The organism is Marilutibacter aestuarii (assembly GCF_006546775.1).
GTDB lineage: Bacteria > Pseudomonadota > Gammaproteobacteria > Xanthomonadales > Xanthomonadaceae > Marilutibacter > Marilutibacter aestuarii.
The window spans coordinates 1-41,720 of record NZ_VICE01000053.1; the positions used below are offsets into that span (position 1 = coordinate 1).

At 68.2% G+C, this 41,720-nt stretch carries 36 protein-coding genes and 8 tRNA genes; 13 read left to right on the forward strand and 31 right to left on the reverse strand.

The annotated features are described in order from the left end of the window. Positions 1–892 precede the first annotated feature (892 nt). The 5 genes from FKV25_RS05480 to FKV25_RS05500 form a co-directional block, all read right to left on the reverse strand. On the reverse strand, positions 893–1,111 hold the full coding sequence (locus FKV25_RS05480) for a hypothetical protein (RefSeq protein ID WP_141517795.1): 219 nt from the start codon (positions 1,109–1,111) through the stop codon (positions 893–895). Further along, positions 1,108–1,338, reverse strand: coding sequence for a hypothetical protein (locus tag FKV25_RS05485; protein ID WP_141517796.1), 231 nt, complete (start codon positions 1,336–1,338; stop codon positions 1,108–1,110). The genes FKV25_RS05480 and FKV25_RS05485 overlap by 4 nt, the downstream gene beginning before the upstream one ends. Positions 1,339–1,629: 291 nt before the next feature. Then, entirely contained in the window at positions 1,630–2,754 is a 1,125-nt protein-coding gene (locus tag FKV25_RS05490; protein WP_141517797.1) for a hypothetical protein, read from the reverse strand. A gap of 101 nt (positions 2,755–2,855) precedes the next feature. Then, entirely contained in the window at positions 2,856–4,097 is a 1,242-nt protein-coding gene (locus FKV25_RS05495) for a tyrosine-type recombinase/integrase (RefSeq protein WP_141517798.1), read from the reverse strand. A 532-nt stretch (positions 4,098–4,629) separates the two neighbouring features. Further along, positions 4,630–5,409, reverse strand: a complete 780-nt coding sequence (locus tag FKV25_RS05500) for a winged helix-turn-helix domain-containing protein (RefSeq protein ID WP_170218556.1) — start codon at positions 5,407–5,409, stop codon at positions 4,630–4,632. 178 nt (positions 5,410–5,587) lie between these two features. Here FKV25_RS05500 and FKV25_RS05505 point away from each other — a divergent pair, with 178 nt between their 5' ends. After that, positions 5,588–5,920, forward strand: a complete 333-nt coding sequence (locus tag FKV25_RS05505; protein WP_211345378.1) for a proprotein convertase P-domain-containing protein — start codon at positions 5,588–5,590, stop codon at positions 5,918–5,920. Between the two features lie 226 nt (positions 5,921–6,146). After that, the gene (locus FKV25_RS05510; RefSeq protein WP_141517800.1) at positions 6,147–6,851 is read left to right on the forward strand and encodes a PP2C family protein-serine/threonine phosphatase; all 705 of its coding nucleotides are present in this window, start codon (positions 6,147–6,149) and stop codon (positions 6,849–6,851) included. Between the two features lie 17 nt (positions 6,852–6,868). Here the strand turns inward: FKV25_RS05510 and dnaQ are convergent, their stop codons facing one another. The 3 genes from dnaQ to FKV25_RS05525 all read right to left on the reverse strand — a co-directional run bounded on the left by dnaQ (position 6,869) and on the right by FKV25_RS05525 (position 8,778). Next, positions 6,869–7,600, reverse strand: a complete 732-nt coding sequence (gene dnaQ / locus FKV25_RS05515) for a DNA polymerase III subunit epsilon (RefSeq protein ID WP_141517801.1) — start codon at positions 7,598–7,600, stop codon at positions 6,869–6,871. 76 nt (positions 7,601–7,676) lie between these two features. Next, positions 7,677–8,132 (reverse strand): ribonuclease HI, encoded by a 456-nt coding sequence (gene rnhA / locus FKV25_RS05520; RefSeq protein ID WP_141517802.1) that lies wholly within the window; start codon positions 8,130–8,132, stop codon positions 7,677–7,679. A 7-nt stretch (positions 8,133–8,139) separates the two neighbouring features. Then, positions 8,140–8,778, reverse strand: coding sequence for a methyltransferase domain-containing protein (locus FKV25_RS05525; protein ID WP_170218557.1), 639 nt, complete (start codon positions 8,776–8,778; stop codon positions 8,140–8,142). A 208-nt stretch (positions 8,779–8,986) separates the two neighbouring features. Here FKV25_RS05525 and gloB point away from each other — a divergent pair, with 208 nt between their 5' ends. Genes gloB through FKV25_RS05540 form a run of 3 tightly spaced genes read left to right on the forward strand, consistent with a single transcriptional unit; the run spans position 8,987 to position 11,841 of the window. Beyond that, a complete protein-coding gene (gloB, locus tag FKV25_RS05530; RefSeq protein WP_141517826.1) occupies positions 8,987–9,763 on the forward strand; it encodes a hydroxyacylglutathione hydrolase in 777 nt (258 codons plus the stop codon). Continuing rightward, entirely contained in the window at positions 9,760–10,989 is a 1,230-nt protein-coding gene (locus FKV25_RS05535) for a lytic transglycosylase domain-containing protein (RefSeq protein WP_141517804.1), read from the forward strand. The genes gloB and FKV25_RS05535 overlap by 4 nt, the downstream gene beginning before the upstream one ends. 51 nt (positions 10,990–11,040) lie before the next feature. Further along, entirely contained in the window at positions 11,041–11,841 is an 801-nt protein-coding gene (locus FKV25_RS05540) for an enoyl-ACP reductase FabI (RefSeq protein WP_141517805.1), read from the forward strand. A 124-nt stretch (positions 11,842–11,965) separates the two neighbouring features. On the opposite strand, the gene FKV25_RS05545 is transcribed toward FKV25_RS05540, so the two are convergent. The 14 genes from FKV25_RS05545 to FKV25_RS05610 form a co-directional block, all read right to left on the reverse strand. Beyond that, positions 11,966–13,945 carry a SurA N-terminal domain-containing protein gene (locus tag FKV25_RS05545; protein ID WP_141517806.1) on the reverse strand — a complete coding sequence of 660 codons (1,980 nt, stop codon included), beginning with the start codon at positions 13,943–13,945 and terminating at the stop codon, positions 11,966–11,968. Between the two features lie 187 nt (positions 13,946–14,132). Then, positions 14,133–14,209 (reverse strand) — tRNA-Asp (locus FKV25_RS05550). Positions 14,210–14,344: 135 nt separating this feature from the next. Continuing rightward, positions 14,345–14,421 (reverse strand) — tRNA-Asp (locus tag FKV25_RS05555). A 34-nt stretch (positions 14,422–14,455) separates the two neighbouring features. Further along, positions 14,456–14,530, reverse strand: a tRNA-Val gene (locus FKV25_RS05560). A 46-nt stretch (positions 14,531–14,576) separates the two neighbouring features. After that, the gene (locus FKV25_RS05565; protein WP_141517807.1) at positions 14,577–14,849 is read right to left on the reverse strand and encodes an HU family DNA-binding protein; all 273 of its coding nucleotides are present in this window, start codon (positions 14,847–14,849) and stop codon (positions 14,577–14,579) included. Between the two features lie 239 nt (positions 14,850–15,088). Continuing rightward, the gene (lon, locus tag FKV25_RS05570) at positions 15,089–17,527 is read right to left on the reverse strand and encodes an endopeptidase La (RefSeq protein ID WP_141517808.1); all 2,439 of its coding nucleotides are present in this window, start codon (positions 17,525–17,527) and stop codon (positions 15,089–15,091) included. A 233-nt stretch (positions 17,528–17,760) separates the two neighbouring features. Beyond that, positions 17,761–19,053, reverse strand: coding sequence for an ATP-dependent Clp protease ATP-binding subunit ClpX (gene clpX / locus FKV25_RS05575; RefSeq protein ID WP_141517809.1), 1,293 nt, complete (start codon positions 19,051–19,053; stop codon positions 17,761–17,763). A gap of 162 nt (positions 19,054–19,215) precedes the next feature. Next, positions 19,216–19,842 (reverse strand): ATP-dependent Clp endopeptidase proteolytic subunit ClpP, encoded by a 627-nt coding sequence (gene clpP, locus FKV25_RS05580; RefSeq protein ID WP_141517810.1) that lies wholly within the window; start codon positions 19,840–19,842, stop codon positions 19,216–19,218. A gap of 189 nt (positions 19,843–20,031) precedes the next feature. Then, positions 20,032–21,330 carry a trigger factor gene (gene tig / locus FKV25_RS05585; protein ID WP_141517811.1) on the reverse strand — a complete coding sequence of 433 codons (1,299 nt, stop codon included), beginning with the start codon at positions 21,328–21,330 and terminating at the stop codon, positions 20,032–20,034. Positions 21,331–21,532: 202 nt separating this feature from the next. Then, a tRNA-Leu gene (locus FKV25_RS05590) sits at positions 21,533–21,617 on the reverse strand. Positions 21,618–21,718: 101 nt separating this feature from the next. Further along, positions 21,719–21,794, reverse strand: a tRNA-Lys gene (locus FKV25_RS05595). An 86-nt stretch (positions 21,795–21,880) separates the two neighbouring features. Further along, positions 21,881–21,957: transfer RNA gene (locus FKV25_RS05600), tRNA-His, on the reverse strand. A gap of 21 nt (positions 21,958–21,978) precedes the next feature. Beyond that, a tRNA-Arg gene (locus FKV25_RS05605) sits at positions 21,979–22,055 on the reverse strand. A 34-nt stretch (positions 22,056–22,089) separates the two neighbouring features. Then, positions 22,090–22,166 (reverse strand) — tRNA-Pro (locus tag FKV25_RS05610). Positions 22,167–22,339: 173 nt separating this feature from the next. On the opposite strand from FKV25_RS05610, the gene FKV25_RS05615 reads away from it, so the two are divergent. Continuing rightward, a complete protein-coding gene (locus FKV25_RS05615; RefSeq protein WP_170218558.1) occupies positions 22,340–23,095 on the forward strand; it encodes a Bax inhibitor-1/YccA family protein in 756 nt (251 codons plus the stop codon). 73 nt (positions 23,096–23,168) lie between these two features. Here the strand turns inward: FKV25_RS05615 and FKV25_RS05620 are convergent, their stop codons facing one another. The 4 genes from FKV25_RS05620 to grxC form a co-directional block, all read right to left on the reverse strand. Continuing rightward, positions 23,169–24,524 (reverse strand): Na+/H+ antiporter NhaC family protein, encoded by a 1,356-nt coding sequence (locus FKV25_RS05620; protein WP_141517813.1) that lies wholly within the window; start codon positions 24,522–24,524, stop codon positions 23,169–23,171. Between the two features lie 179 nt (positions 24,525–24,703). Further along, the gene (locus FKV25_RS05625; RefSeq protein ID WP_141517814.1) at positions 24,704–25,711 is read right to left on the reverse strand and encodes an isocitrate dehydrogenase; all 1,008 of its coding nucleotides are present in this window, start codon (positions 25,709–25,711) and stop codon (positions 24,704–24,706) included. 184 nt (positions 25,712–25,895) lie between these two features. Further along, a complete protein-coding gene (locus tag FKV25_RS05630) occupies positions 25,896–26,306 on the reverse strand; it encodes a carboxymuconolactone decarboxylase family protein (protein WP_141517815.1) in 411 nt (136 codons plus the stop codon). Beyond that, positions 26,303–26,596, reverse strand: a complete 294-nt coding sequence (gene grxC / locus FKV25_RS05635; RefSeq protein ID WP_170218559.1) for a glutaredoxin 3 — start codon at positions 26,594–26,596, stop codon at positions 26,303–26,305. Before grxC ends, FKV25_RS05630 begins: the two co-directional genes overlap by 4 nt. A gap of 141 nt (positions 26,597–26,737) precedes the next feature. Between grxC and FKV25_RS05640 the strand changes: the two genes are divergently transcribed. The 7 genes from FKV25_RS05640 (at position 26,738) to FKV25_RS05670 (ending at position 36,286) form a co-directional block, all read left to right on the forward strand. Then, positions 26,738–28,429, forward strand: a complete 1,692-nt coding sequence (locus FKV25_RS05640) for a M48 family metalloprotease (protein WP_141517816.1) — start codon at positions 26,738–26,740, stop codon at positions 28,427–28,429. 255 nt (positions 28,430–28,684) lie between these two features. Next, the gene (gene phoB, locus FKV25_RS05645; protein ID WP_141517817.1) at positions 28,685–29,380 is read left to right on the forward strand and encodes a phosphate regulon transcriptional regulator PhoB; all 696 of its coding nucleotides are present in this window, start codon (positions 28,685–28,687) and stop codon (positions 29,378–29,380) included. 69 nt (positions 29,381–29,449) lie between these two features. Further along, positions 29,450–30,793, forward strand: coding sequence for a phosphate regulon sensor histidine kinase PhoR (gene phoR / locus FKV25_RS05650; RefSeq protein ID WP_141517818.1), 1,344 nt, complete (start codon positions 29,450–29,452; stop codon positions 30,791–30,793). 9 nt (positions 30,794–30,802) lie between these two features. Further along, the gene (gene ppk1, locus FKV25_RS05655) at positions 30,803–32,905 is read left to right on the forward strand and encodes a polyphosphate kinase 1 (RefSeq protein WP_141517819.1); all 2,103 of its coding nucleotides are present in this window, start codon (positions 30,803–30,805) and stop codon (positions 32,903–32,905) included. Positions 32,906–32,919: 14 nt separating this feature from the next. Then, a complete protein-coding gene (gene ppx / locus FKV25_RS05660; RefSeq protein WP_141517828.1) occupies positions 32,920–34,449 on the forward strand; it encodes an exopolyphosphatase in 1,530 nt (509 codons plus the stop codon). Between the two features lie 108 nt (positions 34,450–34,557). Then, the gene (locus FKV25_RS05665; protein WP_141517820.1) at positions 34,558–35,709 is read left to right on the forward strand and encodes a glycosyltransferase family 4 protein; all 1,152 of its coding nucleotides are present in this window, start codon (positions 34,558–34,560) and stop codon (positions 35,707–35,709) included. A 10-nt stretch (positions 35,710–35,719) separates the two neighbouring features. Beyond that, positions 35,720–36,286, forward strand: a complete 567-nt coding sequence (locus FKV25_RS05670; RefSeq protein WP_141517821.1) for a phosphatase PAP2 family protein — start codon at positions 35,720–35,722, stop codon at positions 36,284–36,286. A gap of 6 nt (positions 36,287–36,292) precedes the next feature. Here FKV25_RS05670 and FKV25_RS05675 read toward each other — a convergent pair whose 3' ends face one another. The 5 genes from FKV25_RS05675 to creB all read right to left on the reverse strand — a co-directional run bounded on the left by FKV25_RS05675 (position 36,293) and on the right by creB (position 41,590). Beyond that, positions 36,293–37,219, reverse strand: a complete 927-nt coding sequence (locus FKV25_RS05675; RefSeq protein ID WP_141517822.1) for a carbon-nitrogen hydrolase family protein — start codon at positions 37,217–37,219, stop codon at positions 36,293–36,295. Further along, positions 37,219–37,830 carry a GNAT family N-acetyltransferase gene (locus FKV25_RS05680; protein WP_141517823.1) on the reverse strand — a complete coding sequence of 204 codons (612 nt, stop codon included), beginning with the start codon at positions 37,828–37,830 and terminating at the stop codon, positions 37,219–37,221. Before FKV25_RS05680 ends, FKV25_RS05675 begins: the two co-directional genes overlap by 1 nt. 130 nt (positions 37,831–37,960) lie before the next feature. Then, positions 37,961–39,337, reverse strand: a complete 1,377-nt coding sequence (gene creD / locus FKV25_RS05685) for a cell envelope integrity protein CreD (RefSeq protein ID WP_141517824.1) — start codon at positions 39,335–39,337, stop codon at positions 37,961–37,963. 87 nt (positions 39,338–39,424) lie between these two features. Next, the gene (gene creC, locus FKV25_RS05690) at positions 39,425–40,876 is read right to left on the reverse strand and encodes a two-component system sensor histidine kinase CreC (RefSeq protein WP_141517825.1); all 1,452 of its coding nucleotides are present in this window, start codon (positions 40,874–40,876) and stop codon (positions 39,425–39,427) included. A 21-nt stretch (positions 40,877–40,897) separates the two neighbouring features. Continuing rightward, positions 40,898–41,590 (reverse strand): two-component system response regulator CreB, encoded by a 693-nt coding sequence (creB, locus tag FKV25_RS05695; RefSeq protein ID WP_141517829.1) that lies wholly within the window; start codon positions 41,588–41,590, stop codon positions 40,898–40,900. Positions 41,591–41,720 lie beyond the last annotated feature (130 nt).

Here is a 41,720-nt window from a genome sequence, read left to right on the forward strand (position 1 = left end):
GACACGGCTCCAATGGAGGCGTCTCTCCGGTAGAGTTCGAACGGCAAGCGGGACTTTCAGGCTCGTAGGTGTCTATGAAACCCGGGGCGATTCAATACATAAGCGGATATATGGTCATTGCCGCCTCACGCGCGGGGGTATAGAGGTCGCCGTCCTTATAGCCTAGAGCGCGAGCCTTGCTACCAATGTCGTTGAACTCCCCCCAAGTCGGCAGGGGTTGATTCGCGCGCTCCAGAGCGCGACTAGTGATAACCCAGCCTGTGTACCGAACCGCTTGGTCTAGCGCATCCAGCTCCGATTGCGTCATTAGCTCAGAGAAGTCATAGAGCCCTGGTAGCTCGTGATCGTCCGGATCACGATGTAAGTTGAATCTCTCAAGTTCGACTGCTAGCTGCTCGGCGTTTCGCGCGAGCCTCTCGCGTTGCTCTCGATACTCGCTGGGGCTCGTTCGTGGCGTAATCGCCCATCTGGCCTTCGCGTTTGCGCAAACAGCCGGCAAGCTGAGGGCAATTGCATCAGTCGTGCCATATCGCGCGTCAATAGCTTTCCATAGCTTTTCAGCCGAAGCGGAGCTTGATAGAGCCCGTGCGCAATCGCTCTCAGGTCCGTGACCGTATTCCGCCGTCTGCCAAAGGTTGAAGGGCAGCCATTCCGGCCCCGTGCATAGCTCCCCGGCTTCCTCGCGTGCCCGTATGTAACCGCCAGCGTGGCTGAATCTCGCCCCAAGTAACCTGCGGGAAAGCTCGCGGTCGTTGGGTGAGTGTCGTGGCGACAACTGCCGCGGCTCATCAGATTCATCCATTCGCACACCCTCCCCGCCCCCGAAAGAGTCCACGCCAGGCCGGCAGGGTCACCGGCTTTTCGCCCCGTCGGGCTAGGCGCGGATTGAGGGTCAGTCTGACCCGCCATGCGACTCAATGTGTTCTCGCTCCAAGAGCTCGTCAACTGAACTCGAAAGCGAATGCATAAGCCCGCCTAGATTCCGCAGCGTGTCCCGGTCCAGCATGGTGGGTTCGCCTTGGACGTGGATGTAGTCATGCAGCGCGGTGAGCCAAGCTAGATAGACGCCGCTGTCGAATGCCATTGCGGATGGTCCGGGGTCGGTCTTCATGGCCGCGGCTCCGAAGCAGGCAGGACGACGCGCCCTTCGTTCAACGTGCAATACGACTCGGTGAGCAATTGGACCGAGGCTTGAAGCGCCTCCGACGCTTCCCAGAGCGGGCTCCCCGTCACTTCCTCTTCAACAACCTTGGAGACGCAGGTCAGGATCCCTTGGATCTGCGTAAGCCGCGCTACTGCTGCGTCAATGTCTTGCTGCGTTACTGATTCGATAGGCATGCCGATTTCCTCATGGTTTGAGCTTGCCCCCTTCCAACGCCAATTGGATGGGGGCGGACGGTACGCGGTTGGCGTGCCGGCATGAGGACCGGTGGCTCGAAAGCCCCGCGCACCGACCGCCATAGAGAATCAAGCAGCCGCCCTCGACGAATCAAGACAAAAAAAGCGCCTTGCATCGTCTGATGGGCGCTTGTGCGCCTCATGATTTCGGGACGCCAATCCCGGCCCACGAATTTGCGTGGACGTTACGATCCTGCGCTCTAACCAAGCCTGTAGTCAAGTGGCAAACGTTCAATCATGGAGGCCGAGCTTCACGTGTGCCAGCAGGCTAGGCTCAACCTCCATGTCTATCGGTAGCTCTTCATCCCCGCGAAGCGGATCCAATAAGTCGGCCTCCTGAAGCGCCCATGCGAGCCATTCCCTGCTGACATGTTGACGTTGAGCCCCCTCCGCAAGCCGCTCCTCAATCGCACCGCAAAAGCTCCGAATGCTCCTGGCCTGTTCGTGAAGTGCAGCCGCTTCACAAAGTCGCTGACGCAGTATTTTCGCCCTTTCGGCCTCAACCAACACGCTTAACTTCTTGGCCCTACGCTCGTCAATTTGTCTTTGTCGCTCATTCCAGTGGTCCCTCCTTTGCTTTGCGACCAGGCAAGCTTCGATAAGCGCTCTAGACGCCCCTAAAACCTTTGACTCCATGGGCTCGGATGGAGTGTCCCGAAGCACTGCCGGACCCACCCCATAGTCGCGACCGATCCGAACTCGAAGATCCCCGGTAGGGACAAGGGTCATGCACTTGCCCCCAAACCCCCATTCATTTGTGCCTATGGTCTGTTTGCGGTGTTCGATCACGTCAATCGTGACCGTGCCCCCCATGGCCTCAAGTTTCGTTTCTCTTTCTGCAACCCTCCACGTGCCGCCCATCTCTTGGGTCGCACGAATGAGCGCATCGAAGAGCAGCACCGCTCTATCCAATTGGTCTTTGGAGACGCGGATGTCCAGCACCTTCGAACCTCTCGGCGGCACTAAAATCCCCTTATCCTCAATACCGCTGCCCAACACCCTTCGTGCCTCTCTCGCCTTTGGACAGGCGCTCTTCCAGTCCTGACGAATCTGCGTGCTCTTTTCAGAGACAGCTGGCAAGAAATCCACCACAGTGCTGTTCCGGGCGGGCTGGATCCGGAACTCAATCCTGTCGTCCCTGCCGAACTTGTCTAGCGACAAAGGTACAGGGGCCGGCCTCGGCTCCTTCTTCAGCCAATAACCCTGCGGCGGCCGGGTCACGTCGTATCTCTTGCAGACCTTGGCCAGTCCAACATCAGAGATTCCGATACTAGAGGCGGCTTGCGGCATAGGCATCGACCACACCAAGGCGTGCACCTCTGACCGGGAGAGAAAGACAGTCTTCACCTCGAACATTGTGAAATGCCTCTGGAGGAGAGGCTGAAACTATATGCCCTGCCCGATCTTCACGACCGGTCTTAGCCGCCAGCTGAGCCACTTCGGGCTGCTATGCCGCTTCAAGCGTGGGCGGAACTCGGTTTGCGAATGGGAGAGACCTTGCCGCCGGTCATTCCTGACGTGCTGCAGAAGCGCGCCCAATCCGCCATGAGGCGCCCACGGCGCTCCAGCATATCGGTTCGCCGGTAGGCAGCTTCGGTCTTGTCTTTGATAGTGTGCGCAAGCGCCGCCTCGGCCACGTCACGAGGGTACGAAGTCATGTCCGCCGCCCAGTCGCGGAAGCTGGACCGGAACCCGTGCGCTGTGAGACCCGGCTTAACTTCCTGTACGAGCTTGAGGGTTGCCGCCGTCGTTATGTGCCGCCCTGGCTTGCCGGGGAACAGGAAGCGCTCAGAGGCCGCTGGGAGAGCACGCAGCAACTTCATCGCGCTCGGAGACAGTGGCACCCGATGGGGCTTGCTGGCCTTCATGCGCTCCGCAGGAATTGTCCAAATGGCGGAATCCATGTCGAACTCGGACCACTCTGCAGCTACGGCCTCGCCTGGCCGCGTGGCAGTCAGGATCTGGAGCCGTAGAGCCGTACTCGCCAGCGTGTCTTTAAGGGCAAGGGTCGCCATGAACTCGGGAACGTCGGGATATGGCAGGGCGGCACGGTGCGCTACGCGCTTGAGCTTCAACGGGGGTGGAAGCAGCTTGTCCAGATGCCCTCTCCAGCGCGCGGGATTCTCCCCCGCACGGTAGCCCCGCGCTGTCGCCCAATCTAGGACGGCTTCCATGCGCTGGCGCACACGGGTGGCGGTCTCGGTCTTGCTGCTCCAGATGGGCTCGAGGGCCGCCACGACCATAGCGGTGTCGATCTGTTGGACTGGCAAGGGCAGAAGCGTGGCCGCGTAGGCATCAAGCGTGTTCCGCCATTGGTCGCCGTGCTTGGCATTACGCCAGCCAGCCTTGTGGGCGTGGATGTATGCCGTACAGCAGGCACCAAAGGTCTTGGAGCGCGCCTCCTCAAGCCGCCGCGTCTCGAGCTCTTGACGAGCTGAGTCGATGGGGTCCTTGCCTAGCAGGAGATCCCGACGCAACTCCAGCGCCATGGCGCGCGCCGTGGCCAAAGTGATTTCCGGAAAGGTGCCCAACCCTTTATCGCGCTGTCGGCCCGTGGAGCGGTCCCTGTAGCGGAAAACCCAGCCTCTAGCGCCGTTCTGGCGCACATGGAGATACAGGCCGTCTCCTACCCCATAGCGCCCAGGGCCTCGTTTAGCCTTCGCCTCGACGGCCGGCGGAAGTTTCGGAGTCTGTGCCATCTGATTGCCTTCCCGTCCCTACTCTCGTCCCTACATCATGGGCTGGTTCGTGATGGACTGCAACGGACGGGAACGGACGTCCGACCGCTAATATGACCGTAACGCAAGCACATCGCCCCACAATTGAGAACTGGCACGGACCGCAGGAAACCGTAGTTTGGCGGACCCCCTCTCCGCCAGTTTTGCAAAGAACCCTCGCTTGCGAGGGTTTTTTTGTGCCCGTGGAAAAGCGTGCGGCGCAGTCCCCCGTGCATCGCCCCGGGCCCGGGCCCGGCTCGGGCCGCTGACCCGCCATCGGTCGCCCACGCGCACGCCGCCGCCGCCCGGTTCGGCAAGGAATGGCAGCGCTAGTCATCCGAGGCCGCCCCGCGTCGGCTTTTGCCCCGCCCCGGCAGGCCGCCCGTTGACCGCGCGCTGTGCGCGCGCGCCCGGCGCCCGCGGGGCATGTCCCGGGGACAGGCACATCCGAACGGGCCTGATCCGGCCTCGGTCGCACCCACTCGCCAGGCGTCTTCCTGGACGCGAGGGACGCTCAACGCCCCCAGGCGAGTTCGCCGCAGGGACTGGCCGCGCGCACCAGTGCGTCGGGACCGCAGCCTCCGCGGCCGTCGCCGCGGCCCGCGTTGGCGAACACGCCCTGCCACCGCGGCACCTCACTGCGTCCGGCCTCCACCGCCCGCGGGCGCGCGGCGGGATCTTCGGGCAGGCCCACCCCGGTCGCGGCCTCCTGGGCGATCGCCAACAGCGTCACCAGGGACACCACGCAGCCACCGCCGATGCTCAACCACCGCAGCAGGACGTTGCCCGGGCCACGCGCACCGCCCCGCGGGCGAAGCCGGCTGGAGGCGGCAACGTCGACCTTTCGCGGCGCCCCGGGCTCGAGAACCGCGGCGGCGACGCGCACGGCAGCGTCCTCGGCGGGCACCGGCGCAGCCCCGGACGCGGACGACGGCTCCGGTGGGAGCACGCGTACCGGCTCGGTCGGCTCGAAGACGTAACCGGCCCGGATCACCGTCCGCAGCCATCCCTTGCGCTCGGGCCCCAATGCCTTGCGCAGCAACCAGGCGCTCTGCGAGAGGTTCGCGTCCTCGACCACCAGGCCAGGCCAGAGGCGATCGAGCAGGTCCGCGCGATGGTGCAGGGCATGGGGCTCGGCGGCCAGCAGCCACAACAGGTCGAAGGCCCGCTGCGGCAGGCCCACCTCCTCGCCGGCGATCGACAGGGTCCGATAACACAGGTCCATCCTGACCTCGCCGATCGTGATGTATCGGTGGCCGCTACCGGGCCAGGCGGGCTTGAACCTCGATGTCATCGACAACCTCCGCGTCGGGCAGGAACGTCTTCCTAAACGCGGATGCCGCATGCCCCCCCACCTCGATCGGCAAATCCGGCCGTCACGTTCAGTCTCCGCGCCCCCAAGGCGGGATTTTCACGATCCCGCGCACGTTTTGACCCGAACGAGATCAACAAATGATCGAGCCGCAGAAGTCGTGATATCGCGCCTGACCTATTCCTCGGAGTGTCCACCGGCGTGCAGGCAAGCCCTGCCGCATGCCCACCGGCAAGGGGTCGGCGGGGCGTGCGCGATCGGAGGACGCCAGCGTGCAAACGCCCTACCGCGGCGACCTGCGCGTCGACCTGGTCCGCCTGATGGCAGCGTCTACCTGCTCGCCAACCGATCCGGAGGCGCCACCGACAACATCATCGGGAGCGCGACCGTCGATCTGTCGAGCGAAACGCTCAACGGGACCTGGAAGCTGCGCGTGAACGACAACGCCGGCGGCGAGGTGGGCTACATCAACGAATGGAGCCTCACGTTCTGATCGGGGCGGGGCCCTGCCCCGCGCCATCCTTGAACCACGATTGATCCAGCCTCGACCCTGGATGCCCCGGCGCACTCCCCGCCGGGGTTTTTCCTCGCGGTGGCGGTGCCGCGGCAGGCGGGGCGACCCGGGCTACGTTGACGCATTTCCTTGCCACGCGGCCGTTTGCCGCCGATGATTCCGTTTCTCCTCCAAGAGGCACAATCGCGACCGGCATGCCCATCCCATGATCGAATTCGGACACCTGACGCACGCCGGCCTGCGCCGAGAGCTGAACGAAGACACCTACTACGGCGATGGCGAGATGGGCCTGTGGCTGGTCGCCGACGGCATGGGGGGCCATGAATACGGCGAGATCGCCAGTGCGCTGGCCCGCGAGACCATTGTCCGCGAGGTTCGCGATGGCACGCCGCTGACCCAGGCGATCCGGATCGCCGACGAGGAAATCATCCGCAGCTCGCGCCGCCGCCACGATGCCCTCCCGATGGGCACCACCGTGGTCGCCGCGCGCGTGACCGGCAACCGCTTCGAAGTGGCCTGGGTCGGCGACAGCCGGGTCTATCTCTGGCGCGACGGCCACCTCGCCCAGCTTTCCCAGGACCACAGTTATGTCCAGGAGCTGATCGCAAACGGCGCGATCACCCACGAACAGGCCCGCAGCCACCCGCATCGCAACGTCGTCACCCAGGCGCTGGGCGTCACCGACCCGCGCAACCTGAACGTGGAAACCATGACCGGCGAACTCCGGCCGGGCATGCAGTTGCTGCTGTGCAGCGACGGCCTGACCGAGGAAGTCGAGGACACCGCCATCGGCCGCGTACTCGCGCAGCACGACTGCAGTGCCCAGGAATGCGTCGACACGCTGGTCGCGGCGGCCCTGGACGGCGGCGGCTCGGACAACATCACCGTGGTGCTGGTCCGCAACCACTGACGCCGTCGCGCGGGACTTCAGGCCTCGCTGGCCGCCTCTTCGGGCAGCGGGTCCCAGATCGCCCGTCCGGCCTTCGCGCGCAGGACCTGCAGGCGCGCCTCGTGCGCGGCCAGATCCGCAGGATCGACGACGACGCGCGGGCGCGGGCGCTCGCTGCGGCCCTGGAAGGCCGCCACCGCATCCGCGGCGGCCTCGGCGGCGCGGGTGTCGCTGCCGAATCCGATCTCTTCCTGGCCCGACGTCAGTCCGATGTAGACCTCCGCCAGCAACTGCGCATCGAGCAGCGCGCCGTGCAATTGGCGATGCGCGTTGTCCACGCCCAAGCGCTTGCAAAGCGCGTCGAGCGAGTTGCGCTGGCCCGGGAAACGCTGGCGCGCGAGCAGCAGCGAGTCCTCGATCGCGCAACGGTCGGACAGCTTGCCGTACTGGCTGCCCGCCAGGCGCAGTTCGTTGTCCAGGAAGCCGACGTCGAAGGCGGCGTTGTGGATGACCAGCTCCGCGCCGTCGATGAACGCGAGGAACTCGTCGACGATGTCTTCGAACAGGGGCTTGTCGGCCAGGAACTCCAGCGTCAGCCCGGTGACCTCCTGCGCCCCGGCCTCGAACTCGCAGCGCGGGTTGAGGTAGCGATGGAACGTGCGTCCGGTCGGCCGCCGCTCGACGAACTCCACGCAGCCGATCTCGACCACCCGGTTGCCGCGTTCCCAGCTCAGGCCGGTCGTTTCGGTATCAAGGATGACTTGGCGCATCGGTAGTCGGGATCACTCTCTCGTGGGGCGCGGACACGGTATCAAGCGCCCGTCTCAGCAGGCGAGGCGCATGGCCTCAGGACCGCCTGAAACGGATCGCCTGGTCACGCGCGAGCGCGTCCACGCGTTCGTTGTCGGGATGGCCGGAATGGCCCTTGACCCAGTGCCACTCGACGCGATGCCGCTGCGCGGCGGCGTGCAGGCGTTCCCACAGGTCGCGGTTCTTGACCGGATCGCCGCCGGCGGTCTTCCAACCGCGACGCACCCAGTTCGCCATCCACTGGGTGATGCCCTGGCGCACGTACTGCGAGTCGGTCGTCAGCGACACCACGCAGGCTTCCTTGAGCGACTCCAGCCCGGCGATCGCCGCCATCAGTTCCATGCGGTTGTTGGTCGTATCGGCCTCGCCGCCGCTGAGTTCACGCTCACGCCCCTGGTAACGCAGCAGGGCCGCCCAGCCGCCGGGGCCGGGGTTGCCGAGGCAGGCGCCGTCGGTATGGATCTCGACGGACTTCTTGGATTCGGATGTCATCCGGCCATTATGGACGGCCGGCCGACTTTTGAGAGCCCTCCCCGGTCGCCTCGCCCACCACCCGCAACTGCGTGCGCATCGCGCCCACGCCCGCCTGCAGGCGCAGCTTGCGGACCGCGTTGGGCGGGATCGCGGCATGCACGCGCTTGCTGACGGTCAATGCCAGACCCGCACGGAGCCGGTCGGCCGCACCGATGCCGGCTTCGGCATCCTCCGGCCGCCAGCGTGGCCCCAGCCATTGCAGGTGGACCGCGTCGACCGGGAAACCCGCCCGGGCCAGCGCCGCCTGCCAGTAGCCGGGTCCGCGGGCGCGCATTCCACTGCGCCACCAGCGGGCGCGATAGGTGCTCCAGGGGTTGAGTGCCGCCAGCCAGAGCACGCCGCCAGGGGCGAGGATGCGACGGCATTCGGACAGGACCGCGTCGGTGTCGGCGAAGCCGTCGTCGAGGACATGCTGGAGCAGGACGGCGCCGAAACTCTCGTTGGCGAGCGGCAGCGGCAGCGCGCAGCGCACCGAGCCTGCGAAGCCCCAGGGCGCCCGGTGCATGCATATGCCACGCCCGATGTCCCGCTGGGGCGGCGCGGCACCCGCCACCCCGATCCAGACCCAGGGCAGTGCGGGGATACCCGCGAGCATCCGTGCCATCGCCCGGCTCTCGGCCGCGAGCAGGCCTTGCCCCGCCGGGCCCGCGAACCACGGATGTCCCAGATCGGCGTTTCCAGGTTGACGGCTGGGCTGGAGCGCGGGCATGGTCGCCACTGGTGGGCAGGCGGGTGGCCAGCTGTCCGGGGTCGCCCCGGGCAGAAGGTGGAGGTGCCATCCGATTCTGCGCGATTCCATGGGGGCCGTCACCATGCAGTTGCGGGCACTGCCGTCCAGGCAGGACAACTACATCTGGACCCTTTCCGATGGAGCGGGCCGCGCGATCATCGTCGATCCCGGCGAATCCGGCCCGGTGCTCGCCGCCGCGCAACAGGGCCTGCAACCGGCCGCCGTCCTGTTGACCCACCATCACCACGACCACATCGACGGCACCCAGGCCCTGCTGGAACGCTGGCCAGGGCTGCCCGTACACGGCCCCCTGGACGACAGGATTCCCTTTCCGCTCAACACCCTGGGGGATGGGGACCGACTGGAACTGCTGGGTATCGACGTCGCGGTCCTCGCCGTGCCGGGGCATACCCTCAGCCACATCGCCTTTCATCTCACCAGGGGCGGAGACAGCTGGCTGTTCTGCGGCGACACCTTGTTCAGCCTGGGCTGTGGGCGACTGTTCGAAGGTACGCCCGATCAGATGCATGCATCGCTGATGCGCCTGGCCGCCCTGCCCGGCGATACCGCCGTGTGCTGCGGCCACGAGTACACTCTTTCCAACGCCGCGTTCGCGCGGGCGGTGGAACCCGACAATGCGGCCCTGCGGGACCGCACCGAGGAGGCCCAGGCCATGCGCCAGTCCGGACAACCCAGCTTGCCCAGCAAGCTCGCCGACGAACGCCGCTGCAATCCGTTCCTGCGCTGCGACGCCCCGTCGGTGAAGGCCGCGGTCGGTGCGTGGCTTGGCACCGCTCCCGCGGACGACGTCGCGACCCTGGCCGCCCTGCGGCGCTGGAAGGACGGGTTCGTCGCATGAGGCGCGCGACCGCGTGGCTGGCCGGGCTACTGACCGGCCTGGGCATGGGTGCGTCCGCGATCGCCACCGAGCCGGCCCCGACGGGCACCGCCGAACCCGCGCCCGCCCCGGTCGAACTCGTGGCCGCGACCACGCCGCCGGCTGCACCGGCCACCCGCAACGGGCGTGAGATCTACGAGGCCTTCCGCGACGGCCTGTCCGACTCCCAGTGCGACGACGACGTCAGCGATCGCTGGAGCCGCCATTTCGCCCAGGCGCCGCAGCGCCTCGCCCAACCCGACGACACCCTGCTGCCGCTGTTCGGCTACGTCGTCGACAAGCTCCGCGAGTCGCACCTGCCCACCGAGTACGCGCTCATTCCCTTCGTCGAGAGCGGCTACAAGCCCGGGGCGCGCAGTCCGGCCGGCCCGGCCGGCATGTGGCAGATGATCAAGCTGACCGCCCGCAACCACAAGGTGCCGATTTCCAGCCAGTACGACGGGCGGCTCTCGCCGGTGGACTCCACCCGCGCGGCAGTGCGTTACATCAAGACCCTGCACGGAATGTTCGCCGGCGACTGGCGACTGGCGGTGATGGCCTACAACGCCGGCGAGTACCGGGTCTTCGGCGCACTGCGGCGCAACGGCCTGGCCGCGCGCGAGGCCAGCCCGGAGCAGTTGCCCGGCATGCCGGGCATCACCCAGGCCTACGTGCGCAAGATCCACGCGCTGTCCTGCCTGATCGTCCGCGCCGGGCGCGACGAGGAGTGGCTCAGGGCACTCGATCGTCCCGTGGCCCGGTTGCGCGCCGTGCCGGTGCCCCACGGCACCCAGCGCATCGACCAGTTCGCGGCAAGCTCCGGGCAGAGCATCGCCCGCCTGCAGCGCCTGAACCCGGTGCATGCCGACGGCCGCATCCGGCGACCGGCCAGCGGCACCGCTTACCTGCTCGCGGCCGCGGGCCCGGGTACGGCCGCCCTGGCCGGGACGCCGGCCGCCCCCGCCACGATGGCCGACGCCTCGGCCTACATGGCGCGGGCGAGTGCATCGCCGCTCCCTGCCGGCCACGTCGTCGCGCGGGGCGAGAACCCCTGGACGATCGCCCGGCGCTACGACCTGTCGGTGGCGGAATTGCTGGAGCGCAACGACCTCTCGCGCGACAGTGTGCTCCAGGTCGGACAACGCCTCCGGATCGCGGCGCGATCCAGCGCCGCGACTCCCGCAGACCCCGCGAAGCCTCTAGACTAGGGGTTTGCTCGGCCGCCACCGCGGCCATGCCCCATCACCGAGGGAGTTTCCATGGGTTTCCTGAAAGGCAAACGCGCACTGATCACCGGCATTGCCAGTCAGCGTTCGATCGCCACCGGCATCGCCGAGGCCATGCATCGCGAAGGCGCCGAACTGGCGTTCACCTACCAGACCGACAAGCTCAAGTCGCGCGTCGAGGCCGCCGCCGCCGAAGCCGGGAGCGACATCGTGCTGCCGCTCGACGTCAGCGAGGACGCCCAGATCGAAGCCTGCTTCGCCGAGCTGGGCAAGCGCTGGGAAGACGGCTTCGACATCCTCGTCCACGCGATCGCGTTCGCGCCGCGCGAGGCGATTTCCGGGCAGTTCCTGGACGGCCTGACCCGCGAGAACTTCGCCGTCGCCCACGATGTGTCGTCGTATTCACTGGCGGCGCTGGCCAACGCCGCACGCCCGCTGATGAAGGGCCGCAACGGCTCCATCCTCACCCTCACCTACCTGGGCGCCGACCGCGCCCTGGCCGGCTACAACCTGATGGGCCTGGCCAAGGCGAGCCTGGAGGCCAACGTGCGCTACCTGGCCTACAACCTCGGTCCGGAAGGCATCCGCGTCAATGCGATCTCGGCCGGTCCGATCAAGACCCTGGCGGCGGCCGGCATTGCAGGCTTCCGCAAGATCCTCGGCCATGTCGAGGAGAACGCCCCGCTGCGTCGCACGGTGACGATCGAAGACGTCGGCAACGTCGCCGCCTTCCTCGGCTCGGACCTGTCGGCCGGCATCACCGGCGAGATCACCTACGTCGACGCGGGCTACAACATCCTCGGCATGACCGGCATCGGCGAAGGCAGCGACTGAGCCCCGCCGTCAACCCGAAAAAAAGCCCGGCATCTGCCGGGCTTTTTCATTGCATGGCGTTCGCGATGCGGTCGGAAGCTGTCCGGGCCGGAGCGGCAACGTGCCGCCCCTTGGCCTCCATCGCTCAGAGGTTCTCCTCGAACACGGTGACCGTCATGCGCTTGCGCATGCCGCGGATGTAGGCCTGGGCGTCCTCGTAGCCGGCCACCTGCTCGACCTGACCCTTGAGCATTTCGCGCTGGGCATCGTCGATGGTGCTGGCATCGCCAGGGACGACCTTGTCCACGGTGAACAGCACCAGGCTACCATCGGGCAGCGGGTACATGCCCGGAGTCGGCTTGGCTTCGTCGGCCGGCGGGTCGACGGCGAACATGGCCTCGTTGACCTCGACGCTGGGCACCGGCGCGCCACGCGGCACGCCCGGGATGGCGTCGGGCTCGGCGAGCCCACGGGATTCCGCCACCTGCGCCAGGGTCTCGCCGGCACGCATCCGCGCCAGCAATGCCGCGCCCTGCTTGCGGGCATTCTTCTCCATGCGGTCGGCGCGCACGGCGGCCTCGACCTGTCCGCGCACCTTGTCGAACGGACGCGCCGCCTCGGGCTGGTGCGCCGAGACGCGGATCACCACGTTGTGGCCCGGCGCGATCTCCACCGGATCGCTGATCGTGCCGTCCTGGATGCGCACTTCGTCGAACGCCGCGCGCTTGACCCCCGGCGATGCCATGATCCCCTCGTCGGAATCCCGTGACACCGGACCGATCGTCTGCACCTTGAGACCCGACGCAGAGGCCACGCCGGACAAGTCGTTGGGGTTCTTGTAGATCTGGTCGACGACCTGGGTCATCAGCTCGTTCACCGAACGCTCGCGATCGACTGTCGCCTGCTCCTGCGCCAGGGTCTCGCGCACCTGCTCGAACGGCTCGATCTGCCCGGCCTTGATCTCGCGCAACTGGATGACGTGCCAGCCGAACTCGGTCTGGACGGCATCGCTGACACCCGGTGCCGCCATGCCGAACAGCGCCTCTTCGAACGGCGCGACCATCATGTCCTTGCCGACCCAGCCCAGGTCGCCGCCAGCATCCTTCGAGCCGGCGTCGTCACTGTTGGCCTGGGCCAGCGCCGCGAAGTCGGCGCCCGGCTCGCGCGCCTGCACTGCGAGGGACTCGGCCTTCTCGCGGGCCGCCTTCGCGGTGGCCTCGTCGGCGTCGGCGGGCACTTCGACCAGGATGTGCGAGGCCAGCCGCTCTTCGGGGGTCTGGAACTTCGCCTTCTCTTCCTCGTAGCGCGCGCGCAGCGCCGCCTCGTCAGCCGGCGGCGGCGCCGGGATCGAAGAAGTGTCGATCTCCACGTACTCCAGGGTCACCGTCTCCGGCGCGCGGAAATCGGCCTGGTGGCTGTCGTACCACGCCTTGGCGTCGGCCTCGGGCACGGCCACTTCCTCGCCATCCGGCGGCAGGATGAGCATGCGCACGTCGCGTCGCTCGCCGATCAACTTCACCAGGCGGTCCATCTCCGACTTCGTGGCGAAACTGCTTTCCTGCAGCCCTGCCGGCACCAGGGTCTCCTCGAGGCTCTCGCGGACGCTGGCCTGGAACTGGGCCGGGCTCTGCGCCGGCACCTGCGAAGCGAGTGCGAGCTGGTAACGCTCGGGGTTGAACCTGCCGTCGACCTGGAAGGCGGGGATCTCCTGGATCGTCGAGCGCACCAGGCGATCGCTGACCGCCACGCCGCCGTTGCGCGCGGCCAGGCGCTGCACGCGCTGGTCGACCAGGGATTCGAGCACCTTGCGCTTGTTGTCGACGCTCTCGAACTCGCGCGGGTCGAAGGCCTCGCCCTGCTGCGCGCGCGCCTGCTGCCGTGCCTGTTCGAACCGGCTGCGGAAGTCCTCGACGCTGACCGTCTCTTCCTGCCAGGCCATCGACACCGGCCACCAGGAGGGCGCATCCGGCCACCAGGCAGGCGGTGCCTGCACGCGGGCCACGGTGTTGTTGCCGCCCTGCACGAGGTACTGGTCGATGCCGAAAAGGCCGAGGGGCACGATCAGGATGGCGAGCACGATGGTGCCCAGCAGGCCGGAGGATTTTTCGCGAAGTTTCTGCAGCATGTTCGAGTCGCGTTGGTGCGGAAGCCCGACAGTCTACCGCGCTTCAGCCCGTGGCGAAGCCCCCGGGGCCACGGGCCCCACGCCGCCCGTTCGGCCCGATGCGCCGCCGGCGCCGCATGGGTCCGCGGACCGGGCGAGACAAAGAAAAACGGCACCCCGGGAACCGGGATGCCGTCGCAAACAAGACTGGCGGAGCGGACGGGACTCGAACCCGCGACCTCCGGCGTGACAGGCCAGCATTCTAACCAACTGAACTACCGCTCCGCGCCTTGAACCTGGTTGTAGGCAACGGCCATCGACCGTTGCGACCGGTTTTTCCATGTCCCGCGTAGGGGGTCCGGAAAACATCGGCTCTCACTTAAAAGCGAAGGCGCCGATCAGGGCGCCTTCGGGTAAAACTGGCGGAGCGGACGGGACTCGAACCCGCGACCTCCGGCGTGACAGGCCAGCATTCTAACCAACTGAACTACCGCTCCGCGCTTGAAACCTTTCGCACTGACGACTGGATGCTGGTGGGTGCTGAGGGTTTCGAACCCCCGACCCTCTCCGTGTAAAGGAGACGCTCTACCACTGAGCTAAGCACCCGGTGCGTCGCCTTTGGCACGTGTTGCAGTGCCGCCGGCCGAGCTAGTTAGTTTACTGCATCCTTCAGCGCCTTACCAGCCTTGAATGCAGGATTTTTCGAGGCCTTGATCTTGATGGTCTCGCCGGTCTTCGGGTTGCGGCCCTGGCGCGCGGCGCGCTTGCGGACCTGGAAGGTACCAAAGCCCACCAGCGTCACGGTGTCGCCCTTCTTGAGCGCCTTGGTGATCACGCTGACGAACCCATCGACGGCGGAAGCCGCATCGGTCTTGGACAGATCAGCCGCTTCAGCGACAGCCTCAATAAGCTCAGCCTTGTTCATTCGTTTTGACTCCCTTTGCGGACATGGCCGCATTGTTCTGAAAATCGAAGCGCCCCGGAACCCGGATCAACGACCCGGCGGGATCACCCCGATCGATTTGACCACGCTCGACGGCATGCGGGACGACGTCGACGCGGTTGCGCTCGTTATACCAGTGCGTACGCAAGCGACGCAAGCGTGAAAGCTAGCTGTGATGCGGGTTTCAGCCTTCAGCAGGCGTTTCTGACGGACGGACACGATCAGTGCTTGACGTCGGCTTGCGGGGTCTGCTTGCTTTTGTCCGGGACAGGCAACTCGCCCGGCCCGGAGACCGGCGCGGGCGACACCGGCCGTTCCAGGGCGATCTCGAGCACCTCGTCGATCCACTTCACCGGCTTGATCTCCAGGCCCTGCGTCACGCTCCTGGGCAGGTCGACCAGGTCCTTGCGGTTCTCATCGGGGATGATCACCGTGCGGATGCCGCCACGCAGCGCCGCGAGCAACTTCTCCTTGAGCCCCCCGATTGGCAGCACGCGGCCGCGCAGGGTGATCTCGCCGGTCATCGCCACGTCCGCCCGCACCGGATTGCGCGTCAGCATCGACACCAGCGACGTGGCCATCGCCGTGCCCGCGCTTGGCCCGTCCTTCGGCGTCGCGCCTTCCGGCACATGCACGTGGACGTCGTGCTTTTGCAGGAAGTCCAGGTCAATGCCCAGGCTCTCGGTGCGTGCACGCACGACCGACAGTGCCGCCGAAGCCGACTCCTTCATGACGTCGCCGAGGTGGCCGGTGAGCAGCAGCTGCCCCTTGCCCGGGACCAGGGTGGACTCGATCTGCAGCAGGTCGCCGCCCACTTCGGTCCAGGCCAGTCCGGTCACCAGGCCGATCTCGTTCTGTTCCTCGGCGCGCCCGTAGTCGAACCGCTGCACGCCCAGGTACTTGTCGAGGTTCTTGCTGGTGATGCTGATCGCACCCTTCTTCGAGGCGGCCTTCTTCGCGACCGGGCCTGCCAGCGCGATTTCCTTGACCACCTTGCGACAGATCTTGGCGATCTCGCGCTCCAGGCTGCGCACGCCCGATTCGCGGGTGTAGTAGCGCACGATGTCGCGCACCGCAGCCTCGGCGACCTTGATCTCGTCGTCCTTCAGGCCATTGGCCTTGATCTGCTTGGGCAGCAGGTAGCGCATCGCGATGTTGAGCTTCTCTTCCTCGGTGTAACCCGGGATGCGGATGACCTCCATGCGATCGAGCAGCGGGCCGGGAATGTTGAGCGAGTTGGAGGTCGCCACGAACATCACCTCCGACAGGTCCAGGTCGACCTCGAGGTAATGGTCGTTGAAGGCGTTGTTCTGCTCCGGGTCGAGGACCTCCAGCAGGGCCGAGGAGGGATCGCCGCGGAAGTCCATCGACATCTTGTCGATCTCGTCCAGCATGAAGAGCGGATTCTTCGTGCCGGCCTTGTTGAGGTTCTGCACGATGCGCCCGGGCATCGAACCGACATAGGTACGGCGATGCCCCCGGATCTCGGCCTCATCGCGGACGCCGCCCAGGGACATGCGCACGAACTTGCGGTTGGTCGCCTTGGCGATGCTCTGGCCGAGCGAGGTCTTGCCCACGCCCGGCGGACCGACCAGGCACAGGATCGGGCCCTTCATCTGCTTCACCCGGGTCTGCACGGCCAGGTACTCGAGGATGCGTTCCTTGACCTTCTCCAGCCCGAAGTGGTCGGCGTCGAGCACGTCCTGCGCGGCCTTGAGGTCCTTGCGGACCTTGCTGCGCTTCTTCCACGGCACGCCGAGCACCCAGTCCAGGTAGTTGCGCACCACGGCGGCCTCGGCCGACATCGGCGACATCTGCTTGAGCTTGTTGAGCTCGCCCTTGGCCTTGGCCTCCACCGCCTTGGGCATGCCGGCCTCGGCGATCTTGCGGGTCAGTTCCTCGATGTCGTTGGGCGCGTCGTCGATCTCGCCCAGCTCCTTCTGGATCGCCTTCATCTGCTCGTTGAGGTAGTACTCGCGCTGGCTCTTCTCCATCTGCGACTTGACCCGGCCGCGGATACGCTTCTCCAGTTGCTGCACGTCGATCTCGCCATCGACCAGCCCGACGAGCTGTTCCAGTCGCTCGCCGATGCCGTGCGTCTCCAGAAGCTTCTGCTTGTCGCTCAGGCGCACGCCCAGGTGGGCGGCGATGGTATCGGCCAGCCGGCCCGGCTCGTCGATCCCGGACAGGGTCTGGATCAGCTCCGGCGGCAACTTGCGGTTGGTCTTGACGTACTGCTCGAACAGGCCCATCAACGAGCGGCTGACCGCCTCGAGCTCGCGCTCGTCGCGGTCGGCGACCGGGTCGATCACGAGCGCCTGGCCGGACAGCAGGCCGTCGCGCTCGACGACGGCGTCGACCTCGATCCTCGCCACGCCCTCGACCAGCACCTTGATGGTGCCGTCGGGCAGCTTCAGCAGTTGCAGGATCTGCGCCAGGGTGCCAGTGGTGTAGAGGTCCTCGGCGCCGGGGTCGTCGATGTCGGCCGACTTCTGGGCGACCAGCAGGATGCGCTTGTCGGCTTCCATCGCGACGTCGAGCGCACGAATGGACTTGTCGCGGCCGACGAACAGGGGGATGACCATGTGCGGGAAGACGACGACGTCGCGCAGTGGCAACACCGGCAGGTCCAGCAGGTCGCGGTCGGTGGATTCGGTCATGGGGTCTCCGGAATCGGGGGGTGGGCCGCCGCACGGGAGATACGGCCGCCGCTGGGCCAGGTGCCCATGCCACGGTTATGGGGGCCTGCGCCGACAGATGCAAGCAGTCCCGTCACAGGCCGCCCGCGCCCGGGGCGAATATCCATGCAAATCAGACGGATGGCGTTCCGGGCCCAAGAACGCGAACGCCGCCCCGGGGGGCGGCGTTCGACGACCGGGAGACGACGCGGCGCTCAGTCCGCGGACGCCACCTTCGGCGCGGCCGCCGGCGGCGTCTGGTAGATCAGGTAGGGCTCGGACTTGTGGTCGATGACCGACTCGTCCACCACCACCTTGCTCACGTTCTCCTGCGAAGGCAGGTCGTACATGGTGTCGAGCAGCACCGATTCGACGATGGTGCGCAGGCCGCGGGCACCGGTCTTGCGCTTGAGCGCCTTGCGTGCGATCGCGGTGAGCGCGTCGGGACGGAACTCGAGTTCCACGCCTTCCATCTCGAACAGCTTGCGGAACTGCTTGGTGATCGCGTTCTTGGGTTCGGTGAGGATCTTGACCAGCGCTTCCTCGTCGAGTTCCTCCAGGGTGGCGACCACCGGCAAGCGACCCACGAACTCGGGGATCAGGCCGAACTTGATCAGGTCCTCGGGCTCGACCTCGGCCAGGATCTTGCCGATCTCGACCTTGCGCTCGGTGCTCTTGACCTTGGCGCCGAAGCCGATGCCACCGGCCTCGGTGCTGCGCTGGCGGATGATCTTGTCCAGGCCGGCGAACGCACCGCCGACGATGAAGAGGATGTTGCGGGTGTCGACCTGCAGGAACTCCTGCTGCGGGTGCTTGCGCCCGCCCTGCGGCGGCACGCTGGCAACGGTGCCCTCGATCAGCTTGAGCAGTGCCTGCTGCACGCCCTCGCCCGACACGTCGCGGGTGATGGACGGGTTGTCGCTCTTGCGCGAGATCTTGTCGATCTCGTCGATGTAGACGATGCCCTGCTGCGCCTTGTCTACGTCGTAGTCGCACTTCTGCAGCAGCTTCTGGATGATGTTCTCCACGTCCTCGCCGACATAGCCGGCCTCGGTCAGCGTGGTGGCATCGGCCATGGTGAAGGGCACGTTGAGCATCCGCGCCAGCGTTTCGGCCAGCAGCGTCTTGCCCGAGCCGGTCGGGCCGACCAGCAGGATGTTGGACTTCGCCAGCTCGACGTCGTCGTTCTTCTGGCGGCTCTCGATGCGCTTGTAGTGGTTGTAGACCGCCACGGCGAGGGTCTTCTTCGCGCGCTGCTGCCCGATCACGTACTGGTCCAGGACCTCGAGGATCTCCTTGGGCTTGGGCAGGTGGCTGCGGGCCGACTGCGCCTTCTCCTCGAGCTCCTCGCGGATGATGTCGTTGCACAGCTCGACGCATTCATCGCATATGAATACGCTCGGGCCCGCGATCAGCTTGCGGACCTCGTGCTGGCTCTTCCCGCAGAACGAGCAGTAGAGGATCTTGTTGCTGTCGGCGGGTGTGCGCCCCTGTCGGTCGTCGCTCATGCTTTGGCCCAAATCGTACGTGTGGCTTGAATCTCGCCGACCGCGAGATGCGGGGCTGGCGCGGTTCGAGAATAGCACAGCGTCCCGGTATGGCAGCCATACCGGGACCTGCAGTGAATTACTTGTCCAATCAACAACTTACGTTCAAACCCGGGCAATCCGTCAACCTGCCTGGATGGACTCTTCGGGCCGGCGCTCCAGCACCTGGTCGACCAGGCCGTATTCACGGGCGGCCTCGGCCCCCTTGAAGTTGTCGCGCTCGGTGTCGTGGGCGATGGTCTCCAGCGACTGGCCGGTGTGCTTGGACAGGATCTCGTTCAGGCGCTGGCGCATGCCCAGGATCTCGCGGGCGTGGATGTCGATGTCGGTCGCCTGGCCCTGGAAGCCGCCCAAGGGCTGGTGGATCATCACGCGCGAGTTCGGCAGCGCGTAGCGCTTGCCCTGCGCGCCCGAGGCGAGCAGCAGCGCGCCCATGCTCGCCGCCTGGCCGACGCAGATCGTGCTCACGTCGGGCTTGATGTACTGCATGGTGTCGTAGATCGCCATGCCGGCGGTGACGATGCCGCCCGGCGAGTTGATGTACAGGCTGATGTCCTTTTCGGGATTCTCGGCCTCAAGGAACAGCATCTGCGCGACGATCACGTTGGCGACGTGGTCATCCACCCCGCCGACCAGGAAGATCACCCGCTCCTTGAGCAGGCGCGAGTAGATGTCGTAGGCACGCTCGCCCCGGCTGGTCTGTTCGACCACCATCGGCACGAGGTTCAGGGCTTTGGTTCGGTTGTCCATCAACGGGGCACCTGCGGGATCAAGGGTGTGATGCGTCCAACTTGGGGCCATTCGCGGCACGACGCAAGAGGCAATCGGCCTCCATGGCGCGTCCGGCCCGCTGGAACGACAAGGCCGGCCCGGTGCACGCACCGGAAGCCGGCCCTTCGGGTCGCCTGCCGCCCCGCCGTAACGGGACGGTACGCAGGCTTACTGGCGGATCGCTTCGCTGAACGAAAGCGGCTGCTCGGTGTGCTGGGCGCGCTCGGCGATCCAGTCGATCACCTGCTCTTCCATCACGCGCGCCTGCAGGCCGTTCATCAGCTGCGGATCGTTGCGGTACAGCTCGATGACCTGCTGCGGCTCCTCGTAGGTGGAGGCGATCAGGTTCAGCGTCTCGTTGAGGCGCGCCGGCTCGAGCTTGAGCTCGTTGCGGCGGGCCACTTCGCCCACGATCAGGCCGACCAGCACGCGCTTGCGGGCGGCGTCGGTGAAGCCCAGGTGGGCGTCTTCCGGGATCCGGTCGATCTTGCGCCCCTGGCGACGGGCCTGCTCGGCGGCCTGGGCGGCCATCTGGCGGGCTTCGTTCTCGACCAGGCGCGGCGGCATCTCGACGTCGGAGTACGCGGCGATCAGCTGCTCGCCGACCTCGCGGCGCAGGCGGGTCATCAACGCGCCCTTCAGCTCGCGGGCCAGGTTGCTGCGGATGTCCGCGCGGAACTGATCCGGTTCGCCGCTCTTGACCCCGAAGCTCTTGATGAACTCGGCGTCGACCTCGGGCAGGACCGGCTCGGACACCTTGACCGCCTTCAGGTGGACGGCGACCTTCTTGCCGGCGAAGGCCGGCATGCGCCAGTCGGCCGGGAACTCGACCTCGGCCTCCTTCTCCTCGCCGGCCTTGAGGCCGACCAGGGCGGACTCGATGGCCGGGAACATCGCGCCCGAGCCGATGACCGTGGTCCCGCGCTCGACACCCTCGGCCGGCACGCGCTGCTCGCCCGCCTGCGACCAGGTCTCGATCTCGACCGCATCGCCTTCGGCGGCGGCGCGATCGACCGGGTTCCAGCTGCGGCGCTGCAGGCGCAGGTTCTCGATCATGGTGTCGATGTCGCTGTCGGCGACCTCGGCGGTGTGGCGGACGACGTTCAGCTTGGCGACGTCGATGTCGCCAAAGTCAGGCACGACCTCGAAGGTCGCGACATAGGCCAGCTCTTCGCTGCCCTCGACCGGCTCGATGCTCGGGTTGCCGGCGATCTTGAGCGACTGCTCGCGGACCGCGTTGCTGAAGCCCTCGCGCAGCATGCCGTCCAGGATCTCGGCGCGGACCTGCTGGCCGAAGCGCTGCTCGATGACCTTGGCCGGGACCTTGCCCGGGCGGAAGCCCTTGATCTTGGCGCCGCGCGCGATCTCGCGCAGGCGGCCGCCCACCTGGCTCTCCAGGCGGTCGGCCGGGAGGCTGAAGGTCATGCGGCGCTCGAGGTTACCGACGGATTCAACCGAAACTTGCATATCCACTCCTGCTACCGGGCAGCCTGCCTCGGCACGATGTTTGACTGAGCTGTCCAAATGCGGCCGGCGGCACGGGGCCGGACGGCAGCGGAACGGACTATTTTCCCTGATATGGCCGCCAGTTGCCAGCCGTGGCGGTCACGTCTCCTGCCGGGCCGCGACGAGCGCGCCGAGCATGGTCGCCGTGCCCGGATGCCGGGCGTGGTGCGAAAGGGGGGACTCGAACCCCCACGCCTTGCGGCACTGGTACCTAAAACCAGGGCGTCTACCAATTCCGCCACTTTCGCGATGAGGCCGCCAACCGGGGCATTCTAGAGCGCGGCCGCGCCCGCTGCCCATGGTCCGCGCATAAAAAAACACCCGGCGCGGGGCCGGGTGCTCTTCGATTTGGTGGGCCGTCAAGGATTCGAACCTTGGACCTATTGATTAAGAGTCAACTGCTCTACCAACTGAGCTAACGGCCCAAATCGCGGAGCGGGATGATAGCAGAACATTCCCGGCTCGCAAACACTTTTTTACCACAACCTGCTGCAACAACTACCGCAATGAATGGGGTGGATGAGGGGATTCGAACCCCCGACCACTGGAATCACAATCCAGTACTCTAACCAACTGAGCTACACCCACCACAAAAACGTACACGTCCACTGGCGCGCCCGGCAGGACTCGAACCTGCAACCGTCGGCTTAGAAGGCCGATGCTCTGTCCGGTTGAGCTACGGGCGCGAGGCCCAGCATCTTAACCGGCCTGCGCCGGGGTTGGTCGGGGCAGAGGGATTCGAACCCCCGACCCTCTGCTCCCAAAGCAGATGCGCTACCAGACTGCGCTATGCCCCGAGGTCCGGACTTCCGTTGCGCGCCAACGCCGCGAAAGGCCGGCCATTTTGGGCTTGGCGCGTCCGGCTGTCAACGAGCACGTAGATCGTGCGCCAGCGCGCGCGGGGGCGTGTATGCTCCGGATGAACGGCGGCACCGACCGCCCGACCCACATGCCACACCCAGGAGCGAGCATGCGCAGCGGCAATCCGGCACTCAAAGAATCCACTTTCCTCGACCTCGCCAGCGGCAGCGTCGTACAGGGCGGCGGCGACGTCATGACCCTGAACGGCACCGTCCACAAGACCGGCGTGCTGCTCCTGCTCTGCGTGATGACCGCCGCCTTCGCCTGGAGCCAGGTCGATTTCACCGCCGACGGTCCGGTAGGCGCCGGCCCGTACATGTGGGGCGGCGCGATCGGCGGCCTGGTGCTGGCGCTGGTCACCGTGTTCAAGAAGCAGTGGGCGCCCGTCACCGCCCCGCTCTACGCGATCGTGGAGGGCTTCTTCCTCGGCGCCATCTCGGCGATGTACAACCACTTCTTCGAAGGCATCGTGATGCAGGCGGTGCTGCTCACCTTCGGCACCCTGTTCGCGCTGCTGTTCGCCTACCGGTCGGGCCTGATCAAGGCGACGGAGAACTTCAAGCTCGGCATCGTCGCCGCCACCGGCGGCATCTTCCTGGTCTACCTGGCCAGCATGGTGCTGGGCATGTTCGGCGTGCAGATCCCGCTCATCCACGAGTCGGGCATCATCGGCATCGGCTTCAGCCTGTTCGTGGTGGTGATCGCGGCGCTGAACCTGGTGCTGGACTTCGACTTCATCGAAACCGGCGTCGAGCAGGGCGCGCCCAAGTACATGGAGTGGTACGGCGCCTTCGGCCTGCTGGTCACCCTGGTCTGGCTGTACGTGGAGTTCCTGCGCCTGCTTTCGAAGCTGCAGTCGCGCTGATTCCACCGCGACGTGCTGCACGCGAAAGGGGCGCCTCGGCGCCCCTTTCCTGTTGCCGGGGGCCGCCCCTGCCCTACCCGCGCCGCGTCGCAGCCGCGACCGGCGGCCGCGGCGCCCGCGAGGGCCACAGCATGAACGCCACCGCGATCGCGGCCAGGGCCCAGCAGTAGTAGACCTGTCCGGCGATCGCCAGCGGCGACATCCCGGCCAGCGAGCCTGCCAGCAGGATCTGCGCACCGTAGGGCAGCAGGCCCTGCATCACGCAGGAAAAGACGTCCAGCAGGCTCGCGCTGCGGCGGCCGCTGATGCCATGGTGGTCGGCGATGTCCTTGGCCAGGCTGCCACTCACCAGGATGGCCACGGTGTTGTTGGCCGTCAGCGCATCGCTGCCCGCCGCCAGCGCGGCGATGCTCAGCTCGCCGGCACGGCGCCCGCGGTGCCCGCGCGCGAAGCGGCGGATCGTCGCGGCCAGCCACGCCAGGCCGCCCGTGACCCGGGTCAACTCGGCCAGGCCGCCGATCAGCAGGGCCAGCAGGGTGATCTCCACCATGCCCTCGAAGCCGGTATAGATGTCGCCGGAAAAACTGATGGGGTCGTAACCGCCCAGCCAGATGCCCATCACGCCGGCCAGCACGAGGCCGATGCCGAGCACCAGCACCACGTTCATGCCGGCCAGGGCCAGGCCCAGCACCGCCAGGTAGGGCAGCACCAGCCAACGGCTGACCGGATCGTCGGGCGCCTCGACCGGGGCGCTGTCGCCGAGGAAGGCCAGCAAGGCCACGGTGATGATCGCCGCCGGCAGCGCGAACTTCAGGTTCTCCAGGAACTTGTCCTGCATGCGGCACCCCTGGCTGCGGGTGGCCGCGATGGTCGTGTCGGAGATGATCGACAGGTTGTCGCCGAACATCGCCCCGCCCACCACGGCGCCCAGCACCAGCCCCGCGTCCAGGCCGGCCGCGTCGGACACGCCCAGTGCGACCGGCACCACCGCGGCGATGGTGCCCATCGAGGTACCGATGGCCAGGGCGATGAAGCCCGCCACGAGGAACAGCCCGGGCAGGATCAACGCGGGCGGCAGCGCCCCCAGGCCGAGTGCGACCACCGCATCGACCGCGCCGACCGCCTTGGACACGGTCGCGAAGGCGCCCGCGAGCAGGAAGACCAGGCACATCAACATGATGTTCGGATGGCCCATCCCGGCCAGCAGGGGCTCCATCGGGGCGATCCGCCGGCGCCACGCCAGCCATGCCGCCAACGCCAGCGCAGGCAGCACCGCCACCGGTGCGTGCAACTGGTAGAAGCCCATGGCTTCGCCCTGGCCAGTGAAATACAGGCCGGCGCCGAAGAACAGCAGCAGGAACAGGAACAGCGGCAACAGCGCAAGCGCGCTGGGACGGGCCTCGACAGGCGGTGACGACTTTTTTTTCATCTCTTCATACGGATGAAAGGAATCGCAATTCTGGGGCCGCGCGGGCGCGCTGTCGAGCCCCCGGCAGGCCGCATCGTTCGCCGGGGGCCGCTACATGCCGGGCACGAAAAAGGCGCCCCGGAGGGCGCCCATGATCGTACCGCCTACGCGCGCCGGACCGAGGCCCGGCCGCGGTCAGCTCACACCCGGCTGGCGATCGCCCTGGCGAAGGCCATGGTGTTGCCGCTGCCGCCCAGGTCGGGGGTCAGCGAGTCCTTGGCTTCCAGCGTGGCGATGATCGCCGCGCGCAGCGAAGCCGCTTTCCCGGGCATGCCGAGGTGGTCGAGCATCTGCGCCGCACCCAGCAGCAGGGCGCAGGGGTTGGCCTTGCCCTGGCCGGCGATGTCCGGGGCGGTGCCGTGCACGGCCTCGAAGATCGCCGCGTCCGAACCGATGTTCGCGCCCGGGGCCAGGCCCAGGCCACCGACCAGGCCCGCGCACAGGTCGGAGAGGATGTCGCCGAACAGGTTGGTGGTCACGATCACGTCGAAGGTCTCGGGCTGCATGACGAGCTTCATGCAGCAGGCATCGACGATCATCTCGTCGCATTCGATGTCCGGATACTCCGCGGCCACCGCGCGCGCGGTCTTCAGGAACAGGCCCGAAGTCGACTTGAGGATGTTGGCCTTGTGCACGACCGTGACCTTGCGGCGACCGACCTTGCGCGCCAGTTCGAAGGCGTAGCGCACGATCCGCTCCGAACCGCGGCGGGTCACCTTCTGGGTCAGCACGGCGGTCTCGCCGTCGGGCGACACTTCCTGGCCCTCGCCGATATAGGCGCCCTCGGTGTTCTCGCGGACCGTGATCACGTCGACGTCGCTGGGGAAGCGCGAGCGGGTGTTCGGGAACGACTTGGCCGGACGGACGTTGGCGTACAGGTCGAAGCGCTTGCGCAGTTCGACGTTGATCGAGCTGAAGCCTTCGCCCACCGGGGTGGTCAGCGGGCTCTTGAGGGCGACGCGGTTGCGGCGGATCGAGTCCATGGTGGCCTGCGGGATCAGCTCGCCGTGCTTCTCGAGCGCGACCAGCCCGGCGTCGGCTTCCTCGTACTGCAGGCCCAGGTCCATCGCCTCGAGCACATGCAGGGTGGCGTCCATGATTTCCGGGCCGATGCCATCGCCACGGATGACGGTAATCGTCTGCGTCATAGGGAATTCTTCCAGCTGGGGGGCGGGCGCAGGGGAGGTACGCCGCCGGATGGTTAGCCGGAGGATTATGCCTGAGACGGCGCTGTTTTTCAGGGGCCGGAGTCCGTGCGGCGGACGTGGCGGACCGCCCCGAAGCGCGATTCGCGCGTGCCCGGCGCTCGACCGGGCACGACGCGGCGCAAACTCAGTCGTGCGCGTGGGACGCGCCGGGCGCGGTCGCCGCGCCCTGTTCGAGCTGGTCGAGGAAGTCGACCGCGCGGCGCATGTGCGGAATCACGATGGAGCCGCCGACGACCAGGCCGACGGAGAAGGCCTCGAACATCTCGTCGCGGCTGACGCCGGCCTCGCGGCACTGGGCGACGTGGTAGCTGATGCAGTCGTCGCAACGCAGCACCAGCGACGCCACCAGGCCCAGCAGCTCCTTGGTCTTCACGTCCAGCGCGCCGGCCTGGTAGGTCTGGGTATCGAGCGCGAAGAAGCGCCGGACCACCTGGTTCGGCTCGGCCAGGATGCGCTCGTTCATGCGCTTGCGGAATGCCGTGAAGGCCTCGATGCGGTCCTGCTCCCCCTGCGGGCCGGTGGAATCGGCGCTCATGCGGCGCCCTCCAGCAGCGGCTCCAGGCCGCCGGCGCGATGCAGGGCGATCATGTCGTCGTAGCCGCCCACGTGGGTGTCACCGATGAAGATCTGCGGCACGCTGGTCCGCTTGGCCAACGCGACCATCCGCTCGCGCGCCTCGGGGTCGAGGTCGATGCGCACCTCGCGCCAGGTCTGCCCCTTGCTCTTGAGGAAGTTCTTGGCCGCCACGCAGTACGGGCAGATGGCGGAGCTGTAGAGGGTGATCTCGGGACGCCGGGCGTCGTCCGGGTGGCTCGGGCTGTTCAAGTCGGCACTCCTGCGGAAACTTTTTGATTCGCGATATTGTCGAATATGGGCACGGCGCGATGGCTTTTCCAGCGCCAGGCCCTCACCCGGCCACCCGTTCCGGTTAACCGGGGGTTCACGCCGTCCTGCCCGCACGCCCCCATGCTCGGGGCTCCTCCGCCCCGTCCCACCACGAGGTTTCCCTTGCGCCGGATCGCTCCACTCGCCATCGCCGTCACCCTGGCCATCGCCAGCGTCTGCGCCCCGGCCCAGGAGAACCGCCTGCCCGACATCGGCTCTTCGGCCGGCGAACTGCTGAGCCCGACGCAGCAGGAGGAGTACGGCGCGATGATGCTCGCGCAGCTGCGGCATTACGAATACGTGCTCGAAGACCCGCTGATCGACAGCTGGCTGTCGGCGATGGGTGGCCAGCTCGCCGCCAACAGCGACCGCCCGACCCAGCCGTTCACCTTCTTCATGATGCGCGAGCGCCAGATCAACGCCTTCGCGACCCTGGGCGGCTACATCGGCGTGAACGCCGGCCTGGTCCTGGCCAGCGAGCGCGAGGACGAGGTCGCCGGCGTGGTCGCGCACGAGATCGCCCACGTTACCCAGTACCACGTGCTGCGCGGGGTCGAGCGGGCCCAGCGCGACCAGATCCCGATCCTGCTGGCGATGCTGGGCGCCCTCGCCGCCGCGCAGGCCGCGGGCGGCAATTCCGCCGACGACGCCGCGCAGGCGGCGATGGTCGGCGCCATGGGCCTGATGCAGCAGCGACAGATCAACTACACCCGCGCCAACGAGTCCGAAGCGGACAGGCTGGGCATCCAGACCTTGTCGCGCAGCGATTACGACCCGGTCGCGATGGCGGACTTTTTCGCGACGATGCAGGCAAAATCACGGACGAACGCCGCCAACTACTACGGCGACTTCCCGGATTACCTGCGCACCCACCCGGTCACGACCACGCGCATCACCGAGGCCAAGGAACGGGCCCGGCAGATCCGGCTTTCCCAGGGCGGCGGCGAAGTCTGCGTCCGCGCCCCCGATGGCGACGACGCCTGCCGCCAGGAGTCGGGGCGTCCGCGCTACGGTGGCGGCACGACGCCCAGCACCAACCCCCTGCTGCCCGGCGGGCTGGTGATCGACACCGACGCGCTGGCCAGCGGCGGCACCGGCCTGTACGAGATGGCGCGCGAGCGGCTGCGCGTGCTCAGCGCCGACACGCCGGCCGAGGCGATCCGCGAGTACGCGCAGATCGCCCGTGCCGGCCGTCTCGACCAGGCGCAGCGATACGGCCAGGCCATCGCCCTGCTCCGCAATGGCAAGGCGCACGACGCCGCCACCCAGCTTGGCGCGCTGCACCGGGAGCGCCCCGATGACACCTGGGTGACACTGGGCCTGGCCGAGGCCGAGTCGCGCAGTGGCCAGCGCGAACAGGCCAACGACCGTTTCGAGGCCCTGCTGCGACGCTCGCCCAACGACCGCGCGGTCGCGCTCACCTATGCCCGCGCACTGGCCGAATACAACACCGTCGAGTCGGGCCAGCGGGCCCAGGCCGTGCTCCGCCCGCTGCTCTCGCGCTCCGGCGATGACCCGGAATTCCAGCAGGTGTTCGCGCGCGCCTGCGAGATCGCCGGCGACCCGATCCGAGCCGGCGAAGCGTATGCCGAGGCCGCGTATCTCAACGGCCGGCCGGAACTGGCCCTGACGCGCCTGAACCTGCTCAAGAAACGCGATGACCTGGACTACTACGCCCGCGCCCGGATCGAATCGCGGATCGCCGCGATCACTCCGACCGTGCTCGAACTGCGTCGCCAAGGCATCCGCGACGAGGATCTCGAGCGCGACTGAGTCCTGGGCAGCCCTGCGCGATGCGACGGGCCACCCTGTCACGCGGCAGTCATAAAACCGTAGTCTACTGGGGTCGCTTCGGGGAGCCAGACGCGCTCCGGGCATGCAGCCAGGACGCATGCCCCGGTCCCCGGCCGGACCCGCTCCGGCCGTGCCAGCGAAGCCGGACCCGGCCCCGTGCCGGCTCCGTCGACCCGGGATCCGCCAGGCCGGCCGAACCCGGGATGGCTCGCTTCAACCCCCACTGGTGACCGCGTGCAGAAGCGCATCCTGATCGTAGAAGACGAACCCGCCATCCGGGACATGGTGTCCTTTGCACTGCGCAAGGGCGAATACGAGCCCATCCATGCCGGGGACGCGCGCGAAGCGCAGTCGGCCATCGCCGACCGGGTGCCCGACCTCATCCTGCTCGACTGGATGCTGCCCGGCACCAGCGGCCTGGAACTGGCGCGACGCTGGCGCAAGGAGTCGCTGACCCGCGAGATCCCGATCATCATGCTGACCGCCCGCGGCGAGGAGAACGACCGCGTGGGCGGCCTGGAAGCCGGCGTCGACGACTACGTGGTCAAGCCCTTCTCGGCGCGCGAACTGCTGGCGCGCATCCGCGCGGTACTGCGACGCTCGCGCGAGGACGACGAGGACGGCAGCGTCTCGGTCGGCGGCCTGCGCATCGATGGCGCCGCGCACCGCGTGTTCGCCGACGACCAGCCGGTGCAGATCGGCCCCACCGAGTACCGCCTGTTGCACTTCTTCATGACCCATCCCGAGCGCGTGTACTCGCGCACGCAGCTGCTCGACCACGTCTGGGGCGGCAGCGTCTATGTCGAGGAGCGCACGGTCGATGTGCACATCCGCCGCCTGCGCAAGACACTGGAGCCTCACGCCTACGACGGCATGGTCCAGACCGTGCGCGGGTCCGGTTACCGCTTCTCGGCCTCGGCCGAAGCCTGACCCGGGCCGGACACCGCGGGCGCTCCGTCCGCACCGCGGTCCGGCCGACCGGATTACACTCTGACTGCCATGCCTCCCCGCGCCCGCACCGCCTGGTTCCGTACCCTCGGCCTGCTCCTGCTCATCCTGGCCGCTGCCACGGTGCTGGGCCTGCTGAGCGGGCAGCTGTTCCCTTTCCTCACCGTCACCGCCCTGGGCATCGTGGCATGGCATTACTGGCGCCTGCGCAAGGTACTCATACGCCTGACCGCGCGCCAGCGGCTGACGCCGTCCAACAGCGACGGCGTGTGGAACGAACTCGACCGGCTGCTCTACCGCACCCAGGGCGAGATGCGCGCGCGCAAGCGCCGGTTGATGGAAATGCTGCGCGCCTACCGCGCCGCCGCCGCCGCCCTCCCCGACGCGATCATCGTGGTCGAGCGCAACAGCCAGCGCATCCAGTGGTTCAACGAAGCCGGCACGCGCCTGCTGGGCTTGCGCTACCCGGATGACATCGGCGCCTCGCTCGTCCAGCGCCTGCAACCGATGCCGCTCGCGCACTGGATGGCCGCGGGCCGCAACGCCGAGCCGCTGGAGACCTATTCGCCGTTCAACCCCGGCGCGACCCTCAGCCTGCGCCTGATCCCCTATTCGGAGAACCTGTGGCTGCTGGTGGCACGCGACGTCAGCCGCCTGCTGCAGCTCGAGCAGATGCGGCGGGACTTCGTCGCCAACGTATCCCACGAACTGCGCACCCCCCTGACGGTCATCCATGGCTACCTGGACATGCTCGATCCGGAAGAGCAGCCCGACTGGGCGCCGATGCTGGCCGAGATGCAGCGCCAGTCGCAGCGGATGACCCAGCTCGTCGAGGACCTGTTGACGCTGTCGCGGCTGGAGTCCCAGGACCACCTGCAGGCCGAGGAGCACGTGTCGATGGCCTCGATGCTGCATACCCTCCGCCGAGAGGCCGCCGCGCTCAGCCAGGGCCGCCACCAGATCGACATCGACGACAGCGCCCACGTTGACCTGCTGGGCTCGGGCAAGGAGCTGCACAGCGCGTTCTCCAACCTCGTCAGCAACGCCGTGCGCTACACCCCGGCCGGCGGCCGCATCGAGATCGCCTGGCGACCCGACGGCCAGGGCGGCGTCGCCCTGCAGGTCACCGACAGCGGCTACGGCATCCCCGCCAGCCACCTGCCCCGCATCACCGAGCGCTTCTACCGGGTCTCCACCAGCCGCTCGCGCGAAAGCGGCGGCACCGGGCTGGGCCTGGCCATCGTCAAGCACGTGCTCCAGCTCCACGAAGCCCGCCTGGAGATCAGCAGCGAAGTCGGCCAGGGCAGCACCTTCTCCTGCCACTTCGGCGCCGGACGCGTGCGGCCCCACGACCTGCCGGCGCCCATCGATCCGCCCGCCCCCGTACACTCCTGAGGCATGTCCATGAACGCCGCTCACGACACGCCCCCCCATGACGCCGCCACCGGCGACGCGGGCTCGCTCTACGATCCGTCGCTGTACTTCAACCGCGAACTGTCGCAGCTGGACTTCAACTTCCGCGTGCTCGCCCAGGCCCGCGACGAGAGCGTGCCGCTGCTGGAGCGGCTCAAGTACCTGTGCATCTCCTGCACCAACCTCGACGAGTTCTTCGAGATCCGCGCCGGCACCCTGCGCCACGCCGGCGACCTGGGCCTGATGCCGGCCCCGGACGGCCTGTCGCCGTCGACCGTGCTGGCGCGCATCCACGATCGCGCCGCCGAACTGGTCAGCGCGCAGTACGACTGCTGGAACCACGTGCTGCGCCCGGCCCTGGACGAAGCCGGCGTGCGCGTGCTGGGCCGCGACAGCTGGAACAGCCGGCAGAAGCGCTGGCTGCTGGCGTATTTCCGCGACGAGATCATGCCGGTGCTGTCGCCGCTGGGCCTGGACCCGGCGCATCCGTTCCCGAAGATCCTCAACAAGTCGCTCAACATCGTCGTCGTGCTGAAGGGCCGCGACGCCTTCGGCCGCGACGGCAACCTCGCCATCGTGCGCGCGCCGCGCTCGCTGCCGCGCATCATCCAGTTGCCCGAGAACGTGTCGGGCGGGCCGAACGACTTCGTGTTCCTGTCCGCGGTCCTGTCGACCTTCGTGGACGAACTGTTCCCCGGCATGGAGGTCAAGGGCGCCTACCAGTTCCGCGTCACCCGCAACTCGGAACTGCTGGTCGACGAGGAGGAAGTGGACAACATCGCCCTGGCGTTGCGCGATGAGCTGGTCGGCCGCGGCTACCTGCGCGCGGTGCGCCTGGAGATCGCCGACCAGTGCCCGGACGAGATCGTCCGCACCCTGCTGGAGAACTTCGACCTCAACGAGAACGCCGTGTACCGGATCAACGGGCCGGTGAACCTCAACCGTGTCATCCAGGTCTACGACCTGGTCACCCGGATGGACCTGAAGTTCCCGCCGTTCCAGCAGCGCCAGCTGCCCGGCAGCGAGGCGATGTTCGACCGCATCGGCCGCGGCGACGTGCTGCTGCACCATCCCTTCGACGCCTTCACCCCGGTACTGGAACTGCTCCGCCAGGCCGCCGAGGACCCCCACGTCCTGGCGATCAAGCAGACCCTGTACCGCTCGGGCAAGGATTCGCCGATCGTCGAACAACTCGTGCAGGCCGCGCGCAACGGCAAGGACGTGACCGCGGTCGTGGAGCTGCGCGCGCGTTTCGACGAAGAGGCCAACCTGGGCTTCGCCGACCGCCTGCAAGAGGCCGGGGTGCAGGTCGTCTACGGCGTGGTGGGCTTCAAGACCCACGCCAAGATGCTGTTGATCGTGCGGCGCGAGGACGGCAGGCTGCGTCGCTACGTGCACATGGGCACCGGCAACTACCATTCCGGCACCGCCCGCCTCTACACCGACCTGGGCCTGTTCACGGCCAACCCGGAGATCGGCAACGACGTGCACCTGATCTTCCAGCAGCTGTCCGGCCTGGCCCCGTCGATCAAGCTCAAGCGCCTGCTGCAGTCGCCCTTCACCCTGCACGACGGGGTGCTCAAGCGGATCGACCGCGAGACCCAGCACGCCCGTGCCGGCCGACCGGCCCATATCGTCGCCAAGATGAACGCGCTCAACGAACCCCAGGTCGTGCGCGCGCTCTACCGCGCCTCCCAGGCAGGCGTGCAGATCGACCTGATCGTGCGCAGCGCCTGCACCCTGCGTCCCGGCGTGCCGGGGGTGTCGGACAACATCCGGGTGCGCTCGATCGTCGGCCGCTTCCTCGAGCACCATCGCGTCTACTGGTTCGCCAACGACGGCCAGCCCGACCTGCTGTGCTCGAGCGCCGACTGGCTGGAACGCAACCTGCTGCGGCGCGTGGAAACCTGCTTCCCGATCCTCGACCCGGAGGTGGCGGCGAGGATCCACGCCGAGGTCGTGGTGAACTACCTCAGCGACAACGTCAACGCCTGGACCCTGCGCAGCGACGGCAGCTACGCGCCGGTCACGCCCGCCGAGGGCGAGGCCCCGCATGCCGCGCAGCTTTCCCTGTTGGCGTCGATCTGCGGATGAACGATCATCTCCGCATGAACGGTTTGTTGCATGCGGCGAGACTGCCCCTCAAGGACGGCGACCTGGTGGCCGCCGTCGACCTTGGCTCCAACAGCTTCCACATGATGGTGTCCCGCTACATGCTGGGACAGCTGCGCACGGTCGACCGCCTGCGCGAGACGGTGCGCCTGGCCGAAGGCCTGGACGGCAAGGGCGGCCTGACCCCCGAGGTGCGCACGCGGGCCTTCGACTGCCTGGCGCGCTTCGGCCAGCGCCTGCGCGACATCCCGCCCCAGCGCGTTCGCGCGATCGCGACCAATACCGTGCGCAGGCTCTCGGCGCCGCAGGCCTTCCTGGTGCCCGCGGAGACCGCGCTGGGCCATGCCATCGAAGTGGTCTCAGGACGCGAGGAAGCGCGCCTGATCTACCTGGGCGTGGCCCACGCACAACCGCCCAAGCCGCGGCAGCTGCGCCTGGTGATGGACATCGGCGGCGGTTCCACGGAATTCATCATCGGCTCGGGCTTCGACGCGATCGAACGCGAGAGCCTGCAGGTCGGTTGCGTGGCCAGCACGCGGCGCTTCTTCGGCAACGGCAAGCTGTCGCGCAAGAAGTGGAACGCGGCCCTGGCCGAGATCAGCGCCGAGTTCCAGCAGTTCGCCAATGCCTACCGCTCGCTCGGCTGGGACGAGGCGATCGGCGCTTCCGGCACCTGCAAGGCGATCGGCGAGATCTGCCGGACGATGAAGCTCACCAAGGGCGCGATCACCGCCGAGGCCCTGCCGCCCTTGCGCGACCGCCTGCTGGAGGCCTCCAGCCTGGACCAGATCGACCTGCCGGGGCTGTCGGCCGAGCGCCGGCCGGTCATCGCCGGCGGCATCCTGATCATGCAGGCGGCCTTCGATGCGCTCGGCCTGCAACGCATGGCCGTCAGCAAGGCGGCGATGCGCGAGGGCGTGCTCTACGACATGGTCGGTCGCGGCGGCGAGCACGATCCGCGCGAATCCGCGGTGGCCGCGCTCATGCAGCGCTACGGCATCGATGCGGCCCAGGCGCGACGCGTCGAAGCGACCGCGGTGCGGTTGTTCGACCAGGTCGCCGACGCCTGGGGCATGGACGAAGACGACCGGGTGATGCTGGTCAACGCCGCGCGCCTGCACGAGATCGGCCTGTCCATCGCCCACAGCCAGTACCACGTGCATGGCGCCTACCTGGCCGAGCACACCGACATCTCGGGCTTCTCGCGGCAACAGCAGCAGTTCCTCGCCGCGATGATCCGCACGCACCGGCGCCGGATCCCGAAATCCGCCTTCGACGCACTGCCCGACCGCCTGCTGGCGTCGGCGCGCCACTGCTCGGCGCTGCTGCGCCTGGCGGTCCTGCTGCACCGCTCGCACGAGGCCGACCCCATCCCGCAACTGGACCTGGTCGCCGAGGACAACCACCTCGAACTGACCCTGCCGCGGCGCTGGCTGGAGGCGCGGCCGCTGCTGCAGGCCGACCTGGAAGGCGAATCGGGTGACATCGCCGGCCTGGGCATCTCCTTCGGCTACCACGAGAGCTGAGCGCGCCCCCGGCGCGACCGCAGGCAGGCGTCGTCATCCCCGCGTAACCCCCCTGCCACGGCGCCTACACCTGGCAGGAGGATGCTTCCCCAAACCGGGGAGGCGTGCATGCGCTACACCATCGTCACCGAGACGTATCCGCCCGAGATCAACGGCGTCGCCCTGACCGTGCAGCGCCTGGAGCGCGGCCTGCGGGCCCGCGGCCACCATGTCGAAGTGGTGCGTCCGCGCCAGGGACGCGACGATCGCGCCCAGCCCCACGAACACCTGGTGCCCGGGCTCCCCCTGCCCCGCTATCCCGGCCTGCGCCTGGGCCTGCCGGCCGGCCGCGCGCTCAAGCGGCTGTGGCGCGCCACGGCTCCGGACGCCGTCTATGTCGCCACCGAAGGGCCACTGGGCTGGTCGGCGGTCCGCACGGCCCGCGCCCTGGGCATCCCCGCCGCCACCGGCCTGCACACCCGTTTCGACGAGTACATGCGTGACTACGGTGCCGCCGTGCTCGAAGGCCCGGCGCTGGGGTGGATGCGCCACTTCCACAATCGCGCCAGCGCCACCCTCGTGCCGACCGCGGAACTGGCCGGCTTCCTGCGCGAACGCGGCTTCCGCGACGTGCTGCAGCTGCCGCGCGCGGTGGACACCGGGGCCTTCGATCCCGCGCACCGGGACATCGCGCTGCGCCGCAGTTGGGGCGTGGCCGACGACGCCATCGCGGTGCTCTACCTGGGCCGCATCGCCGCGGAGAAGAACCTCGACCTGGCCGTGCGCGCGTTCCGTGCGATCCAGGCACAGCGCCCGGACGCGCGCTTCGTTTGGGTCGGCGATGGACCCGAGCGTGCGCGCCTGCAGCGCGACAACCCGGAGTTCGTCTTCTGCGGGATGCAGCGCGGCGAGGCCCTCTCGCGCCACTGCGCGAGCGGCGACCTGTTCCCGTTCCCGAGCCGCAGCGAAACCTTCGGCAACGTGACCCTGGAAGCCCTGGCCAGCGGCGTGCCAACGGTGGCCTTCGACTACGGCGCAGCACGCGAGCGCCTGCGCGACGGCCTGGACGGCTTCACCATCGCCGACGGCGACGACGACGCATTCGTGGCCGCGAGTTGCCGGATCGCGAGCGACGATGGCTTGCGCCGGCGCATGGCGAGCCAATGCCGGCAGGGGGTGGCGGCGCTGCGTCCCGAGCAGGTCGCCGCCGACCTGGACGCGATCCTGGAAGGCCTCGTCGACCCCGACACCGTATCCACCGCCATGGCCGGAGCGCCATGAGGAGATGACGATGCAACGCTTGCCCCTGCACAAACGCCTCATCGACGGCGCCGCCCTGGGCGACTCGGGCTGGTGCCTGCGCGCCAACCGCTGGGGCGAACGCCGCTCCTGGCCATGCCGCTTCTTCGCCGCCGTCAGCCGCCTGGGCGACGGGGTGTTCTGGTACGTGCTCATGGGCGTGTTGATCGCACTGGACGGGATGGACGGGCTGGCCGCCTCCGCGCACATGGCCGCGACCGGCGTCATCGCGCTGACCCTCTACAAGGGACTCAAGCGGTGGACGCGCAGGCCCCGCCCGTTCGCGACCGACCGCCGCATCCACGCGCTCGTCGCGCCGCTCGACGAGTTCAGCTTTCCCTCCGGCCACACCTTGCACGCGGTCGCCTTCAGCCTCGTCGCGACGGCGCACTACCCGGCGCTGGCGTGGCTGCTGCTGCCCTTCACCCTCAGCGTGGCCCTGTCGCGGGTGGTGCTGGGCCTGCACTGGCCCAGCGACGTGCTGGCCGCGACCGCCATCGGGATCGGGCTCGCGGGTGTTTCGCTGTGGCTGGTACCGGGCGTGTCGCTGCTGGCCTGAGCGCGCTCAGTCGTCCAGCGCGCTGAGCCGGGCGCGCAACAGGCCCGGGCGCGACTGACCGGGCCAGTCGAGGTCGTTGGCGACCTGCGCCCGGGCCCGGCTGGCCTGGAGCGCAGCGAAGTCCAGGTCGGCGATCGCCCAGCGTTCGTCGCCGCGGGTGCAGGCGAGCACGCCATCGGCCGGCAGGCCCGCGTCCATCGGCGCGAAGATCGCCGCTTCGCCGGTGTTGGTGTCCAGGGCGGGACTCCAGGGCGCCTCGCCGCTGGTCACCGACTGCACGACGAAGCAGCGGTTCTCCAGCGCGCGTGCCATGCACCCCACGCGTACCCGCGTCGCGCCGGCCTCGGTGTCGGTGCAACTGGGCACCGCGATGACCCCTGCGCCCGCTTCGCACTGGGCGCGCACCGGCAGCGGGAACTCGCTGTCGTAGCAGATGGAAATGCCGAACCGCGCCGGCCCGGCGTCGAAGACCCTCAGTGCGTCGCCGGGTGCGATGACCCCCGCCTGCTTCTCGAAGCCGGTCAGCTGCAGCTTGTCCTGCCAGCCATGACCGCCGTCGGGGCTGAAGTGGTAGCTGCGGTTGCGCCAGCGCCCGTCCGCGATCCGGAGCAGGAAGCTGCCCGCGGTCACGTGCATGCCGGTGGCCTTCGCGAGGCTGGAATAGAGGGCCAGCCATGCCTCGTGGTGCGACTGCAAGGCATCGAGCGAGGCTCGCAGGTCTGCGTGCACCGCGGGCGGATGGATCGCGGCCAGTTCCAGGGAAAGGTATTCAGGCAGCACGACCCACTGCGCACCCTGCTCCCGGGCCTCGCCGAGCCACTCGCCCTGCTTGCGCGCGAAGGCCTGGAAGTCGAAGCCGGTCGCTCGCGGCACCACCCGGTACTTCGCCGCCGCGACCCGCCAGGGACCGCGCGCGTCGACGCCGGCGACCATCAGCTCCGCTCCAGCGGTCGCATCCAGTACGTCAGCACGTGGTTCATTTCTCCCACGCCGATTTCGTTCCACGGCAGGCGCACGCTCAGTTCGGGACGCGGCGTGTAGCCGCGCTTGCGCCAGAAGGCGTCGTGCCCGCGATGGAACGGCGGCCGGCGCGGGTCGTCGCCATCGCGCTGCACCGCGCAGAACGCCGTCCAGCGGAAACCACCCAGCGAGCGCGCGTGTGCTTCGCGCAGGTCGAAGAAGCGATGCCCTAGGCCACGCCCGCGGTAGGCCGGCAACAGGACCGATTCGCCGAAGTAGAACACCTCCGACGGCGCGATCGGGCCGTCCTCGAACGGCTTGCGGAACGCCGCGCTTTCGTCCTCCAGCGGCAGGCCGGTGGAGGCCCCCACGACCTTGCCCTCCTCCAGCGCCAGCACCGCGATGCTGTAGGCCGATTGCAGGTAGACCTTGAGGTAGGACGCCTCGTAGCGGGCGTCGCCTTCGTAGAGGTAGGGCCATTGGCGGAACACCTCGATGCGCAGGCGCGCAAGGTCGACGACGTGGGCCTGGATGGCCGCGCCCGAGAGGATCCGGGTCTGGATGTCGTGCGATGCGATGTTCATCCGCGAATTCTAGGGGCTGTGAGCCCCGTCACGGAACCGTTGGCGCCGCCGGTGCGACCGGTCATGCACCTGCAATCCCGACGGCCCCGGTGCCGGCGCGTCGGCACGCCGGCACCGGGACTGCGTTGGGCTAGCCGCGGGGAAGCGGCGGCACGCTTCCGCCGGCGAGCTGGTACCAGTCCACCCTGCGGGTGATCGCCATCAGGCCGGCGAGGATCACGAACAACAGGCCGGCGCCGAGCACCAGCGCGTTGTCCTCCGAGACCAGCAGGCCGTAGAGCGCGGCGTACAGGGTCGCCAGCATGGCCGCGAAGCCCCAGCCACGCAGCGCACTCTGCAGCACCGCGACCAGGTAGAAGCCGATCAGGCCGATGCAGGCCACGCTCGCGACGAGGTAGGCCCAGGCGAAGTCGATGTGCTCGCTCAGGCTGACCAGCAGCAGGAAGAAGATGGCCAGGGCCAGGCCGACCAAGCCGTACTGGATCGGGTGGATGCGCAGGTGCTTGACCAGCTCGAAGATGAAGAAGCCCACGAAGGTCAGCAGGACGAACAGCAGGCCGTACTTGCTCGCCCGGTCCGCCTGCGAGTACACGTTGACCGGCTCGACCAGCGCCACCTCGACCGCGTCCAGCGGGCGGTCGCGGTGGACCTGGCCCGGGTCCGCGTCGCTGCCTGCGCCGACGCTGGCCGGCAGGCGCCGGCCTTCGCGATACTGGCGCTGTGCGTTGGTGGCCACCGAGGCGACCTGCCAGCGGGCGTCGAAGCCGCTCGCGCCGATCTCGCGGGTACGCGGCAGGAAGCTGCCACTGAAGCGGGGGTGCGGCCAGCTCGACGCCACGGCGAAGCTGTTCTGCTTGCCCAGCGGCACCAGCGACAGCGATTCGGCACCGCCCAGGGTGAACGCCAGGCGCGTGTCCAGCGACAGGGCACTGCCGGGTGCGGGCACCGGCAGCCTGGCATGCACGCCATTGCCGCCATCCCCCCCCAGGCCATCCTCGACCGGCAGCGTGCGGCCATCGACCTGCAGTACCGGCGGCTCCAGCAGGCCGCGCACGTCGGCGAAGCCGTAGTCGAGCCAGGGCCGGCCAATCCGGCGCCGGACATCGGGATCGGTGCCGGGGATCGTCGCCCGGAAGCGGGCCTTCGCCACGCCGTCCCACTCGTAGACGCGTACCTCGTGCAGGCCCAACCGACGCGTGTCGGGTCGCATCGGGCCGCCGACTTCGAGCGTCTCGGGGAAGAACAGCCAGCGGCCGGTGCGTTCGCGCTCCACCCGGTGCGGCACGCCGCCCTCGTCCTTCTCCTCCACCCAGACCGTATCGGTGTAAGGCACCACCAGCACCGGCCCCGAGAAGGCCTGCGTGCCGGCATAGCTCCGCGCCACCTCCTGCACCGCCTGCACGCGGTATGCCTGGCGCTCCTGGATCACCCCGCGGATCATCGTCAACGGCACCAGGATGGCGAGCGTCATGCCCGCCACCAGCAAAATCTTCATCCACAAACGCATGTCGTCCTCCCATAGTCGCGACCGGCGCAGGATCGCGGGTCGATGGGGGCTGCCGGAGGCGCGACGGTGAAGCGACGGTGAAGCCGGCTAGCGCGCCGCCGCCGGCAGGCTCAGGCGTGCGATCGCGCCGCCGCCTTCGCGGTTGCCCAGGCCGGCCTCGCCGCCATGCAGGGCGGCAACCTCGGCGACGAAGCACAGTCCCAGTCCGCTGCTCCGGCTGCCGCCTTCGGGTCGGGCCAGGGAGTAGAAGCGCTCGAACACGCGATCGAGGGCGTAGCCGGGGATCCCGACGCCCCGGTCGCGCACCTCGACCACCGCGCGGTCGCCCACCTGGCTTGCCACCACGTCGATCCGGCTGCCCCGCGGCGCGAAGTCAGCGGCGTTCTCGAGCAGGTTCACCAGGGCCTGGCGCAACAGGAACGCATCGCCACGCACGGACACGCCGGCCTGGTCGAGTTCCAGGTGACACTCGATCCCGGCCTGGTCGAGGCCCGGGCGCGCCATCTCGATCGCATCGAGCAGCACGTCGCCCAGGTCCAGTGGCCTGGGATCGTCGAGTTGCCGACGATGCTCGACCGACGCCAGCGCCAGCAGCTTGTCGATCATCAGCGCCAGGCGCTCGCTCTGCCGGCGGATACGCGCGGCGAAACGGCGCCGGTCGGCCTCGCCCATCGGCACCCCGTCCTCATCACCCTCGAGCAGTTCGGCGCTGCCGCGGATCGCCGCCAGCGGGCTCTTCATCTCGTGGGTCAGGGCATGCACGTACTGCTCCACGTACTGTTTGCCCTCCAGGCGCGCGCGCATCGTCTCCAATGCATCGCCCAGGGCCTGGAACTCGCCGCTGGCCCGCGGTGGCGGCACGCGCTCGCCAGCGGTCACCGCGTCGGCGTAGCGCTGCAGGCTGCGCAGCTGGCGCGACAGCCAACCCGCCGCGACCAGGCCGACCAGCAACGCCACGCCGAGCAGCAGCAGGCCCCAGCGCAGGACCACCCCCTGGCTGCGCGCGATGAACGGCGCGATGGTGCGGTTGGGCTTGGCCACGGTCAGCACGCCGACGATCGTGCCGTCGGCATCGCGGATGGGCGCGGCCACGTGCATGACGGTCGAATCGGGATCGGCGCGATCTTCCGGGCTGGAGCGAGCGCCGTAGCGGCCGCGCAGGGTCAGGTAGACATCGTTCCAGCGCGAATAGTCGCGGCCCAGGTCGCGGCCCTGGCTGTCGAACACCACGATGCCGCGCGCGTCGGTGACGTAGACGCGATACTGCGCGGCGCGCTTGCCGAAGCCCCAGATCTCCGCCCCCAGGTCGCGCTGGCCGAGCGCCCGGATGCGCGCGGCGAAGCGACCGTCGTTGATCCGTCCGGCAAGGAAATCGTCGGTCGCGAGCTCCGCGAGCACGTTGGCGCTGTCGACCAGGGTGTCCTCCATCGCCTGCCGCACGCCCGGCTTCACCTCGGCCAGGAAGACACGCGCCAGCAGCAGGCCGGCGACGGCGACGATGAGGAAATACCCCAGGAATATCCGCAGGCCGATCTTCATGGCGTCCGCACCCTGGCCGCCTCAGTCCGCGTCGCGATCGAGGTCGAGCGAATAGCCGAGCCCGCGATGGGTGCGGATGGCGTCGAAATCGCCCTCGTCGCACGCCTCGCGCAGCTTGGCGCGCAGGGTCTTGACGTGGGTGTCGACGGTACGGTCGCCGCTCTCCAGGGCATCGCCCCACACCCGGTCCATCAACTGCGCGCGCGAGAGCACCGCGCCCGGTCGCTGCAGCAACGCGGCCAGCAGGCCGTACTCGTAGCGGGTGAGGTCGAGCAGCTGCCCGCGGTAGCGGATGCGGCGGCCCTCCAGGTCGTGCTCGAAACCGCCCGCGGATGCCGCGGGTCCGTCCTGCCGAAGGCCACGGCGCAGGACCACGCGCACGCGCGCGACCAGTTCGCGCGGCGAGAACGGCTTGGTCACGTAATCGTCAGCGCCGAGCTCGAGCCCGAGGATGCGATCGATCTCTGCGTTCTGCGCGGTCAGGAAGATCACCGGCAAGTCGCGATGCCGGCGCAGGCGCCGACATAGGTCCAGCCCGCTCATGTCCGGCAGGCCGATGTCGAGGATCGCGAGCTGGTGGCGCCCGGGCATGGCCATCGCCTCGGCATGTCCCGCCGTCGGCGCGTGGTCGACGTCGAAGCCCGCCGCCTCCAGGGCATAGCGGACCGTTTCGGCGATGTCGGTTTCGTCTTCGACCAGGAGGATTCGGGGCATGGCGCGGTTGGGGAATGGGGAATGGGGAATGGGGAATGGGGATTGGGGATTGGGGATTGGGGATTGGGGATTGGGGATTGGGGATTGGGGATTGGGGATTGGGGATTGGGGATTGGGGATTGGGGATTGG

Excerpts from the sequence above, each read along its gene's own strand:
- FKV25_RS05630 (WP_141517815.1), bottom strand. The coding sequence starts at position 26,306 with ATGAGCGCCGATTCCACCGGCCCGCAGGGGGAGCAGGACCGCATCGAG.
- ppk1 (WP_141517819.1), top strand. The coding sequence starts at position 30,803 with ATGAACGCCGCTCACGACACGCCCCCCCATGACGCCGCCACCGGCGAC.
- FKV25_RS05500 (WP_170218556.1), bottom strand. The coding sequence starts at position 5,409 with ATGACATCGAGGTTCAAGCCCGCCTGGCCCGGTAGCGGCCACCGATAC.
- rnhA (WP_141517802.1), bottom strand. The coding sequence starts at position 8,132 with ATGACATCCGAATCCAAGAAGTCCGTCGAGATCCATACCGACGGCGCC.
- FKV25_RS05495 (WP_141517798.1), bottom strand. The coding sequence starts at position 4,097 with ATGGCACAGACTCCGAAACTTCCGCCGGCCGTCGAGGCGAAGGCTAAA.
- ppx (WP_141517828.1), top strand. The coding sequence starts at position 32,920 with ATGAACGGTTTGTTGCATGCGGCGAGACTGCCCCTCAAGGACGGCGAC.
- FKV25_RS05665 (WP_141517820.1), top strand. The coding sequence starts at position 34,558 with ATGCGCTACACCATCGTCACCGAGACGTATCCGCCCGAGATCAACGGC.
- FKV25_RS05670 (WP_141517821.1), top strand. The coding sequence starts at position 35,720 with ATGCAACGCTTGCCCCTGCACAAACGCCTCATCGACGGCGCCGCCCTG.
- gloB (WP_141517826.1), top strand. The coding sequence starts at position 8,987 with ATGCAGTTGCGGGCACTGCCGTCCAGGCAGGACAACTACATCTGGACC.
- dnaQ (WP_141517801.1), bottom strand. The coding sequence starts at position 7,600 with ATGCGCCAAGTCATCCTTGATACCGAAACGACCGGCCTGAGCTGGGAA.
- clpX (WP_141517809.1), bottom strand. The coding sequence starts at position 19,053 with ATGAGCGACGACCGACAGGGGCGCACACCCGCCGACAGCAACAAGATC.
- FKV25_RS05535 (WP_141517804.1), top strand. The coding sequence starts at position 9,760 with ATGAGGCGCGCGACCGCGTGGCTGGCCGGGCTACTGACCGGCCTGGGC.
- FKV25_RS05680 (WP_141517823.1), bottom strand. The coding sequence starts at position 37,830 with ATGAACATCGCATCGCACGACATCCAGACCCGGATCCTCTCGGGCGCG.
- FKV25_RS05525 (WP_170218557.1), bottom strand. The coding sequence starts at position 8,778 with ATGGCACGGATGCTCGCGGGTATCCCCGCACTGCCCTGGGTCTGGATC.
- FKV25_RS05485 (WP_141517796.1), bottom strand. The coding sequence starts at position 1,338 with ATGCCTATCGAATCAGTAACGCAGCAAGACATTGACGCAGCAGTAGCG.
- FKV25_RS05675 (WP_141517822.1), bottom strand. The coding sequence starts at position 37,219 with ATGGTCGCCGGCGTCGACGCGCGCGGTCCCTGGCGGGTCGCGGCGGCG.
- FKV25_RS05565 (WP_141517807.1), bottom strand. The coding sequence starts at position 14,849 with ATGAACAAGGCTGAGCTTATTGAGGCTGTCGCTGAAGCGGCTGATCTG.
- creC (WP_141517825.1), bottom strand. The coding sequence starts at position 40,876 with ATGAAGATCGGCCTGCGGATATTCCTGGGGTATTTCCTCATCGTCGCC.
- FKV25_RS05490 (WP_141517797.1), bottom strand. The coding sequence starts at position 2,754 with ATGTTCGAGGTGAAGACTGTCTTTCTCTCCCGGTCAGAGGTGCACGCC.
- FKV25_RS05640 (WP_141517816.1), top strand. The coding sequence starts at position 26,738 with ATGCTCGGGGCTCCTCCGCCCCGTCCCACCACGAGGTTTCCCTTGCGC.
- FKV25_RS05510 (WP_141517800.1), top strand. The coding sequence starts at position 6,147 with ATGATCGAATTCGGACACCTGACGCACGCCGGCCTGCGCCGAGAGCTG.
- FKV25_RS05545 (WP_141517806.1), bottom strand. The coding sequence starts at position 13,945 with ATGCTGCAGAAACTTCGCGAAAAATCCTCCGGCCTGCTGGGCACCATC.
- tig (WP_141517811.1), bottom strand. The coding sequence starts at position 21,330 with ATGCAAGTTTCGGTTGAATCCGTCGGTAACCTCGAGCGCCGCATGACC.
- FKV25_RS05615 (WP_170218558.1), top strand. The coding sequence starts at position 22,340 with ATGCGCAGCGGCAATCCGGCACTCAAAGAATCCACTTTCCTCGACCTC.
- lon (WP_141517808.1), bottom strand. The coding sequence starts at position 17,527 with ATGACCGAATCCACCGACCGCGACCTGCTGGACCTGCCGGTGTTGCCA.
- FKV25_RS05620 (WP_141517813.1), bottom strand. The coding sequence starts at position 24,524 with ATGAAAAAAAAGTCGTCACCGCCTGTCGAGGCCCGTCCCAGCGCGCTT.
- FKV25_RS05480 (WP_141517795.1), bottom strand. The coding sequence starts at position 1,111 with ATGAAGACCGACCCCGGACCATCCGCAATGGCATTCGACAGCGGCGTC.
- FKV25_RS05625 (WP_141517814.1), bottom strand. The coding sequence starts at position 25,711 with ATGACGCAGACGATTACCGTCATCCGTGGCGATGGCATCGGCCCGGAA.
- clpP (WP_141517810.1), bottom strand. The coding sequence starts at position 19,842 with ATGGACAACCGAACCAAAGCCCTGAACCTCGTGCCGATGGTGGTCGAA.
- FKV25_RS05540 (WP_141517805.1), top strand. The coding sequence starts at position 11,041 with ATGGGTTTCCTGAAAGGCAAACGCGCACTGATCACCGGCATTGCCAGT.
- phoR (WP_141517818.1), top strand. The coding sequence starts at position 29,450 with ATGCCTCCCCGCGCCCGCACCGCCTGGTTCCGTACCCTCGGCCTGCTC.
- creB (WP_141517829.1), bottom strand. The coding sequence starts at position 41,590 with ATGCCCCGAATCCTCCTGGTCGAAGACGAAACCGACATCGCCGAAACG.
- creD (WP_141517824.1), bottom strand. The coding sequence starts at position 39,337 with ATGCGTTTGTGGATGAAGATTTTGCTGGTGGCGGGCATGACGCTCGCC.